Genomic DNA, 57,671 nt, shown 5'->3' with positions numbered 1-57,671 from the left:
TTCCGTGCGTAAGAAAGACAATTTGTATATTGCGTTACGCCGAGCCAAAGAGTTCCCCAATGCCTCCTTTGATAAGTTTCTAGAAAACTTTATACATGGTAATAAAAGGCGCTATAAGGTCAATTTAAGCAATACTATTGAGGCCGTACAGAATAAGTCATTAGAGCAGTACTTTTCTCCCCGCAGCCCTGCGTTGCCTATCTTTCTTGATGTTATCGAAAACAGGATCATTCCCCGCTTTGCCATGCTCAATGAAGTGAATCGCGAAATAATCGATTACTGGAGTGATGAACAGGGTGAAGTTAAAATTGGATTTCTGATCAATAGCAGTAGATTGGAAGCGCTGTTGAAAAAACCCAAAAATCAGCGTGAAATATTTGTCTACAGCTTCACTCATCTTCAAAACGATAAAGTCTATTATTACTCGGCTTCGCCTAGTGAGTTAGCAGCAAAGGATGTGCTTAAAAATGCATTTTTAGGTTTTGGTTCACGCAAAGCCAGTTGGCGGGTCTTCAAGCTTTCATTATGCGATATGTCACCTGATCAGGCCCATGCTCCTTTGTCTATCCCCGATAGCGTGGGTACAAAGATTAAAAAACAGAACAATCCGCCGTCAGCCCGTTTGATGTCTCGCTTAAAGAACCTTCGTTACATTGTCCATATTTCAGATGTGACGTCAGAGGATGGTCAGCAGGTTTACAACAAATATAAATTTAATCGTAACAGCTTGGGCCATTTGCGCGTGTTTGGCCACGCACGAAATAAGCCCTTGGCTGAAATTAAAGCATTTAGATACCGTTTTCACGAACAACGCTTAGAATCAAGGTATCTATTACGCTCAAACATTCGTTTACGCAGCAAAATTGATGATCAGCAAATTTTAGGAGTGAGTGAAGACATATCCGTACACGGGTTACGAATTGAGCTTAACGACGAATTCAACGGCGAAATTGATCATCATGTGGAAATTGGTTTTCCAAAACTACAGGAAATGACAGCCAAACATAATGTGATGGCGTTGCAATACCAGGTTGTACACTACAATTCTGAGAAAAACATTATTCATTTGAAGGCCGTTCCCGGGGAGCCAGGCCAAGGCGCTCGAGCGTTTTTCGAAGAGCTGATAAAAGGTAATCGAGCGTCGTTGCAAAGCTATCCTGAAGAAGAAGAAGTGCCAGGAATCGGGCATGCGTTACGCTGTATTAATGCGCGCAATGCACCTTCACTCGCATTTGTACTAAGTAAAGAAGGTGTACGTTACGAACCGGAAGCAGCGATTATTGGGCATCAGGATGATCGAATTACGCAGCTAGCATGTCACTTTGCCGAACAGGGTAAAGTCAACCTTGAGTTTATGTTCCGGGAACGCAAACTTGACTCGCCCTTCGTACAACATGGAATAAAGCAGGTTAAAGTAGAAAATAAGCCTATTCGACGAGAGCTTTTTATCGCCTTTGATTCATCGCACAAAGAAAGCCGTATGGCGATTATTCCTCGTTTTGACAACCGCTTTGTCTCCGAAGAAATGAAAGAAAAATTTGTTCATGAAGCGCTGAACCGAGGGCAATTTATTGCGATAAACGTTATGCTGGTCACTACCGGCAAACCTGACATGGAAATGCTGCAATCTGAATTTAATTACGTCAGCGTTTACGCTCTCCACCGTGCAAAAGAGCTGGAAGAAAAGATGTGGAGTATTGTCGCCTGTTCTCATTTAGTTGACATTACTGATGAAGTTTTAATGCGCTACAACGTTGAGTCTAAGGAGATACAACGAAATCGAGAATTGACGCAGCCATTTAAAATGCAAGCAGGTGGAATCAAAACGCTGCTCAACTCAGAGCGTTCTCAAGAGTAGCTCACAATCATGTAGGAACTCTGGCTGCGAGTATTGCCAAATATGGTAGGGCGTAACCTTTAGATAAAATGTATACCGGTTAATAGGCTGGGCGAACTAACCAATAAGGTTTGCTCAGCGAGGCTTTCATTCACTTTGGCCATTTATCGCTTTTGATGCACGTATAAATGGTACGTCATCACCAGTACTAACTTCCTCGTAGAATGGCTATGCCAAGAAATACAATGCCGTATGTAGGCCGCCGAATCGAATTGCCACATCAGCCTGTTGCTGCACGATTGGCTTAGCATGAAATGCCACCCCTAACGCCGCAGCTTGCATCATGAGCAGATCGTTGGCACCATCTCCCATCGCCACCGTTTGCGTGTCTTTAATATTCCATTGCGTTGCATAGTCAAAGACAGCCTGAGCCTTAGACTCCGCATCGACGATCGCCCCGCTCACTTTACCGGTTAACCGTGCGCGTTCACTGCCTAGTATGTTGGCTTTGACAGCATCAAGCCCCAGGCGGTCTCGCAGGTGCTCGGCAAAATAAGTGAAACCACCGGATGCGATTACAATGTTCCATTGGTTCGCTTTTAAAACATGGACAAGGCTGCTCAACCCTGGCATTAGCGGTATTGCATTGCGGATCGATTCAAGTTTGCATTCTTCCACGCCTTCAAGACATGCTACCCGAGCAACGAGTGACTGTTTAAAATCAAGTTCTCCACGCATCGCTAGCTCGGTAACCGCTGAAACTTTTTCCCCTACCCCTGCCAGCTTTGCAATCTCATCAATGCACTCGATCTGAATTACCGTGCTGTCCATATCCATCACTAATAATCCAGGCTCTCCCAGCTTAGGCTGCTGGCGCTGTAACGCTATTTCAATATGGTGGGCTTTCGCCACATCCGCTAGTAACTCAGAGAGTTTTTCTGACTTGTGCAATACCACCTTGGCCACCACTACGCAGTCACCAAATCGTTCCGAAAGTGGGTGAAATTGAAACGATTTAATGTCAAGAACAGCAGATAGAGTGTCCTGAACACTGAACAATACATTGAGAGTTAACGCTTGCCCAATTATCGTGAGCGTTTCACTCTCACCTTCCTGATGAGAAAGACTTTGAATATCAGTAGACGAATTTCCAAACGTCCAGCCTTTATTAAAGGTGTGTTTTAGCGTTAAGAGCGATGCATAGCTATGCTGATTAAGGGACAACGTCTAACCTTTTGACTTGGATTCACTGAACTATCATCCTACCTAAAGCTGAAGCGTCAGAAAACTCACAACTGGTAATTACTGTTAATTTAATTGTAATATGCCAGTTAATTTCGTTCTTAGTGAGCAACTGTTGATATGACGATGGAACTCTCGGGGCAGTCGTCTCCTGGCCATACGCTGACAACAAGCGTAGATGCAGCAGACCGCCGTAATTTACCCGCGGTCAGACATAGTGGCTATAAAACCCTAAAACGAATTATCCATACCTTTAGTCTTTGCCTGGTCATAACCTTACTTATTTACTTTTTCTACCTTTACCAGCAACATACGCGCCAATGGGCTGAGTTTGAGGCGGGCCAGACTGGCACCCTATTAGTTCATCAATATGCCATGCTCTTGGCGCCAGCCGTCGCAGAGGGAAACATAATTGAACTAGGCAGAATGCTAAGTACACTTGATCATCACCCTGCGCTCATTAACGCTGATGTTTATGACACTAGGGGAATTTTGTTAAATGCACAGGAGAATAATATCCATCTCTTAAAGCATGTGGCCGAAGCTAAAAACTGGATGGTGCACGTAGAGGACATTCGCAACGATTCTGGACAAACTATTGGTTATCTTAGACTTATTTTTAACGCTGAGCGCTTACTGGAATTATCCATAGCCTATGAAAAACGCAGGTTGGAGATGATGTATTTAGTGATGATAGTGACCCTGCTGGCAGGTATTTATCTTGCCAGAAGTTTCTACAAGTTAAGACCGGTTTTACGACGTCGACTCTTCCCCGATAATCAATCTACATCGTTTCCCTCTAAGTTAAATAAACGTAGATAATTATTGGTGGTCTGGGCACAAACCTTTGCTTTACTTGTCGTTTTTAGTTCTGCTAATGCCTGGGCCACATCGCCGATATAGGCGGGAGCGTTGCGCTGGCCTTGCCTCCCTTGCATTGGCATATCAGGAGAATCGGTTTCTAACACCATATGGTCTAACGATAGTTCGGCAACAGCCTGGCGCGTTTTACGTGCACGTGGGTAAGTGATCGTACCGCCGATACCCAGTGAAAAACCCATTTCTATATATTGTTGCGCAACCTGCATACTGCCCGAGAAGGCGTGAATAATGCCTCCATGGGCAAACTTGAGCTGCTTTAATCCTTCTATCAGCAAATGATGAGTTTTGCGGTGATGCAGGATCACCGGCAGCTCATAATATTGTGCAAGCTCGAGCTGAGCGAGGAATAACGCCTGTTGGGTTTCCATGGGCGTGTTGACTGTAGCGTCGAGCCCTATCTCGCCTAACGCTATACAGGCACTGCGATGGGCTTTTATCCACCGTTTTAGAGTGGATATCCCATCCTTTTCTATTTCTGTCAGAAAATAAGGGTGGTGACCAAATGCTAAATCACATTGGGGAAAAGACTGGCGGATGGCAAGTTGGCGTTTCCAGCCTTTAGGTGTGGTACCTGGAACAAGGAAGCGCTTGACCCCCGCATCCTCACTCTGTTTTACCACTGAATGCAAATCGGACTCAAATGCAGGCAAATCAAGATGACAGTGACTATCTATCATCGTATGTCCTTTATGGCATCAGACGTTGTATTTGCCAATCACCTGATGCTGATAAATTATATTCAAAGCGATCATGAAGGCGATTTTCACCGCCTTGCCAAAACTCAATTTGGTGCGGAACTATGCGAAAGCCCCCCCAAAAATCTGGTACAGGTATTTCACCCTTAGTGAACTTTTCTTTCAATTGGCTGAATTGAGCCATCAATAGTTCTCGTTTCGCAATAGGCTTACTTTGATGTGAAGCTATTGCGGCGAGTTGGCTGTCTTTAGGACGTGACAGAAAGTAGCGGGCGTTTTCGGCCACACTCATTTTGTGGGCGACACCACTCACACGCACCTGCCTTTCCATAAAAAACCACGGGAAATGTAGCGAAACTTTCGGGTTATCGGCTAGCTCCTGGGCCTTTCTGCTGCCGTAGTTGGTATAAAAAACAAACCCTTCTGCACTCACATCTTTTAGTAATACTATGCGTTGTGAAGGCTGACCATTTTTAGCTACCGTTGCCACGGTCATAGCAGTGGGGTCAGGCACTTCTGCCTCAATTACGTCCTTTAACCAACGCTCAAACAAAACAATGGGGTCATCAGTTAACTGCGACTCATCTAATGTACATAAGCGATATTGCCGCCGAATATCTGAAATTGCCATGAATGTCTCCAGAAAGCGAATTTGGTCAATCAGTCGTCGTTTCCATAGCCTAACGAACGTAGCGCTCGCTCGTCGTCGGCCCACCCCTGTTTAACCTTAACCCACAGCTCAAGAAATACTTTTGATTCAAACAGGTTTTCCATATCTTTACGCGCCTGTTCGCCGATCGTTTTGATATGCTGGCCACCTTTCCCAATGACCATGCGTTTTTGCGACTCTCGCTCCACCAAAATTAAACCATTTATTCGAAATACGCCATTATCAGCCAGTTTAAATTGTTCGATCTCAACGGTCGTAGAATAAGGCAACTCATCACCCGTGAAACGCATTAATTTTTCACGAATAATTTCGGCAGCCATAAAACGACTTGAACGGTCGGTAATATAATCTTCGGGAAAATAAAACTCGCTGGGGGGCAAGGTTTTTTGCACTAGTTCTCGCAACACATCAACCTGTTTACCCAGCTTCGCGCTTACCGGCACAATATTGTCAAATGGATGTTTTTGCGCAAGAATTTGCAGCTGCTCCATCAGTTCAGACTTTTCTTTAACCTTGTCGGTTTTATTGATAACCAGAAAACACGGCAAACCCGACTGCTGAACCTTCTTGAGTACCATGGTGTCTTCATCGGTCCACCGAGTACCTTCCACCACCATCAGTACAAGTCCTACTTCAGCTAAAGAAGAAGTGGCCGCACGGTTCATATAGCGATTTATTGCTCGCTTTTCATCATTATGAAGCCCGGGTGTATCGACATATATCGTTTGATAATTGTCTTCAGTATCGATCCCTAAAATCCTATGACGTGTGGTTTGAGGCTTGCGTGAGGTAATACTCACTTTCTGCCCTAGCAAGTAATTAAGTAAAGTGGACTTACCAACGTTTGGGCGCCCAACAATCGCCACTAGCCCACAATAGGTGGTAATTTGATCAGGACTCATTTAACAATTTCTCTAACGTGATTTTAGCCGCCTCTTGCTCCGCTTTTCGCCTGCTTTCGCCCTGGGCGACAACAGGGTCATCCAGTCCTGCTGCCTGGCAGCCTACCTCAAACGTCTGCGCATGGTCTTTACCAGAGATGTTTATCACTTCATACGTAGGCAAAGGTAGCTTGCGCGATTGCAGATACTCTTGCAAACGCGTTTTACTGTCTTTGGGATGAGCATTGGGATCCAGTTTCTCGATGCGTTGCTGCCATAATTTAAGAATAACTTCCTGTACCGTTTCCATCCCGGCTTCTAAGTAAATCGCACCCAATACGGCTTCCACGGCATCGGCCAAGATAGAACCTCTTCTTGAACCCCCGCTTTTCATTTCGCCAGGCCCCAATTTAATTAGATCACCCATCTTGGCTTCTCGTGCTAATTCGGCCAGCGTTTCTCCCTTGACCAGTGTTGACCGCATCCGCGTAAGCTTACCTTCAGGTACCTGAGGAAACTTTTTAAACAGCGCTTCACCGATGACCATACCCAATACGGCATCGCCTAAAAATTCAAGCCTTTCATTGTGCAATTTGGCTGCACTTCTGTGCGTAAGTGCCAGTTCCAGCATAGAGACGTCGTTAAATTTATATCCCAGCACTTTGCTTAAGTGGGCGTATTTATCAATGCCTTGCATCAATCAATACCACCAACTCGACTAAAACGCACACCTGTTGGTATCCACGATGGTAACCAACTGTCGGGCGCTCGCTCAAATTCAAAGCTGATCCAGATGGCAACGGCTTCACCTACTAAATTTTCATCAGGTACAAACCCCCAGAAACGGCTGTCTCGGCTATTGTCCCGGTTGTCCCCTAAGACAAAATACTGCCCTTCTGGTACCCGCCATTCAGTACTGCGTGTGCCGGGCTGAGTGTAAAAGTGAGACGGATGAACATCGCGCATAGGATGGCGAAGAATATCATGTGCTACTTCACCTAAATGCTCGGTATAGCGAAGTAAAGGGGCCATATCCTGCACAAATTCGCCACGGGATTTAAATTCCACCTCCACTGGCTGTAACTTTCCACATTGTTGCGTGGACGCGTTTTCACACGCGGGTTTTATATAAATCTGCTTATTTCGATACACAATCGTATCACCCGGTAACCCTACGACCCGCTTGATATAGTCAATGTTAGGCTCTTCCGGATACTTAAAAACGACGATATCACCTCGTTCCGGCGTACCCGTCTCGAGAATTTTTTTACGAAAAACCGGATCCTTTACTCCATACGCGTATTTTTCAACAAGAATGAAATCTCCCACCAACAAGGTAGGCATCATGGAACCCGAAGGAATTTGGAATGGCTCGTAAAGAAATGAGCGCAAGACCAGCACAAAAGCGATAATTGGGAAAATTTGTTGGGCCGTATCAACAATATAGGGTAGTTCAGCCTTTTCCTTAGAGCCAGCAGATGAACCTGCGATAGCGCCCCCGGTTGCTGATGCTTTAGCTTTACGCTTACTGGCAAAAAATAGAGAATCCAGTAGCCAGATCAAACCTGATGCGACAGTCAGAAAAACCAGAAATAAGGAAAAGTAATTCGCCATTATTTATTCACCTTCAATACTGCAAGGAATGCATCCTGTGGTAATTCAACATTGCCCACCTGTTTCATACGCTTTTTCCCTTCCTTTTGCTTTTGCAGCAGTTTTTTCTTTCTGCTTACATCACCGCCATAACACTTGGCGATTACGTTCTTACGCAACTGTTTAACCGTACTTCTGGCGATAACATGGTTACCAATTGCGGCTTGAATGGCAATATCGAACATTTGGCGTGGGATTAGTTCACGTAACTTTTCTACCATATCACGACCACGTGACTGTGAGTTTTCGCGGTGGGTGATAAGAGCCAAGGCATCGACACGCTCTCCGTTTATTAAAATATCCACTCGCACCATGTCTGAGGACTGGAATTTTTTAAAGTTGTAATCCAGTGATGCAAAACCGCGACTGGTAGATTTGAGACGGTCAAAGAAATCCAGCACTACTTCGGCCATAGGCAGTTCATATGTCACCGCCACTTGCTTGCCGTGGTAGGTCATATTGGTCTGTACGCCCCGCTTCTCAATACATAACGTAATAACGTTACCTAAGTAATCTTGCGGCACTAAAATATGCGCTTCGACAATAGGTTCGTGAATTTCTTCAATATCATTGACCGCAGGTAACTTGGATGGATTATCTACCTGTACCGTTTCCCCTTTAGTGGTCACCACCTGATAAATAACCGTTGGCGCTGTGGTGATGAGATCCAGATCATACTCACGTTCAAGCCGTTCCTGGATAATTTCCATGTGTAGCATACCCAAAAAGCCGATACGGAAACCAAATCCTAACGCTGCAGAACTTTCTGGCTCATAAAATAAAGAAGCATCATTCAAACTTAACTTTTGCAGCGCATCTCGAAAGTCTTCGTAGTCATCCGAACTTATGGGAAATACACCGGCGTAAACTTGTGGCTTTACCTTTTTAAAACCGGGCAGCATTTTTTCTGCCGGACGGCGTGCAAGGGTAATGGTATCTCCTACTGGCGCGCCCAAAATGTCTTTGATGCCAGCAATCACAAAGCCCACTTCCCCGGCTCTCAAAATACCGGTATCGAACGCTTTAGGGGTGAAAACGCCAACTTTATCAACCTGATGTACCTGGCCATTAGACATAATTTGAATACGATCTTTAACATTCAATTCACCCTCGACAATGCGCACCAAAGAAACCACCCCCTGGTAATTATCGAACCAGGAATCGACAATAAGAGCGCGAAGTGGTTTATCACGCTCTCCTTGCGGAGGTGGAATTCTTCTTACGATGACTTCCAGCACATCTTCAATGCCTAGACCCGTTTTGGCGGAACAGCGTACGGCATCAATCGCATCAATACCTACTATATCTTCAATCTCTTCAGCTACGCGTTCCGGTTCGGCTTGAGGTAAATCAATTTTATTAAGAATTGGCACCACTTCCATGTCCATGTCAATGGCGGTATAACAGTTGGCCAACGTCTGAGCTTCAACGCCCTGACCTGCGTCTACCACCAACAAGGCTCCTTCACATGCAGCGAGCGAACGGGATACTTCGTAAGTAAAGTCTACGTGTCCTGGGGTATCGATAAAATTTAACTGATAAGTTTCACCATCTTTCGCAGTGTAATTTAGGGTGACGCTTTGTGCCTTGATGGTGATACCCCGTTCACGCTCCAAATCCATTGAATCGAGTACCTGCTCAGCCATCTCTCGCTCTGACAAACCGCCACAATGTTGGATTAAACGATCAGAAAGCGTTGATTTACCGTGATCGATGTGGGCAATAATACTGAAATTACGAATGTGCGATTGTTGCATAAAGCTAGAAATTACCTACAAAATTGATGAAAAATGTCCTGTCACTTTTTACTCAATCGAGATAAATCGTGATCAAAGGATACTGGCGTCAGCCCGAATATGTCGGTAGTGACCCCCATGAAAAAAAGTCTGCGGATTTTACCTATTTATTGGCCGAAAAGCGAATTATACCAATTCCCCTGTTGCTAGGTTTGACGATCCCACGCAAATCGTTGGTAACGGGTACTGGATAGGTGCTGAATTGGGGCGTTTTTAGAAAAGGTAATAGTACTAATAGCGCTGGCTATCCATTCACGTTTTGGCCGTTTGTGGACAAAATAACGGGTTGATATTTGGTGGAATCGATGGACTTTAATCTCCGCGAAGTGAACCCAAATCCGATAAACGTGACGAGAATACTGGCCAATATTACCCAAATTTCACTGTTCAAACCCAATAATGGAAAGAGTGAACTGAAAAATAAAGCACTTATCAGCAATACCGCTAATGGCATCAGGTAAAGCCACGCTGATGCGGTGAGGATCCCCACTTCAGGTACACCCACCTTAACCACATCACCGACTTTAACCACCATCGGCGTTTTTATCGTAAGTTGCTGGGTCTTTGGCGCCAGCGCTCTGGAAACCACCCCGGTGCCGCACTCCTCATTTACTTGGCAACCATTGCAAGTAGTTTTGATCGCTGCCTCCACCGTTACCATGTCACCATGTACTGATATCACGGTTGCGTTTTCTACAATCATATCCGTACGTTTAACCTTTACTGTCGGGCTGATGCATACTTAAGGAAGTAGCAATGGCGTTGGCGGTATGCAATGGTATTTCGCCCACCACTGTAACCTGAGCCTGTCCATCTGTGAGCGTTAAAAATGTATTGACCTCATGCCGTAACACCATATCTGCGCCAATCGCATCCTCTGCCATTTGTACATAGACTGAGACATCCACTAAACCATCACTAAACATTTTATATTCAACGATTTGTCCGGTTAACGCTAAACGTCTAATGTCTCGTTTAACTTCTTTCATTCCGCGTGGCAGATAATCAACCTCCCAATTGTGTTTTCTCGGCTGCGATGGGGTGATGACCATTGGCTGTGGAAGCGTCGCTTGATTCACGCGAGCAAAATAAGGATGTGGCGTCTTTTGAATGTTAAGCGAAGTCACCTGGATCTGTTCGAGCAAATTACCATTTAAATCCAACATATTAAATTTTAATAACATGCCGCTGGCTTCATCTAGCCATAACTGATAACTAAACCGACTATTATCTAAACTTACTATGCGAATTTGCTGGGCTGGTCTACCTGACACCCTAGCTCTGCCTACTTTAATAAATTTGTACGACTTATTAAGCGCGCGCGGGTTATAAAGAAGTTGACTCGGAATTGGCCCGTTGATGGACTCAGAATACAGACTATATGGCTGTACATCCGGTTCAAACACGCTAACCACGTTACCTACCCGAATTAATTCGCGCCCCGGCCCATTTTGCAGGTTGAGTTGTTCAACGGTAGTGCCATCCTCTAACACCCCATGTCGCCACAAATAAGGAACCGTTTCACTACCCGCCCGACTTAAAATAAACGACACCTGATAATTAAGACTCCGCGTCGATTCGGTTAACCGCGCCAGCCATTGTTTAGCGCTTAAGGAATGAGGTGCAGTGTTTTCCGTTATATCCTGTGGCTGTTGGAGATTGTCGTTTTCATCGCCTGATGCGACCACTTCCTTGCCTGCATCTTCCTCAACCGTATTCTGCTGAGCTGAAGTTTCAGAGGAAAGCGTGAATAGACTAAAAAGGGTGAAAAAGGTGGCACGTTTAAATAAAACAGCCAGCTGATTGAAAGCTGGCTTGTTTACACTACTTGAAATATTCATCAAATTAGATACAAATGTTAGTTGTCAGATCCCTGCTGTTCTTCGGCAGCAGCGCTTTGCTCTTCAGCCTGTTTAAGCTTAATCTGCTGTTCATGATCAGCTATCAAAGCGTTAATTTTCCGCTTTTTCTCTAGCATTACCGCCATATCATTACGCGGCAAGGTGCGGGTTTGCTCTAAACTGACGGGGGCTAATCCGCCCTGTGGACCTACGGTTGCGAAAGTAGAAAAAGGTTCAGTTTGAGAAGGCTGGTTGCTGTATTGTACCCCAACTATTACCGCTGCAGCCACTGAGGCGGCTACCGCAAACTGACCTGCTTGCTTTACAAAGGGAACCACTTTACCAACTAAAGGAATGGTTTCCCAACGTGAACGCGGCGCCATCACGGTGGGTTCTCCAGCTAAAGCTGCCGCCACCCGAGCAGTAATATCGAGCTGAGGGGCTACCGTTGCTTCTTTGCGCAAGCCGCTCCTAATCACATGATAGCGTTGCCATTTTGCCTGAAGCATGGGATCTTGCTTTATTGCATCAATGATCTCAGTCTGGCTGAGTTCACCATCCATAAAAGCAGACAAATTTTCTTGCTGTTCGGTCATACATTCTTCCTGATCAAAGTTGATCAATTACCACGTTAACACTGATATTAGGTAACCAGACTGTCGAAAAGTTCAATTTTCTAACAATGGTTGTAGTACTTTATCAATCGCTTCCCTGGCTCTAAAAATTCTGGAGCGTACTGTCCCAACAGGACATTCCATTACACTGGCTATTTCTTCATAACTTAAGCCTTCGATTTCACGTAAGGTTATCGCCATACGTAAATCGTCAGGCAGTTTTTCCACCACACTAAACAAGGTGGTTTCAATCTCATCAGAAAGCAGACTTCGTTCAGGTGTTGATTGCTCTTTTAGAGCATCACTCCCCTCATAATAATCGGCTTCCTCTGCATCCACATCGCTCGCCGGTGGCTTACGCCCCTGGGCCACTAAATAATTTTTGGCGCTATTTACGGCAATACGATAGAGCCAAGTGTAAAAGGCGCTTTCACCGCGAAAATTAGGCAACGCCTTATAAGCCTTTATAAACGCATCCTGCGTGACATCCGCCACATCACCGGTGTTTTTCACATACCTTGACACCAAGTGCATAACTTTATGCTGGTATCTTGTCACTAAAAGATTAAACGCGTTCTTGTCACCGCGCTGAACCTTTTCAACTAATTGTTGATCGGTTATTTGCTCGCTCATTCGAGCTATTTCTCCTTTACATCTACTTCGTACAGCTCATGCAAGCACTCAAGTAGACTTTGTGAATACAGAAAAGTTCGCAACTTTTTTAAATTTTGATCGAGAACAGGGATTTTCCCATTGTTTTTTACTTTTCATCGATTAGACTTGCCGAACATTGGGGACGCCATGACCGCTAAAATACATGAATTCAACAACTTCTTCACTACCTTCTTCAAATCAGGCGTTAGAGCATCAGTGCGACGTACTGATTATTGGTAGCGGTGCAGCAGGTCTGAGCCTGGCATTAAAATTAGCCGATCACTGCCAAATTATTATACTTAGTAAAAGTGATCGCAATGAAGGTTCCACGCGCTACGCGCAAGGCGGCATTGCTGCTGTATTTGATGAAGGCGATTCTATCGAGTCGCATGTTGCCGATACATTGGACGCGGGCGCAGGTTTATGCGATGAAGAAGTAGTTACTTACACGGCCAAAGAAGCTAAAAAGGCTTTAGAATGGTTAATTAATTTCGGGGTTCCATTTGATACGGAAGAAAATCCAGGCGGTGAAAAGAAATATCACCTCACCCGTGAAGGTGGTCATAGCCATCGGCGTATTCTCCACGCTGCAGATGCAACCGGCGAAGCCATTCAAACGACATTAAATGATGCGGTCGCCGCTCATCCAAACATTCACTTTTTTGAACGCTATAATGCGATTGATTTAATCGCTTCCGAGAGGACGCCAAAACACTGTAAAGGCGTGTATGTATGGAATCGTAAACGTGAACAGGTTGAAGTGATTCGCAGTCGTTTCATCACTTTAGCCACGGGTGGGGGCAGCAAGGTATACCAGTATACCTCAAATCCAGATGTATCCAGTGGTGATGGCATCGCCATGGCGTGGCGTGCAGGCTGTCGTGTAGCGAACATGGAGTTTAACCAGTTTCACCCTACGTGTTTATACCATCCTCAGGCCAGAAACTTTCTCATATCCGAAGCGTTGCGTGGTGAGGGCGCCCAACTGTGCCACGCTGACGGCACTCGTTTCATGCACAATTTTGATAAGCGAGGAGACTTAGCCCCCCGAGACATAGTAGCGCGAGCTATAGATTTTGAGATGAAGCGGTTAGGTGCCGATTGTATGTACCTGGATATCAGCCATAAAAGTGCTGACTTTATTGTGAAGCATTTCCCCAACATTTATCGTAAATGTCGTTCGCTAGGCATTGATATCACACGGGAACCCATTCCAGTGGTACCCGCGGCGCATTACAGTTGTGGGGGGGTAATGACGGACCTTAACGCACGTACTGACTTGGATAACGTTTATGCCATTGGTGAGGTAGCTTACACAGGTTTACATGGCGCCAACCGTATGGCCTCTAATTCATTACTTGAGTGTGTGGTTTTTGCCAAAGCCGCAGCTGAACATATTCTTTCCCGACTCCATGACGCGCCTTCAATTGAGGCGATTGCCCCATGGGACGAAAGCCAGGTCAGCAACTCTGACGAAGAGGTAATAATCCAACACAACTGGCACGAACTACGCTTATTTATGTGGGATTATGTGGGAATTGTGCGCACCAATAAACGCCTTGAACGGGCCTTACGCCGTATCCAATTGCTGGAACAGGAAATTCATGAATACTATGCTCATTTTAAAGTCAGCAATAACCTGCTTGAACTTCGTAATCTGGTAATGGTGGCAGAGCTAATCGTGCGCTGTGCCATGCAGAGAAAAGAAAGTCGTGGCTTACATTTCAATCTGGATTACCCAGATACACTGGCCCACTCTTCCCCCACTATCTTAACCCCAACCAAAAGTTTGATTGAGGAAGAGCCTGGCACATTAAGTACCTAAGCTCTGTTAGGTGCCGCACAGGCTTATTTTGTCAAAGAATGCCTGGACAGCCAGTAACGGGAATTTTTTACTGGTGTATTTTCCGCTAATTCAGGATTGTTCAGCTCAATAAACGTGGCATTTTTATACTGTTCCAGGGGAAAAAGATGCGCGGTTGAAGGGTGCTTTTTCATATATTCCAACAACGTTCCCTCATCAATCATTTTTTCCAGTCCTGCTTCTATTCTCTTGGCTAACGCTTCATTGTCTTTCGATGTGTAAAAATAGATGGTAAACGGATAATGCAAAATCATTTTTTCTGAGACCGTAAAGTCGGGAAAAGTATGCTTCCAGCGCTCTACCTCGGCAGGTCCTTCCTGTAGCCCGCGGGGAAAATAGTCGCATCGACCTATGGCCAATAATTCAAACAAGTTTTCATGTACGGGGGTATCTAATACATCCAGCCCTGCCTTTCTCAAAATCTGGGTATCCGGCCAATGCGTCCCTTGACACGCAACCAGAGTTTTCAGTTGATCGAGCGATTCAATTTCATCAAATCTTTTTTTATCTTTTTCAAGAATGATAAAACGGCGAAAACCCATCAGCCCCATATCAAGCGGTATTTTAATCACTCTGAACTCAGATTCTAATTCTGCACTTGCCCCCGTCCACATCAAGTCTAACGCCCCCTTTTTTAACTCAATGGCGGTACGCGCCTGATTCATATGTACAGTTTGTATCAGTTTGGGGACGCTCCCTTCTTTGGAAGTATGTTGGAGCGCGGCTCTGGCTAAGCCAACATAATAATCATGCGCAATATCAATATCTGAGTACGCACCTGGAATATAAATTGTGGTAGAAAAAGCATTACAAACCCTAATCAGGCTTAATACACCCACCAACACTATGAAAAATTTTCTAACGGAGGAAACAGTAAACATCAGCAACAAAGGTTTTGACTACAGTAGATTTATTATTTATTAACACGCATCTTCATCAACAAATAATTAAATTTTCGATCAGATATTATTGATATAGCCGTAAATGGCGATTACTGCAAAACTGTTTGGGAAAGAAAATATGGCTCAGCCTAAGCTGAGCCTCATAAAATTACAATATAAGTGATTGCCCTGACTTAAGCGTAAACCGGTCTGTAAGCATTATCTTCACGCCCGATAACAAGTCGCTATATTCTCCACGCAAACTTTCGGGTACGGTGAATGATACATCCACGTTGGTATTGAGATTTACCAGCGTAAGCCGAGTCTGCCCCTCCTTTACGTTCTGAACTACCCACACATCCAGATTGTCCACAGGGAAATAACGTATCTCCTCTGGAAATTGTAAAGCGGGTTGCTCATTGCGTATTTCAAGTAATTGTTTGTAATGATTCAGCAGGGAATCAGGGTCAGCAGCCTGTACATCCACAGAGGCCTTTTTACCCGCCCGTTGTGATTGCCAGTAATCAGACCACCAGGGTTGGTGGTTTTCAACCCACGGAAACCATTGTCCCTGGTCCAGCCAGAATTCACCGGTATCATTAAAACCCGCCGCCTTATTGTCTTGCCATTGCATAATGGCTCGGCGGTATTGATCGTCCCCTGTAGTGTACTGCGACAATCCAATTTCTTCTCCATAATACAAATACAGGGTTCCTGGTGTGGTCATCAGCAACGTGGCAGCAACTTTGGCTTTGTCCCAGTTATCACCCAATGTATGCATAATGCGGTTTTGGTCGTGGTTGGTAAGAAAAGGAGAAAAGAATGACAACGGAGCTGTGGCTTTGCGGCTTTTCAGGTTATCCCACAACGCATTGCGAGTATTGTCTGTCTCGCCTTCTTTTACCGAGCCGAAATCGGCACTACGCTGGCCACCCGCGTTCAGAATGCCGCTTACTACATAACCAAAATCAAAGTCAAAGGCAGAGTCCAGCCCTTGGCCACCATCATAATACTTGCCGATGGTTGGCATATCAGCCCACGCTTCAGCCACCAGCATGGCGTCAGGGTTGACAGATTTTACGTGTTGCGTAAATTGCGTCCAGTAATTAATGGTTGCCTGCGTATCAGCCTGATCGGCGTCATCCCCGTTTGCATATTCATCTTCGATGGCATACCTGACTGCATCGAGACGAAATCCATCCACGCCCTTTTCCAACCAGAACGTTGCCAGCTTATTCATTTCCTCTACAACTTTGGGATTGCGTAAGTTCACGTCCGGTTGGGAAGCGCCGAAAGCACCATAGTAATATTCGCCGCGCTCAGTACTCCAGTGCCATACCGCCTCTGGATTATCTTCATTATCTGACCACGCCTTTCCCCAGTGTTTGGGCATGTCTTGTTTCCAGACAAAATAGTCTTCATAACCCGGTTCTTTTGCAACCGACTTTTTAAACCACTCATGACCATCAGAAATGTGATTGATCACCAGATCCAAAATTACCTTGATTTCATGCTCGTGGGCAGCTTTAACAAAAGCTTCAAAGTCTTCCATTGTCCCATAATCTGACTCTACGCTATAAAAATCCTGAAAGTCATAACCATGATAAGAAGGCGCTTCAAACACGGGCGTGAGCCAAATTCCACTCACGCCTAACTCTTTAAGGTAGGGAAGCTTAGCCGCCATACCTTTAAAATCGCCACTGCCATCACCATCGGCATCATAAAAGGAACGTGGCCATATTTCATAAAATACGGCGTTGTCCCACCAGTTGCGTTCATCATTTTTAAGTTGGATAGTCTGATAAGCAGTTTCAGAGTCTCCCACAACACGCGATTGTGAAGCGGGTAGATGCTGCTGTGAGCAAGAAGCTACCAGTAAAGACATAGCAAGTAAGGCGGCTTTTGTTGGAATTACTTTCATCATGGGCTCGTCAGTGACCTTGTTAAACCAATGTAAGTTTAATTGACGTCTATTCCCACCTATCGGTTGTGAAAAAGCAAGTTTATTCGTGTTGAAAACGTATGCAATGGCTGAAAATTTAGTTATACCGAGGAGCGTGACACCACCTTAAATGTTACTCAGAACTTCCTAAAACAGACATCTGCATCCAAAGTGGCTACCCAGGGAGCGAGCGTGCCGCTAATTGCCTTAGTGCGCAACTCGTATTGAGATTAACCAGAAAACACAAGCTTTAAAACTTTGCCTTTATATGAGGTTCACTTGTTTCGCTATTCAACAACACAAACTGCGTTTCAGTCTCCCCACTATTTTTCATTAACACACATTCGGCGGGCAATAATACAGGTTTGAGAAAATCAGCGTTAAGGTGAATGTTCTTTGTTTCATGCTTGTCAGTTTCAAGCAAACTATAGCACTTCGCTAAACTCCACATGCCATGAGCGATCGCCTGTTTAAACCCAAACAACTTTGCAGTGATGGTAAAAAGGTGAATAGGGTTGTAATCATTGGAAATCCTGGCGTACTTGCGGCCGATATTATCTGGAATATGCACATGAGCAGCATGTTGGTAGGTCTCCCAAAAAACCTGGCGGCCTTTTTGCTGTTTTTGCGTACCCTTGGCCACATGAGGGGCATGTATGCGCATCAGGTAGCTGGCGTCGGCGCGATAAACACAAGTTCCCTGTTGGTGACCTTCAATAATGACATCAATCACCCACCCTTTTGGATGAGCTTTTAACTCGCCAAGTTTCGCATGCAAACTCAATAGCAGATGTCGGTCAAGGTGCATACTTTGCCAAACGTCATTACTGATATGCACCAAACCCAGCAGTGGAAAGGGGTTACGCTTGTCGGCCAGACACTGCATTTGCAGTCCTAAAGACATCATTTGTGAATAAAGAGGATGCAGGCTGTTTTTCTCATCCCAGTCCACTAATGCACAATATGACTGATAGTGTATGGGATCAATAATTAGGTTTTTTGTGGCCGTCACCGCTACTATGGGAGGGGGTTTAAACTGGCTAAGACGCTGTTTATCGCCACCTCGTAACATTGCACAAAATAGATCGAATATCATTAGTTATCCCGATTTGTATTAGTACGCTGCAAAACGATTCTGCATAATCTACGGTAACTTAGTTCGTCACATTCGCCTCGTATTACCCAGCGAGACTCTGTTGGCGTAGTAAAGCAAAGAAATACCGCCCAAGGCGTGACTTTACACTGGTTGTTCAAATACTCCTGGTTGCTCTCTATCGGGTGGTTAGCTAACATGGTTTGTTGCCAGCTGCCGTCGTCACCTAGTAAAAAGCTTTCAGTGAAACATGGCGCTTTGCGTTGATTGTGCCAGTAGAAAATGACGCTCGCTACGCAGGCGAGCAAACTAAAATATCCTAGCGATACCCACGAGTAGGTATTGGCGGATAAGGCCGGTAAGATACACCACACCGTGAGGGCCGGAATGATCCATTGATACTTGCGCAACGTTGTGGGGGTTAGATCAACCCTATACTTTAACGCGGTTGACAATGATCGCCACCATTTCTGCCAGTTCTGGATCGTCACATTTTTGATGGCCCATAAACCAAGCGAACAGATCGGGATCGTCACTGGTCAATAACCGTTCAAAAACAAGTTTCTGATCATAGGTTAAATCATCAAATGCCTCATCCATAAAAGGCAACAGCAATACATCCAATTCCAGCATTCCTCGGCGACATGCCCATCGCATTCTTGCGACCCGTTTCGCTTCTAACATATTTACCATTTCACCATTACTCAATTGGTGGGCACTATAGCATGGTGCGCCTGAGGTGTTGACTGTCCTTTCAGACTTTTTATCGCTTTTGACTTGCGTAATGCGTTATCCTCCCCATTGTTAGACAATATTTACTTTTTTCAGGATTATTCATGGTCCAACATAATCAAACTCAACTTGCCTCGCTCGATGAGCTAGCGAGCGAATTCGCTATCGAACTTACGCAACTTGGGATGATTAGTGTCAGTGGCGAACAGCGCAATGACTATCTTCACAGTCAATTAACTGTTGACTTCAAACAACTCCCTTCTGGTGCCACTCGCTTTAGTGCGCATTGTGATGCGAAGGGAAAAACCTGGTCTGTTATGCGGGTAAGTCGTTTCGGCGATAACGTGCTTTTAAGCCTGGCTGCTTCGGCACTGCCTGCAAGCCTCAGTGAATTAAAAAAATACGGCGTATTTTCTAAAGTAAACATAATCGATGCGAGTGAGACGTTTACGCAGTTTGCTGGCCGCGGTGAAGCTGTCAGTACATTTATCGCCACTCACTTTGGTGATGTTCCCGCAGAAGACGGCCAGGTGATTGAGAATAAGCTGGGCTTGGTCGCTCGTTGCGCATTCTTTGCCGATGTATTTCATTTATGTTTAACGGACGCTGGACGTGAACAATGGCAGCTATTTCTAAGCGAAAGCGAGCTCACTTTTTATCCTGCCCAGGTATATGATGCACTCGCCATTCAACGTGGTATCCCGTGGGTTACCGAAGATAATATCAACCAGTTTGTTCCACAAATGATTAATCTTCAGGCTTTAAATGCCATTGATTTTAAGAAAGGCTGTTATATGGGCCAGGAAGTCATCGCCCGAACGCGTTATTTAGGTAAGAACAAGCGTGCAGCGATGATTTTTAAACTTGAAGGTCATCATACGGTTAATCATTCTGACACCATTGAGTTACAATTAGGGGAGAACTGGCGTAAAGGTGGGGTGGTGATTCGCTGCTCAGCGTTAGTAGAAGAAACATGGCTACTCGCCGTGGTCGCTAACGATATTGAGCTCACGGCCACATTCAGATTAGCCGACAACCCGGACGTCACCTTTTCACCACAAGCGTTACCTTATCCCATCGTCGATGACAGCGATAAAATGGTTAAACGCTAAAATTTATTACTATTCAATACACTAGATAACAGGAAATATTATGACAATTGCCTCTGGAAACGTAGTCACCCTTCACTATCAGGTCTCATCTGATGATGGCACGGTACTGGACTCGTCCAAGGATAAGAACCCGCTAACGGTATTGTTAGGTCAACGCTTCTTAATTGAAGGGCTTGAAGAAGCACTAATGGGAAGAAACGAAGGTGACAAATTCAAGGTCCACGTTGAACCTGAGAAGGGTTACGGGAATCGTTCCGACCAACTGGTCCAGAAAGTACCGCTAAATATGTTTGATGGCGTCGATGTTGAAGTAGGTATGTCGTTTCGCGCCACTACAGATCAGGGCGAGCAGTCAGTGATGATCGTTGAAAAAGGGGATGATTATGCCGTTGTAGACGGTAACCATCCACTTGCTGATGTACCATTAAACTTTGATGTCGAAGTTTTAAAGGTGCGCGAAGCAACGGATGAAGAAAAAGCACATGGCCACGCTCACGGCGAAGGCGGATGTGGTCATTCGCACTAATCATGCTACCGCTCATTCGATATTGAGTGAGCGGTCAATCGTATTAGATCGCCTCTTCGTTCTGCTCGCCGGTACGAATACGAATTGCACTATCCAGGTTATATACGAATATCTTTCCATCGCCAATTTTACCAGTTTTAGCAGATTGCTCTATGGCTTCTACCGCCTGCTCTACTAAATCATCCGGTAACACCATCTCAATTTTTATCTTAGGTAAAAAATCAACTTGATATTCTGCCCCACGGTAAAGTTCAGTATGGCCTTTTTGCCGTCCAAAACCTTTCACCTCGGTGACGGTCATGCCGGCAATACCCACTTCACCCAAGGCTTCCCTTACATCGTCCATTTTAAAAGGTTTAATAATTGCTTCTACTTTTTTCATTTAGTTTTACTCGTCGTAAATGGTAGGAATAGGAGTGCGTTTATGTTGGGTACGTGTGTAGATATGAAGTAGTTTTTCAGCCACTTCTGGAGCCACTTCCTTACCCTCTAGAAAATCATCAATCTGATCATACGTTAACCCCAGAGCATCTTCGTCAGTTTTTTGCGGCGCAAGCGATTCCAGATCTGCTGTAGGAGCTTTGTCGACAAGATGTTTCGGTGCGCCTAAATGTGTAGCAATTGCACGAACCTGTCGTTTATTCAGGCCAAATAATGGAGCCAGATCGCACGCGCCGTCCCCATGTTTAGTATAAAACCCTGTGATATTTTCAGCTGAATGATCCGTACCCAACACGAGTCCATCCACCATACCCGCAATTTCATATTGAATTACCATGCGAGTTCGGGCTTTCACATTCCCCTTTACAAAATCTTTTTTACTGTCGGACTGAGGCATTAAGTTTCGTTCATACAAAGCTTTGATGGTTTCGTCATGAATGGCATCAGCGCCCGATTGAACATCCACTTTAACGGTTTGCGATGGTTTGATAAAATCAATTGACGCCATCGCATCATCTTCATCAGCTTGCACGCCATAGGGAAGACGAACGGCAATAAACTGATAACCTTCACCCTGTTCTGCGTTTAACTCATCCACTGCTAACTGAGCAAGACGTCCTAATGTACATGAGTCAATGCCCCCGCTTATACCCAGCACCAGCGAATGTAGCCCAGCTTTTTTTAACTGCGCTTTGATGAAATTTACCCGGCGCTGAATTTCGAAGCTCACGTCAATGGTAGGTTGTACCCGCATTTCCTTTATTACTGCATCTTTTTGCATCATTTATTAAACTTCACACCTGTGATTAACATTGTTCGATTTCAAAGACTTTGAAAATTTAGTTAATTTGCATTACATGCGTTTGGCACGCGACCGAGTCACTGACCATACCATAACCTTTTCCATAAGGTTATGGCCGCACACTCTATGGAGGAAATAATTATACCCATTTTTTCAGCATATCGTTTACGATTATTGGTAGTTGGCAGTTGGCAGTTGGAGAACCCCCTCAGTTATGCGATACCCAAAAGGCCTGACATTAGTTGAAATGATGATTGCGCTTGCGATCATGGCCATTTTGATTACGGTAGTGGCACCCAATGTTCAAACAATTTTGATGCAAAATCGCATTGTTGCTGACATCAATAATTTAAGTGCAGCGATTAAACATGCCCGCTTCACCGCTGTGGATGAACAAACTGCTGTAACGTTCTGTCCTACCTCCAATTACACCCACTGCGCTTCCAGTTGGGCGCTGGCGAAAATGGTATTTATCGACAGCAATGGTAACGGCCTGCGCGATGACAGTGAAGCGATTATATTAAGTGCCGATCCTCTTAGCTCATCTAATTCCGTCAGCGGAGCGACAGGGGCCGTACAATTTTCGGCCAATGGCGGCACCGACCTTAACGCTGCTGTCACTATCTGTCCTGACAATGGTGACGTTAATTTAGCCTCAGCGTTAATTGTAACCTTATATGGTCGGGTCACTACTGCGCAAGACAGTGATAATGATGGCATAAAAGAAAACAGTAGTGGTGCTGCTCTTACCTGCCCTTAGTCCCAACATGATTCTGGGGTGCGAATAGACACATGATCTATAGTGAGAGTCGAACATTCCTGTTGCTGACTCCCCTTCCTTTCGGCGATTAACGTATAGGTGAATAGATCTACGTTTTCTACCCTCACTGTATACTCTTCCATTTCTGGCGGCGTTAGTTCATCTATTTTTGCGTACGTTCCATTAACCAGTCTGAAACGTTCCTGCATTGTTTGCAATGCGATTAACTTTAGCTGCACTTGCCTGAGCGCGCTTCGCTCCATATATACCTGATAGCTTGGCACTGCGAGCGCTGCTACTATGCCCGTTATGGCTAGTGCCATTATCGTCTCAATAAGAGAATACCCTTTCTGTTCCTTCCACCTCATCCGCAATTTTCCTTGCTTTAGTACAGCTTAATTTCGTTTGCTACAAATGTAGTATGGGTTAACTCTATGCGAAATCAGCCTTACGCACAGCTAGTTAAAGGGACAGAAAATGGAATGAAAAAATATGGATACACGCTTGTTCAATTAATGGTTGGGATCAGCATCATAAGCATACTTCTTACAGCGGGGATCCCTTCTTTCGCTGAATTTCAACGTCGCCAGGAGTTACGTCAGATTTTGTTGCAAACAAAACAACTGATTAGCGAAGCCAGACATATTGCTATAGTGCACAGAAAAAACATCACAGTGGTAGTCGATACAGGAGATAGATGGTGCATTGGCGCGACCACAGACCTCACCTGTGATTGCCAGCAAATAACTGGATGTCAGATTAACGATATCGCCTTCACGTTAACTGCTAAAAATAACGATGTAGTGTTATCCGAATCGCGGAACCGCGTTGGCACAAAAATTGTGTTTACGGCATCCTATGGTACCGCTTACGGCTTTGCCACGACATTGAGGCTAAATAGCGTGATGGGGGTGGGCAAGGTAATTATCAATAATCTGGGCCGTGTAAGGATGTGCACCGATACAGCGTCGGCATTGGGCATGCAACAATGTTGATGCGGCCGTACGGGTTCAGTTTAATAGAGCTGCTTATTACCATGGCCTTGAGCCTGACATTATTCACTGGCGTGATCGCATTGACAAGCCAGCTACTTAGTAGCCAGCGCCTGATGTCAGCAGAGTTAGCACTTAAAACCGAACTTAGCTTAATTGCAGAAATTCTGACTAACGAAATTCGAAGAGCTGGATTTAATGAGCATGCGGTCGAACTATTTTTAGCAAAAGCGCCCTCCCCATTTACACCTTCTGTCACATTATTCGCCAGCGGCGATAAGAAGGAAGCAAACTGTATTTTATTCAGTTACGACAAAAATCGAAACGGGATAGTAGATATCGATGCCCCTGACGAGCGCTTCGGTTTTAAACTTCATAAGAACGCTATCGAAATAAGACGAGACGGTAGGACCTGTGAACAAGGGGGATGGCATGATCTAACCGATCCGCGCACGGTCAGCGTTACTGCCTTTTCATTAACAGAATACTTCTCTCCCAACGGCCATCACTATATACACATTTTGATTGGGGCCCATCACGTTAGGTTTGCACAATTGGCCAACGAAAAAAACATATTTATAAAGATTGAAAATGGATAAATACATAGGCCAATCAGGGATGACGTTGCTTGCCCCTACAACACTATTGCTTTCATTACTAATAACGGCGCTGCTGGTATGCAATAAGTCGTTGTTAGGCATATATGCCATTCAATCGGAAACACTAACCGCCCACGGGGCCCAGCGCACCGCGCAAAATCATCTTACGCAACTCAGCGCGACCTTACTCAATACCAGCGATGAGGGGTTTCTACTTTCGAGTCACCAGCGCATCCTCAGCCAGGAGAGCATCACACTCAATGACGTCGGGTTGCCAATATTTACACTTTCAGGAAAAGCTAGCGTGCATACAATTTCACGCAGCGTTGTTGAGTCAGTGATTAAATTCCCCCTCCTGTTAAATGTTCCTCCGGCCGCCTTTTCAGTCGCCTCCGCCCTTCCTCCTTCGTCAAAGTTTGAGCTAGCGTTGCCCCAGTCACCCGCTGATTCAGGACGGGCTTTCAGTCTGTGGAGCAAAAATGGGGTGCCAGCTACTGGCGATCGTCACATCAGCTGTTTGCATGATCATTTTAATGATGGCAAGTGTAAGCAACGTCGAATTTCATCAAATGCTCAGCAAGGTGACGATTTTTATGTCTTCGACCGCAACTTTCCGTCTGATTTGATAATATTTCTGTTTGGCGTCGACACTATCGCACTGCATCTGGTAGAGGCATACAGCGCAAAAATAATTACACATTGTCACCAATTGAACGAAGAAAGTGTTGGTCTGTATGTAATAGAGTCTGACTGTCTTATTTCGACAAAATCTATCATAGGCACACCCACCACCCCAGTCTTGTTAATTAGTAAAAATGCGAATATTGATTTTAAACCTCACGCTCAATTTAACGGTTTGTTTGTCGCATTATGTGTTGATTCAGCGGTTTCGTATGACATAACCATGCACCCCAGCGCCTTTATAAATGGCGCGCTCATGACTGACTGTAAGCTAAGTGGTTCCTCACATATCAGGGTAAGCTTCAATCGCCCGCTTTTAAGCGCACTTCAACAAACTCCCAGGCTACAACAATTGCACCGGATTCCAGGGTCATGGAGAGACTTTTGATATGGGGCAAGCTGGATTCAGTTACATTGAACTGTCAATTACGAGTGCTGTAGTTTCGATATCCGCACTTGGTTTACTGTCGTTGATAACGAACATGAACTCCTCTACCAAGGAGCTCAATTTAATCAATCACGTACGCGAACAAGCACAAGGAAAGGTAATCGAATTGATGGCGAAGACTGAAATATCCCCTTCATTTGACCACAAAATCACGAAAATTGAAGAAAGCAAATTTGCTTTTTCAACCAACGTTACGGTCAAGCAAAGCACCTTAACAGATATCACAATTACCAGTAGTCAACCGGGACAATACTTTGACATTAAACATACCATCTCGATAACACAACTGCGTTCACCGCCTTTAACAATTAACTCTGTCCATCAGTTGAATGCAGCGTATAAACCGAATTAAAAAGTGGATTCTTTTTGCTAACATGACCAGCAATATTCGGCAGCGCCGATGGTGCCATTATTATCTTTATCCCACGCTTTGCGCCCGTCACTAAAATAAAAAAGCGCTCCGTCTGTTTCTACCGCAGATCCCGTTACCGGGGTTGCCTTAAGTTGAAAGGCAATACCAGTTGCCTGTTCAATCGTAAGATTATAGCGTTTATTGGATGCGGGTTCGCTCGCTGGAGAATGGGAAGCAAAGACTGCTGGCGCCCCGGTATTTGCGCCCCCACTGGCGCCACCTTCGTAGCTAAAAGTACCACTATGGTGGCGTTCCATGGCTGCGGCGAAAGACATGAGATCCGCTTGCGCAGCACTGCGATAACTCCCCGCCATCACCGATTGGTATGAGGGGTAAGCGATGGCAGCAATAATGCCAACTATGGCAACCACGATCATCAATTCGATGAGCGTGAAACCTGTTTGTGTAGTTCTTTGTTGCCCTATCATGGTTTATTCTCTCTCAGTTTCCGTTTTCCAGCTTCCACGTTGGATGCGCTCAAATTTACCGTAGATATTACGGGCCAGGCAGGCAAAATCAGATAAACATTCCTCTTCGTTTCCATTTTCATCTTCGCTGATAACCGCGGAAACACATTCCGTACCAAGACATACGACCGGTTTAACTATTTCTTCTATCAGGATTTTAGTTTCCGGCGCTATCCCTGTTTGCTTAAGTTGAGCGAAGCGGTCGTTAGAATCAAGATTATTGTTATTGTTCAGATCGTCTACCGCATTGCCATTAAACATATTCACCAGATACGCACGACTATTGCCGGTTGGTGGCGCGCAGGCGCTATCACTGCTGCTAGCTGGAACATATGTCGTGAAAAAGACTTTGTAATCAATGATAAGAGGAGACGAAAGAACTTTTTCTCCTCTTGTAGTGAGACGAATAAACCAACCCGATTTGGAGGCAAACTGGCTTGCCGCCAAATCCTTTTCGGCTTGATCTGAACTGCTCAGTAGATGATCTGTGGCATCGTACAACGAAGCTTCGGTCACCACCGTTTCAAATACATGCAGACCGTTTTCATCGCGTTTGAAAACCCCTTTATCTTTGAACATGTAAAAGCGATCATCGACCACCGTATTCAATGGTGCGGCACGCCAACCACTTCCAATCGCCACTCCATAGTAATGTTCGTCAGCCAAAGCAACCTCTGTGACATCGGCACCGTAATAAAAATGACGGTTACTGTTGGCGTCGTTACCGGCGAAGTCCGCGATTTTCGCCCCTTTTATGAAATCTGTACCAGATTTACCGTTATAGATATCAAACCTGAACAGCTGACCGCCCATGTCTGCCATATACATGTGATCGGCAAACCCGTCATTATCACGATCAATTACAGAAACACGGCCTGGAACACTATATTGCATATCGGTTAAGTTCAGGTCGGCACCTGAATTGCTCGCATGCCATAATAACGCGCCCGTGTCGGCATCAAAGATATATACCGCATTGCCCATCACATCAGATGCTCTGATAGATTTGGTATCCTGATCGCTATCGTAGCCGCCCCCCACTATCATTACATTTTTCACTGAGTCTCCCATGCGAACCTTGGTAATAGTGGGTCGTGACCAGGTTTGCCCCATTTTTTCCAAGCCGGTCGCCCCTCCTTTGATACTGAATACCAGCTTAGGTGAAAGCTTACTGGATACGTCAAACACATAGTAGTTTCGGCCACCGCGGCGCATGCCTAGATACAGATACGTTTTGTCTCCCACGGTTCGCAACACCATGTCACCATCAAGACCATATATATGGTTAAAACTTGAATTGTCCTGATAGAATTCGTTCAGGTTTGCCATGAGTTCTTTAGGAATTACTGAGAAGTTTTCTTCGCCAGTATAGGCATCAAAGGAATGAAGGAAGCCATGGTTAGTTGCGACAAATATAGCTGAATCATTTGTTCCGTAATTGACTATAACAGGTTGAGAATGGATAGGGTCGCCCATTTGTAACCGTACATCGGTGGTATCCCCATCGCCGTCGACATCACGCACATCAACCCCACGCGTCCATTTCAGAATGGACTCTCGTAAGGTGGTAGCGTCAGCTTGCGCTGCAATAGCGAGATCATCAGTCGTTATTGCACTATTTGACTCGTGTACCGCATTAGCAGAACTGGCAATTGAACCTGGGCCATCGAAAAAATACATTTTACGGACGCTGTTCAATAAACTTGCAGCTCCACCTTCTCTAACATCGTTACCATCTTCCAATACTGACCAGTAACTATGGGAGCCTTCTGCAAAGAAACCTGTCACGCTATCCACTGCGTCTAACCCGTTTTTATCTAAAATTTTATCGCCATTGATTTTATACTTCTTTAAATTACCAGGCCAGATGGTGCCTTCAGCTGGCTTAAATAAAGCAAAGTACAACTCATCGCGATGGGTTAAACGGTTCAACTGGTTTACCGCCACACCTGGCGATACAAACGTTGCATTAATATCTTTTACAGAGCGCAGGATGGTTTGGAACGCGGCAAGTAACTCAGTGCTGTTATCCGCTTTATAAAAGCCGCCCCCACTTTGCACCGCAAGCTGATTTAGAAAGTTATTCGCGGTGGTATTGGCGGCAAAACCAATAGTATGGGTAATCAGGCGGCGATCAATTACTGAGCTATCCGCTTTACTCAAGTTTTTAACCAAATCCAAACCGCATTTTTCGCCGCCACTCCCGGTGCATGTACTGCCTAAAAGTGATTCAATTTTTGCCACACTGTGATTATTGTTAGCCTCCCCATCCGATAACAATACGATGTGATTGTTAGTCTGACATTGCATGTCGGTAATGGGGGAGATGTAGGTCGCACCGGCGGGAATATATTCGGTGACACAAGAACCATCGCTTAAATTACTCTCGACACAACTGGGATCACGCACCGGATCGGAGCCCACATAAGAGGCCCGGTGGCTTACCCGTGTGCTTCGTCGAACTGAACTGGAAACATCCGATTGACCTCGGGTCAGGCCGTAATCTACATTCCGTCCGCCATAATAGTTGGTTGCTTCATACAATGTATCCACAATCGGAGTTAATCCATTCGCACTGAGTTCATCAACTTTACTGATAAGGTGATCACGCACCGTAGCGGAGGTGCCTGGAGTAGCAGTCCCTTTAAATTTTACCACCAGACGGGGGGCGCCTGATGGTTTACCTTTATAAGAGTAAACACCACGCACGCCGGTAAAATCGCTAAACACAAATGCCATGGCATTGCCGGGCATCCAGCTGCCTCGATCCACTATTTGCTGAACAATGGTTTTAAGCTCTGGTGATTGGTAATCATAGTTACGATAGAACGATGGCATTGACCAGGTGATACCGGTAGTTTTCGGAAGGTCTCTAACCATGTTTTTCTTATGCGGATGAAAGTCATTCGCATCATCTACCGCAACCCCTCTTATCTGCATGGAAGCACTGCTATCCTTATCGGTGTCGTAAGCGGTAAATTCAAGATAAGCCTGAAGCACTTCAGCGCCTTGAGGAATGTTGACGTTTTTAAAGCGAATGCCTATATATTCGTTATACCTTGCGTTTAAGGTAAGTTCAGTACCAGTAGAGTCATCACCGCTGGGTTTTTCTTCAACATTGTCTTTCGTATTTTCTACTTGATAAACCGCTTCACCCGCTATACACCCAGTAGCGGTAGACTCATCATAAGTAACCACTAATTGTGGTGAGCCGCCCGTACCCTGATCGTATGATTTTACTTTCCTGCTACTTCCACTATCACTGCTATTACCCGTAATGAGAACGCTTAAGGCCTGCCCGCCACACCAGGCGGTTTGGTCTACCACTTCCTGTACTATGCTACTTAAATCAGGCGTCGTAATAATTTCATCAGATAAGGGAAACGCATTATCACTGTCCCACAAAATTTCACTGGCTGTTTTTGGGCGTGCCGAAAGGTTATTTGTGGAACTATTGAATGTCACACTGTCAGCGCTTAATTCACCACGAATGGATAGTGAGGTGGCGGGAAAATTGGTACCACTGGAGGTAAGTCTGATATAGGCGCTCGTGATCGTGGCCCCCTGTGGAATATCCAGATCACTGAAACGCATGCCGGCCAAAACTTCGTTGGTACCGTCACTAAGTTTAATATTGTTAGAAGTTAAGGAAACGCTACCACCAATTTCATGCGCATCATCACTTCCACTGGCGGTGGAAGTGATGATTTCGGGGCTTACAGAATCATCAATGTTGCGAATAGGAAAAAGTACCGGCCCCCCGTAATCAGAAAATCGCATTAAGCCAGCATTGATATTGGTCGCTGATCCTAACGCAAGTTTAAGCGCATTTTGCACGCGAAGCATTCTGGATTCCTCTCCCCCGTCCATATTTCCCATACTTCCTGACGTATCCATTATGAATAACACGTTTGGATTGTAGGTAACCGCGGTGGAGGAGGTACCAAGATAAATATCTAAATCATCAGCCAATGCTGAGAAGCCTATACAGCCCCAAAGCGAGACGGAAAGTATGATACGGGTTAAGTGCTTCATCACTCTCTCCAATTACTGCGAAGCCGGAGCAAGCACAGCGGCTGCCAACGAATTAGCCACCACGGTGGCTTTTTCTGCCACTCTGCCGCAGCCCCGGATAATAAATACGTGACAGTTTATATTACTGCCGCCAATAACATTGCTTGAGCCTCGACAGGCCTGTTCCCGTACAAATGCTGTACGCGACCAACTTTGGGTGACGGGTTGATTTTGATAGTTGCCAGCGGCAACGTGGCGCGTGCCCGTGGTCAATCCCCCCGTAGTCATTTGTCGATTGATCCAATCTACGTCATTAAAACAACTTAAAGCGTCCACCTCAGGGTCGAACGCGTTTCCTTGACGTGCCTCAGAGAGGGGGTCTGTCAATGCCTCATCTTTTAATAAAATTTCATCTTCAGACTCAAAAAACACCCCCGCAATCGCGGCTTCAGCCGCGTCGAACGCCAAACCAGTTTGCTGCATCGACATTGCCATTTTTGACTGCGATAAACTGCTGGAAACCGCACTTACGCCTAATATAGTGAGCGATAATAAAACTAACAGTGCAAATACCAGCACTACGCCTTGTTGTTTCATTGTGCGTTCCTCACAAAATTTTTCATGTTTCTTAACGTTAGTGTTTTGGAGAATACTTGAAAATAATGAGCTTTATCGACGGTCACCGCAGTTTCGTTTAATACGGCATATTGAGGAGCGACTGTTTGTTGCATCTGTCCACTGTCGCTTCTTAACAATAAACCCAGTCGAATAGCGATAACATGTTGATTACTAGCGCGTAAGCTGGCCAGCTGATTGGCGGTCACATAGCGGATAGCTTGGCCTTCTGAAGTTGCACTTGGCGCACTAACCCCATACTGAACCTGAAAGCTTTCAACATTATCTAATAGCACCACAGTAAGCGCCGAGGTGGTGGCGACCTTTAGCCCACGAAGTACACGACCGTCATAGCCGGTGCATTTAAGCTGGTTTTGGGAAACAAAATAATAATTAACTACATGAAACTCATCACTGGGGGCATAACCGTGACGGTTTCCTGTACAGTCGGCAGTACCCTGAAAATTTACCACTAGTTCATCATTTGCACCGGCGATCCCTTGCGACGCTCCCAAAGAGACATTGGTAATATAATCACCCGCCAGCGCCACAGGCCGGTTGTGAATCCATCCGGCTTCGACGACTAAATCTGTACTATTATCAACTTGAGCAGAAACCTGGTCATATCGCCCTGCCTGAATAAGCTCTCTGGAGAGTCGTTGCATAATAAAGCGGCCCGATTCCTGAACCTGGGCAATAGCGTCATTCAGAGAATTGGTGACTCTACTACTCACCAGAGATTGAATAATCGCACCAGAAATGACTAATCCCAGTACCAATGAAATCATCAGCTCAACCAGTGAGAAGCCACGCTGACTCATAAGGTAATATCCTTAAATACACAGGCGAAACTATCACCTTCTGCGGGATTGCATCGATTGTTAAGAGTATATTGTCTGTTGGCGCTGCTGCTGACAGGCCACTGCAACATTATTTCCACGCGAGAACCCGCACTGCATACATCAGGATCGCCAGCTTTATTATCATTGCAGGAAACGGATAATACGGTTAGAGGATTTGTTTGTACGGCAGAGCAGGATAAGGACCAGCCGTCATATTCAGCCATTTCTGCTTCATTACACTCCCCATCTTCACAATTGGGTACATCCGCAGGACGAGATAAACAAAAGCATTTATAAGGGTGACTCCCCCCGCTACAGCTTAACTTGGCAAAATTATAGGTGTCAGCAGAAAAGTAATCGTTGTGTACCACCAGACCATCGCCTACCGTAGCAGCACGTGCCGCCGCTCTTAAGCGCTCAGCTACTTGTTGGGCAACCAGCTCCGACTGGGTTCGACTGATGGCGTCTTTATTAGCAAAAGAGCCAACAAACTGTAACGATGCCACGCCTAGCAAACCGATGGCCAAGATCACCAGAGTGATAAGGATTTCGATTAAACCTACGCCGGATTGTCTGACACTGTGTGTCATTCACACCTACCTAAAACACTATTAACTCATTCTAATCCTATATCAGGATAACGTTTTATTAAGTATCAACAGGTAAAGGTGTGTATTGAATTCGATTCGCGATGAGGAATGGCGGGTGATAGATATATCCACCCGCATGTATGGCTATTTAATCTACATGGGCCGTTCGTATTAGCCGACTTGACGAATACGTAACTCTTTAGGCACCGCGAATTCAACATTTTCTTCGCGTCCAGCTCGCTCTGTAGCCTTCACCGCTCCCCAGCTTAACAAATGGTCTACCACGCCCTTTACGAGTACCTCTGGTGCAGAAGCCCCTGCAGTCACACCAACATGCTTAACGTTTTCAAGCCATTCTCGCTGAATACAATGTTTGTCCGCTATGAGATACGCCTGCGCGCCCACCTTTTCCGCTAATTCTCGAAGGCGATTTGAGTTAGAGCTGTTTTGTGCCCCCACTACAAGCAGTACTTCACAATCCTGAGCTAACTCTCTCACCGCATCCTGTCGGTTTTGAGTAGCATAGCAAATATCATCTTTGCGAGGCCCCTGAATGGCTGGGAAACGTTCTCGCAGCGCATCAATTACGTCGGCGGTATCATCTACTGATAATGTCGTTTGACTGCAGTAATACAGATGCTCCGGATTTTTCACGTTGAGGGTGCTGACATCTTCGATCGATTCCACCAGGTAAATACCGCCCGCTGCATTATTATACTGCCCCATGGTGCCTTCCACTTCTGGATGCCCCGCATGACCAATTAATATACACTCGGTACCAGACTTGCTTGCCCGGGTGACTTCCATATGCACTTTCGTAACCAAGGGGCAAGTGGCATCAAAAACTTTCAAACCACGTTCAGCGGCTTCATTTCGTACCGCCTGTGAAACGCCATGAGCCGAAAAAATGACAATGCTGTCATCAGGCACTTCATTTAACTCATCAACAAATACCGCACCACGCGTTTTTAAACCATCCACTACAAAGCGGTTGTGTACGACTTCATGACGCACATAGATGGGCGGCTTAAACATTTCTAACGCCCGTTCTACAATGGTAATAGCGCGGTCTACTCCGGCACAAAAGCCACGTGGGTTAGCTAAATGAATCTGCATACTGATTGACCTTAGTGATGAGTTACCAGCGGAATTATATCAATAATTTCCACATCGAATATGACCGTTTGACCGGCTAAGGGATGATTAAAATCAACTGTCACTGAATCCCCTGCTACGCTGCGGATAATTCCTGGTACTTCCGAACCATCCGGTTGCGCAAAAGCCATGATCATACCCTCTTCCAACGTCATATCGCTACTAAAACGAGCGCGATCCATATGGTGAATATTATCTGGATTAGGTTGGCCAAACGCATCATTAGCTGCCAGAGTAAACGATTTACGTTCACCTTTATTTAGGCCCTTCAAGCAGGCCTCAAAATTAGGGGTTAAGCTACCATCGCCTAATACGAGTTTGGCGGGCTTATTATTCACCCGGGTACTGTCGGCGGCAGAACCATCTTCAAGTTTTAGATCGAAGTGCATGATCACTTCGCAATTCTCTTCAACTTTTAGTACACCATCAGTCATGTTTTACTCCATTCGTAGTGGCATTATCAGACTTAGTGGCATGCGTATCTTTGTTAACGAACATATCAATAATTAGAAGCCCTGCGCCGATAAAGATTGCACTGTCAGCGATATTAAACGCAGGCCAGTGCCATTGTCCTACATAAAAATCAAGGAAATCTACAACATAGCCATAGGCAAGGCGGTCATACACGTTACCTAACGCTCCACCCAGAATGAAAGCAAACGCTACCGGAAGCAGTCTCTGCTGTTTTGGGGATTGTTTAAGCCACCACAGAATCGCAATACTTACTGCCCCAGCGATAGCGGTGAAAAACCAGCGTTGCCAGCCTCCGGCATCACTTAAGAAAGAAAATGCTGCCCCATAATTACGTACATAGGTTAGATTAAAAAATGGCAGTACCTGTATTGATTGATACAGGTCCATCGCCTTCATAATTGTTATTTTAGTCCACTGATCAAGGATCAGTACAAGAATACTGATCCATAAAAAACGTAAGCCCGTCTGGGTAATACTATTAAGCATAGTGGCGTATTTCCCCTGCACCATCTACGTTGGTAATACAGCGCCCGCACAAGTCCGGATGCGCACTATGCGTGGTTACATCTTCGCGCACGTGCCAGCATCGAGAACATTTTGTTCCCCCAGCTTTACGCACTTCAACAGCGAGTCCTTCCAATTCAGTTTGCACCGCTGCTTGCGTTTTTTCACTGTCACCCAATACATGGGCTTTCGAAGTGATTAACACGAAGCGTAACTCATCTTCTAGCTGAAGCAATTTCTCTTTTAACGCATCATTTGCAAATAGGTAAATTTCGGCTTCCAACGAGCCGCCTAAACGCCCCTCTTTACGTGCTTGTTCCATCGCCTGATTCACCGCATCTTTCACTTTTAAGATTTGATGCCAGTAATCATCATTTAATTTTGCTTCAGCACTGAACGAATCAAGTCCCTGGTACCAGGTTTGCGTAAATACAAATTCATCCCGATTACCCGGCATTTCCTGCCAGATTTCCTGTGCGGTAAAACTGGTAATCGGCGCAAGCCACCTCACCAAAGCCTCGGCAATATGATATAGAGCAGTTTGACAGGAGCGTCTGGCTACGCTGTCTTGTTTGGCCGTATATTGGCGATCTTTGATTACGTCGAGGTAGAAACTACCCAGCTCTATTGAGCAGAAATGCATTAGTTTTTGGGTCACGACCAGCAAGTCATAACGTTCATACGCTTCAATAATTTCCTGCTGTAAAGCATTTGCTCGTTGAACGATCCAGCGGTCAAGTGCAACCATTTCATCACTGGAGACAGCATGTTTTGACGGCTCAAAACCGTTCAGATTCGCCAATAGGAAACGCGCGGTGTTTCTTAATCGACGATATGAATCGGCAGCGCGCTTGAGTATCTCATCTGATACAGCGATTTCGCCACGGTAATCCGTAGACGCCACCCACAACCGGAGAATGTCTGCACCTAATTTATCAGTTACCTGTTGCGGGGCAATCACGTTACCTAACGACTTGGACATTTTTTTACCATGCGCGTCCACTGTAAAACCGTGGGTAAGCACCTCTTTATACGGAGCATGGCCATGCATGGCAGTAGATGTCATTAAAGACGACATAAACCAGCCACGATGTTGATCCGAGCCTTCAAGGTATAGATCTGCGCTTGCTGGCAAATCTTCACGGCGGTCGACGACAAAATAGTGCGTCACCCCGGAATCAAACCATACATCCAGGGTATCCAACACTTTTTCGTATGCGTCTACGTCCGCTCCCAGCAGGTTTTTGTCATCGATGTCCCACCAGGCCTGAATTCCCTTTTGTTCAACCTCAATGGCTACTTTTTCGATAATATCGCTGGTCTGTGGATGCAGTTCACCGGTTTGCTTATGAACATAAAGAGGGATGGGTACCCCCCACGTACGCTGACGTGAAATACACCAGTCAGGACGCCCTTCAACCATTTTTTCTATGCGGTTTTGCCCCCACTCAGGGATCCACTCAGTGCGTTTAATTTGTTCTAATGACTGATCACGCAACCCTTGCTTATCCATACTGATAAACCATTGCGGTGTTGCGCGAAATATAATCGGCGTTTTATGGCGCCAGCAATGAGGATAACTGTGCTCGTAATTAATGTTAAGCAGTAATAGTCCGCGCTCTTCAAGTGTATCAATAATGGCTTTATTTGCTTTAAATACAAACTGACCACCAAACAATGGCGTGTTCTCTAAAAAGACACCGTTATTACCAACTGGATTGTAAACTTCAATGTCATAACGTTTACAGACATTGAAATCATCAACCCCGTGTGCAGGCGCAGTATGAACGCAGCCTGTACCCGAGTCAGTGGTCACGTGATCACCTAAAATTAAAGGTACTTCAATACCGGCGAACGGATGGTGTACTTTACAGTTCTCCAGCGCTGAACCCACACAACTTGCGATTTCTTTGAAATCGGTCACACCATAGCGCTGCACAGAGCTTTCCATCAGTTCATGGGCTAAGACGACCCATTCACCGGAATCCACCAGCTCCACCAGCGAATACGTTAATTCAGGATGTAAACTGATGGCGCGGTTTGCAGGCAATGTCCATGGAGTGGTGGTCCAGATAACCACACTGGCCCGATGTTTTTCTAATTGCTTGGTGGTAACCCCAAACGCTGTCGCAATCGCTTCAATATCAGCGACAGGAAATTTGACGTCTATTGCGGGAGAGGTTTTATCTTTATATTCCACTTCCGCTTCGGCCAGGGCTGAGCCACAATCTGTGCACCAATGCACGGGTTTAAACCCCTTCTCCAGATGCCCTGAACTAACAATTTTACCTAATGCGCGGATAATATCGGCTTCAGATTGAAAATCCATGGTCTTATAAGGGTTATCCCACTCTCCAAACACGCCCAGCCGCTTAAAGTCAGCCATTTGACCATCGATTTGTTTTTGCGCGTAATCGCGACATTTTTGACGAAATTCCGCCGGGGTGACCTTATTGCCAGGTTTCCCCACTTTTTTCTCGACCACCAATTCAATCGGTAAGCCATGACAATCCCAGCCTGGTACGTATGGCGCATCAAAATCCGACAATGTTTTTGATTTAACAATGATGTCTTTAAGAATTTTATTTACTGCATGACCTATATGAATGTCGCCGTTCGCGTAAGGAGGGCCATCGTGTAAAACAAATGGTTTTTTACCTGCTTTGGCTTCACGAATGGCCTGATACAGTTTTTTCTGCTGCCATCGCTCAAGCATTTTAGGTTCGCGTTGCGCAAGATTCCCACGCATTGGAAATGACGTTTCAGGTAAATTAAGTGTTGCTTTGTAATCACTCATATAAGTTTTCTTTCCCACTGTTCTTTTCGTGGCTTGAACTAAATTATTTTGTTAAGGCAGTCCGCGCGGCGTTAGCGTCTAGCTGGATCTGCTCCTTTAACGCTTCAAATGAAGCAAATTTCTTTTCGTTTCTAAGTTTCGCTACGGGGTAAACCACTATAGGGTGCCCGTACAACGACCCTTCAAAATCAAACAAATGCACTTCAAGTAAGGTGCGTTGGCCAGAAACAGTGGGACGACTTCCCACATTGGCCACGCCTTCGTACATTTGTTTATTTACTCCCACCCGTACCGCGAACACGCCGTGCACGGGTGTATTACACCGATTCATAAAAACATTCGCGGTTGGAAACCCGATTGTACGCCCTTTTTTATCACCATGAACAACCTTGCCGCGAATGGCAAACGGTCTTCCCAGCATCTCTTCAGCCAGCGCAAAATCACCTGTATCTAAGGCTTCCCGAATTGCCGTAGAGCTAATGCGGCAATTATGCATCCGAAAACTCCGGGTACTGGCAACATCAAAACCGTCGCGCTTACCCGCTTCTCGAAGCATGCTGAAATCGCCCTGACGCCCTTTTCCAAACCGAAAATCATCGCCCACCACCAGAAACTTCACACCTAACCGCTCAACCAGCAAATCATGCACAAAAGATTCTGCTGATTGACTGGCAAATTCCCGATTAAATCTTACGCAGAGTAATCTATCTACACCGATGGCATTCAGCATTTCATATTTATCGCGCAACACGCTAATTCGAGCTGGAGCCTGCTCGGGATTAAATAATTCTTCTGGTTGAGGTTCAAATACCATCACTGTCGCGGGCAACGCCATTTCACGAGCTTTTCGGATGACATTAGACAAGACTGCCTGGTGCCCCCGATGTACACCATCAAATTTACCAATGGTGAGCACACACCCTTGATGTTGAGGGCGAATATTATGTAATCCCCGAATTAGTTCCACTGCGCGTTACTGATTGCCATTGATGATAATAAAATAAAGCTCGCGATTATAAACGAGACGCGCCACATTACCAATCACCGATTTCAAATTGCTTAATAACTTGCTGAACGGAAGTGTTTGATCCGAGTTCCTAACAAGGCCATGACCATAAAAAACGTTATAAGTGCCAATCCAATGGTTAGCGACACATGCCAAATTTGTTGAACTAAAGTTAATCCATTAAAATCAACGTCGGCACCATACCAAACAATCGCGATGGCCATGCAAACACTTGCGACAACAATACGCAAAAGAAAGTTACGCGTCAGCTGACTCACCCTGAATACACCTTGCTGATGCAAGGTAAAATAGAGTAACCCGGCGTTCATGGTAGCCGATAAGCTCGTGGCAATTGCCAAGCCTATATAGCCGTATGGTATGGCAAAAATCAGATTAAAGACCATATTGGCAACCATACACCAGATACCAAATTTGACCGGCGTTTTCAGATCCTGTCGCGAGTAATACCCGGGCGCCAGAACTTTCACTAACATAAAACTCAATAGTCCAAACGAATAGGCTGTCAGTGAATAAGAGGCCATGCGGGCGGTTTCAGCGGTAAACGCGCCCCGTTGAAAGATCACGGTGAGAATTTCTTCCGCCATAACTCCCAACCCGACCGCTGCCGGCAGGCCCAGTAGGCACACCATTCGCACCGCCCAGTCCATATTGGCGCTAAATCCCTGTGAATCCTTGCCGACATGATTTTTCGATAAAGTGGGTAAAATGACTGTGGCAATGGCTATGCCAAACAATCCGAGCGGAAATTCCAATAGTCGGTCAGAATAATACAACCAGCTAATTGAGCCTGTCATAAGAAAGCTGGCAATAAAGGTATCGAAGAGCAAGTTTATCTGGCCCACTGACACACCAAAAAGTGCCGGGATCATTAACTTTCTTACCTTCCTGACATTGGGGTCATGCCAGCCCCATTTCGGTTTTACTAGTAAACCCGCGCGAAATAAAAACGGAAGTTGAAATACCAATTGCAAGATACCGCCGGCAAACACTCCCCAGGCCAACGCAAACGCAGGCTGTTCAAGATCCGGCGCAAGTAAAACGGCAAAGAGGATAATGGCAACATTCAGTAATACTGGGGTAAACGCGGCCACCGCAAACTTGTTCAGTGTATTTAAAATAGCACCAGCGAGCCCGGTTAAAGACACGAACGCTAAATACGGAAAGGTGATTTTAAGCATCAGGGAAGCTAGTTCAAACTTTGCGCCATCCGGCCTGTCTTGTAACCAGTCGATAAACCATCCCGTACCGAACAGGGCGGCCAGGAGCGGCGATGCAATCACACCAATTAAGGAAACGATAAAAACAATGGCGCCTAGCGTACCTGAGACCTTCGCCACAAATTCTCGCAGCTTTTGTTTATCGTCTTCATGATGGACTTCAGTTAAAACTGGGATAAATGCTTGAGCAAAAGCCCCCTCTGCAAATAAGCGCCGCAAAAAATTGGGGATTTTATTAGCAAAGAAAAATACGTCTGCCGCCGCGCCGTCTCCCATCAAGCGAGCCACTATTACGTCCCGCGCCAATCCCATCACTCGGGAAATCAGCGTCATGACGCTCACAATCAGGCCGGATTTTAATAACTTTCTCGACACGTAAATATCACTTATACTGCGTTGCGGCTTTGGGCATTCATCATAGCTTAAGGCGGTTACAGGAAAAAGCCGTATGCAGGCAGGTTTGAGATTTTCTTTTGAAAATTATTACCTTTAAATACACTGAGTGGATGTGCTGTGATAAAAACAGCGAAATAGTTTGACATTTGCTCAGTTGCTAAGCATAATCCGCACCCTCGTTTTTGACATGAATTTATTTTGGGAGTTACACCTTGGCTAACATTAAGTCTGCTAAGAAACGTGCAATTCAAGCCGAAAAGCGTCGTCAGCATAATGCCAGCCGTCGCTCAATGACTCGTACCAGCATCAAGAAAGTAGTAGCGGCTATCAATAGTGGCGACAAAGAAAGCGCGCAAACCGCTTTCGCCGCGGCCACTCCTATTCTTGACAGAATGGCTACCAAAGGTTTGATTCACAAGAACAAAGCTGCTCGTCATAAGAGCCGTTTAGCTGCGCAAATCAAAGCGATGAGCTAAGCTGGTTTTAGACCATGCAGTTGAAAAAAGCGCCTTTGGGCGCTTTTTTTATATGTGAATGAGAACCCAGCTTTAGTGAACTGGTACTAAGCAGCGGTGCCGGGTTGAATAAATGTAACCTGATGGCGCTGTCCTATGTCAGGCATCTTAGTTAAATCGTCTGGAAGTGTCTTCACGCTGTCGTTAATTTCCTGGAAAAAGTGGTGCGAATGTCCCGGAGATTCAAAGGCAATGAGCAAGCCTTCCTGGTCGGACAGCCCTTTAAATGCATGTACCGCATTAGCTGGTGCTAATACATAGTCACCTTCCTTCAGTACATGCTGGTCACCATTTAAGGTAAATTCAACCTCTCCTTTGAGCACATAAAAGGCTTCATCCCACGGGTGTTGATGCGGCGGCGCTCCAAGCCCCTTCGGTACCGTATTAAGCATACTGGAGTAACGGCCCTGAGTGTCATCCGTCGTACATAGAAACTTGATTTGCATACCCAACACATTCAGCCAGATACCGTCTTGAGCATGTCTAATTAGTGGAGAAGTTGCCATTATTTTGCCTTTTTGCTCGGACTCTAGATAAAAAGTAGGTTATAACATACAATAAGTCAACATGGCATAACGTATGACAACGATATTTTATGAGTGCATTACTGGAAAAAAAAGCCGCTTTTACGGTTAATCTGCTGATTGAAGCGGCCTGTGAACTGCTTGAGCACACCGACATACACGAACTTAGCTTCAAAAAGGTAGCTGAACAAGCAGACATATCTCAACGGACGATGTTTCGCTATTTTAAGACGCGGGATGACTTCTTGGACGCCCTTACGGCAAGGCTTTATTCCGACTTAGCCTTACCTGATGTACCTGACAACGTTGAAGACCTGACAGACTACATTGCCACTCTATATAAAAAGTTAGAGGCCCAGCCCCGCAAAGTAATGGTTTTGTTAAGTGCCGACCTGCTACCAAGGATAATTAAGACTTCAGCGAAGCAGCGTTTAGCGGCTCTGGAGATACTTCTCTCTAAATCATATCCTGATGCAAAAGCCTCGGACATCAAAAAAACCGCAGCCAATCTGCGATATGTAATGAGCGCGAGTAGTTGGCGTTATTACCGCATGTATTTTGAGTTTAGCCCGCAAATGGCCACAGAATGTGCGCAATTGTTAGTTAAGCAAGCGATTAATCACCTCACTCTACAATGTAAAACGGTGCCCATAAGCCGCGGTCAATAATCGTTAAGACTAAGGCATGAGTGAGGTACCGCGTAAGGTGGCGACGGGGGGAAGAAATTTTTCATTAAAATTTTTCCACTCTATTTGCCAAATCCCGCAACTTGTCATACATTATGACAGTTGGTGTCAACATGTGACATATTTGCTGTTTGTGTGTCGCTTTTCATCCTCAGGTTACCTGGAGAAAAGACAATGAACACAGTAGTGAAAAAACCTCGCTATTCCCTCTCACTTTGTATGGCCATACTAGTAGGCAGTGCCAGTCTTATGATTTCCATCCCATCTTCCGCTGGGAGTTCTTCGCCCAGCCTTCATGCACGCAGCACAGACTTAGCGAAAATTCGCGCTTCCACAAACCAGTTCAAAAAGATCGAGAACGCTTTAGGGGCAGGCTATATCAGCTCGATAGATTTAGGGGCGGGCTGTTCTACGGCTGAATCGGAAGGTCACCCTTCCCAACTAGGGGCCATGGGAATACATCTGGTAGATCTGCAAGACTTTGGTTCACCAGAGTTTGATTTCCACAATCCCAGTGTGCTGGTATATGTTCCAAAATCGCCGAACGCCCAATGTAGTTACACCACGGATGAATTAATGAACAACAAGAGTTGTCGCGATAACTTATCATTGGCTGCGGTTGAAGAAGTGGTCTTTGCTCATCTGATAGATGTCGAAGAAAGAGAAGGATACTGGGATAATGTGCCGACATTTCATGAACAGCAGTTTTACTACCTGCACGATAATCCATCCACATTCTGGGTGGATGAAGCGCATGGCTTCCCTCCACATTATGCTTTACATATCTGGTTATTTAAACATAACCCGGCGGGCTTATTCGCTCCTTGGAATCCACGGGTGAAGTGTCCTGATTCACTTAGTCATCACTAACAAGCTGTTTATTGCCGGATACAGCCTGTGTATCTGGCAACAATAACTGATAAACGAAGTGCTATTTATAGGCAGTTAATATAAATGCACGATATCGAGTGCTTGGTCAGCATAAATGTCATTTAACATCGATTCATTATTTTTGCGAAAGCTTTGCGTCACTCAATCAAATAAGTATAGATCGAAAATAAGTTCACCAGAATCTTAAACCTTTCCAATTCGAGCTCGTCGGCTACTGCATCTCATTGTGTCTTAAGTAAAAGATTGATGACAGAATCTGCACGTTGAACTGCCTATTATCTGAACAGTCACCTCAGTATAGTGGAAAAATGTCCATTCACTTTCAGTGTAAAAATACCATGTATAAAGTTAGCGCTCGTTTCACATTCGTTATTCTCTGCCTTGTCGCGTTGAACGCTCACGCCAGTCCGCTGGTGATTGGTGAAAAGCGCTCCTTTACATCCACTTTGTTAAATGAGCAAAGAACGCTTCAAATATTTCTACCAGAATCATATGACTAAGGGCTGTCACGCTATCCCGTAATGTATATTATTGATGGTCAACGCTATTTCTTACATGCAGTTGCTCACCAACAGTCATTGCGCTTTCAGGATAAAACGCCAGAGATGATTGTGATTGGTATAACTACTGATAATAAAAAAAGGCGACAATGGCTTTATCCGCAAAGAGAGACGTTTATGGCGTTTCTGGCACAAGAACTGGTGCCGTGGGTTGACAAAAACTACCGCACATCTGAAGAACGGTTATATTTTGGTTGGGAAATGGCTGGCGGCTTGGTTCCCGACCTCGTTTCCTCCCATCCCGCGTTATTTCAAGCCATCTTCATGGCAAGCCCATCGCATATTAATCATCAACGAATAGAGCGTATAGAACAGTATTTACAAAAGCCTACGCATCAGCATTTCATTTACGCCACATTAGCGGAAGTGGAAACATGGTCTACCGCAGGTATGTCTGATCTTCAGCAAGCTGTAACATCAGCGAAAAACGCGTCGGTTAATTTGCAATACCATCTGCTTGCTCATCAAGATCATTACACCACCCCACTGCTAACGATTGACAATGGTTTACTGAGCTACTATTCAGATTATGGGCCATTACGGTTCTACAGTTTACAAGAATTCGAAGACTTCGGTGGCTTACCAGCTTTACAAAAGCATTACGCAAAAAGAGGTAAGCGTTATGGCGTTAGTAAAAATATCCATGACGATACGAAACATTACCTTTTGAACCAAGCGTTAAAAGAAAACAACTTACCCCTGTTCCAAATTCTGGAAGAAAGCTTTGACGGTTTCGTCGAACATTATTACAAAAGAGAATTCTGGTTTGAGAGAATTGCCAATGCCTACCTTGCATTGGGTGAGTCAGAAAAAGCTATTGAAGTATTACAAGCCGGTATCCGAAAGTTACCAGACGCCCATAGCCTATACGCAGCCCTTGGAAAGTTGCATAGTCAGTCTGCAAATACAGAGCGCGCTGTTGAAAATTATAAAAAGGCTATCGAACTGACGACAGCCGATATTAAACTACAACAAACGTACCAAAATGAATTAAGTCGACTTGCAAGAGAAAAATAGAACCGGCGTGCTCGTATAGATCCACGATTGCACGTAGATAGGATGGGAAATGCGAATTTCAGCATCAAAATCTATTCTGGATTAGTCACCACTTAATCTGGCATTTTTAACAACAGAGCGCGATCAAACCTGACAGTCTCTTGTGTACGAGGAGCGGTCCTCAAAGAACGTCATCTCCGCGAATGCGGAGATCTGTTTCGTCCAATTGTAATGTTGAGTAGCTCTTTTTGAAGTTACGATAACAGTTTTTGAGGTGCCCATTTCTATGGGAATGACGACTCTTCGAAGATGCACCTTTAACGACGGCAATTTGTCATTAGTTGCCCATCTCTTCTGCAACCGAAAGTGTCGAGTCAAATGCTAAACACTAAACTGCGCATCAAGCCGGCTCACCCCTACTCCACTATTTTTCGCAACTTTAATTTGTGTAGTGATACGCTCTTTCATCGCTTCAATATGACTGATCACCCCGATCATCTTGCCGGTTGCATTCAGGTTATCCAGCGCATCCAAAGCGATATCCAGCGTCTCAGCATCCAACGTGCCAAACCCTTCATCCAAAAAGAGTGAGTCGATACTGGTTTTGTGACTGACCAAATCAGATAATGCGAGTGCCAACGCCAGACTAACCAGAAAGCTTTCACCGCCAGAAAGGGTTTTGGTATCCCGTTGCACATCTCCTTGCCAGGTATCCAGGACACTTAATGCCAGCCCTTCGCCATCGCGGCGTTTCAGCAAATAGCGACCATGCAGGCGGTCTAACTGCTTGTTTGCGAGGTAAATCAGATTATCCAAAGTCAGGCCCTGAGCGAACTTTCTGAATTTATCACCGTTAGCTGAGCCTATCAGTGAGTGCAAATAAGTTACATCATCGTACTTCTGTTGTTGCGTTTGAATTTGCTCAGTGAGCTGATCAAGACGTTCACGTTGATTGCGATCATTTATTAATTGCTGATCGATCTGCCCTTTCTGGTTCAGCAGGGTCTCTTTTTCCTGATTCAGCTTACGCAGTTTCTCTTCTACATAGCTTGCTGGCTCTCTCTCCCATTGTGGGGCATGCTCGTGATCGCGCAAATTCGCGACCTGGTCGTTTGCTTCATCGAGTAACGTTTGCGCCTTTTGCCGGGCTTCGACCAGTTCGCTTCTTAGCGTAGCAAGCCGATTACGCTCGTCCTCAGGAAGCAGAGCCTGCTCAAATTCAGCCTCAGACCCGAAAGAGCTTTGGCTTAGCAAGGCTTGCCACTTTTGCTGCTGTTCTTCTACAGTCATCTGCTGTTCTGTGAAACTTGTTTGCAGAATATTAAGTGATGTAACAACGTCAGCATAAGACTGCTCAATTGCTTTGCTTAGATGATACTGTTCCTCTCTTTTTTGCTCAGCTTGCGCCACTTTCTCGTTTAACTGTAAACGTGCATCGGCAACGACTGAATTACCAAACAGGGCAAAACGTTCTCGATTTAGGGTCGCTATTTCCTCTGCTAATGAGTCAGACTCAAGGCGCATTTGTTTTAGCTCTGCATTGAGCGCATCGAGCTGTCTGGAAATAGCACTATGTTCAGTTTGTTTGACCGACATTTTCTTGCTAAGAGTTTGCATGTTGTCGTTATGCTTTTGAAACTCGACCACATCCTCGCGCTTGCGCTCAATCCACGCACCCAACTCTGATAATGTCGGCTCAAACCCATTTTCTTTAATTTCAAAAAGCAGCGCTTTTTCAGTCTCACCGATCTTCTGGATTTTATTTGCCTGTTGCGAGATTATTTTTTCAAGATTTAAGAGTGTGGTTTGCGCCTGTTGCCTGAGCAATTTCAGTTCGCTGCCTGCTTTTTCCAAATCCCGTTCAGCCTGAGTGAGATTTTCTTTTGCCTGCTGAGCGTCCTTCGTCAATTGACGCAATAATTTAAGCTGCGCTTCAACGTCTTGCGATTGTGTGTGCAGATTTACTTCAATCGCCGCCAAGCCTTCGGTATCACTTATTTGCACATTGGCTTGCAACTGTTTGAGTGACTCCTGCCAGGAAACACGCATTTTATTCAGTTCTTGTTCCTGTGCCGACAGGCGCGTGTTGACCTCCTGCAGATGGCGGTTATTTGCGTCCAGTTCGGCGCGTACATGCTTGCCTTCTTCTTCGATCTGTTTGAATTTTGTTTCAGCATCAGCACGACGTTGCACAGCGTGAGGAATATTGACTACGTCGCCATGGCATTTAGGGTGCTCTAACGCGCCGCACAATGGGCACTCCTCTCCCTGCTGAAGTTGCTGACGATAATACTGCAACTGCTCTTCCTGACTAATTAACATGTTCAGGTCATTGATTTGCTGCTGATACTGACGAAATTGTTCCATGCATTTCGTTCTGGTTTGCGTGAGCGTTTCAACATTTCTGGTTAACGTTGCTAATTGGGTCCTATTGTAATTAAACTCATCCTCCACCTTAAGATAGGCTTGCTGAACTGACTGCGCTCGGTGAAACGCAGGCCAACGGGAGTGGAGGCTATTTAGACTGGCGGTCAGCGTCTCTTCATCGGCCAGGCCTGCCTGCTGCCACCGCTGCGCTTGCTCGTCAACCCGCTGTTGACACTCAAGCATCTTTTTTTCATGTGAGTGTAACTGTTCGTTAAGGGTGCCAATTTTTTCATCGTCGCGCTGTTGCTGTTCAGTGAGCTTTGTCACTTCATCAGTCATTTCATCCAGCGATTGCCGTTCTTGCATGAGTTGCTGCACTTGCACGGCCCAACCATTGAGATGCTGTTCCAGCAATGCATCAGATTGATGTGATTCGATATACGCGGCAGCAGTCTTGTGTTGTGCACTTAGCTGATTAAGTTCGCTCTTAATTTCATGCATTTGCTGTTTAAGCGTGGCTGACTGCATATCGAGTCGCTGCAGATCTCGTTGTTTGTCGGTGTGCTTACTATTTAACGCATCAATTTTCGTATCCAGCGGCTGCACTTTCTCATTAATTAGCTGTTCTTGCGCTTTTGCTTGTTGTCTGACAGTCTGCATCGCCCTGTCGGCCTGGTGCAACGCTTCAGAGGCTTGTTCCAGCTGTGTATGTTGTTGGGATTTTATCCGTTGCTTTTCGTCAATCTGCTTATTTAGTTTTTCAAGTTCATTACGCGAGGTATTAAGCAACGTCCAAGGCATACGCAAGCGTTCCGCAGGCTCGCTTCTTGCCAGCCTGTTAAGCTTGCTTTTAGCCTTATCCAACGCCTGTTCAGCCTGCTCTGTGCGAGCTTTTGCCTGAGTTTTTTTGTGTTCAGCAAGCGTCAGGGTTTCCCACCACTGTTGATGTGCACGTGCCTGGCTGATTTGCGCGTCCAGTACGTTCTGCTTTGATAAAAGGTCATGTTGTTGGTTTTGAAGTTGCTGCTTTTGCTCCGCTGTGAGTAGCTGAAAGCTTTCCGCTTGAACATTGAGTTCGCGTAATGCCCGCTTTTCTTCAGCATGACGGTCGTGTACACGGCGAGAAATTTGCCCATAAATTTCGGTCCCCGTCAGCTCTTCAAGTAGTTCAGCGCGGTCGGCTTCGTTGGCGTTTAAAAACGCAGCAAAATCGCCCTGTGACAGCATCATCGATTTGGTGAAGCGACCAAAATCCAAGCCTGTCAGCGCTTCCAGCGCTTCATTTTTTTGCCTGACCTGGGTGGCCAGCACAGTGCCTGTTGCGACCTCTGCCAGTTCAGTGTCTGCCGGCTGAAGATTGCCATCCGCGTTACCTCTGGCGCGGCGCATGCTCCAGAAAGCCCGATACGCCTTCCCTTTCACCTCAAATTCGACCTCAGCTAAACACTCTGCAGTACCCCTGCTCATGATCTCATTTGACGATATTGAAATTGCACCCAATCGCGGAGTTTGATGATACAGCGCCAGACAAATTGCATCTAAAAGTGTTGTTTTACCCGCGCCGGTGGGACCGGTAATGGCAAATAATCCATTTTCATTAAACGGCGCGCGCGTAAAATCAATTTTCCACTCCCCTTTCAAAGAATTCAGGTTTTTAAACCGCAGTGACAAAATTTTCATTCATCCGCCCCCTGATGCTGTACTTCAGACAAAATTTGTTCAAACGACTGATAAATGCGAGCGCGCTTTGCTATCTCATCGCTACTTTCAAAATTTTCCATCTCGAGGCGTTTTTCAAATACTTCATGAGGAGTCAGTTCTGCCAAGGTCTCGGTCTGTTGTTGGGCGAGTAATTGACGTCGCTGATTTCGACTGCGCCGCAGTTGCAGAATTTCAACATTTAACCCTTCTACCATTGCCTGAACACGCTGCTGCAAATCGGACAGGTAATCCTGTGTATCCACCTCCACGCATAACCACACTGGCTTACCTTCAGCTGTGTTTTTAAAATCAGTTAGTGCGGCTTGGATCTCCGTCAGGCTACCTTTTAATACGGCCATGGGTTGAAAGCTTGGCACGTTAACAGGCGTCAACGCTTTGCGACTGGCACCAGCAAATTCTACCAGCATGACCTGTTTTTGCGTATTAAGCTCATCAAAACTAAGGGGTATAGGAGAGCCGCTATAACGGATATGCTCTGAGCGTGCGACGACTTGCGGCTTATGAATATGACCCAGCGCAATATAATCTGCCGGAGGAAACCCGTCCGCGGCAAATCCGTCTAGCGTGCCAATATAGATGTCTCTCACGCTTTCTGACTGACTCACACCTAATGCAGTAAGATGGCCGGTGGCTATAATAGGGACGTCAAGTTCAAGCACTTGCTTGCGCTTAATTGCTAGCTCGAAAAGCTGTTGATAATGACGCTTTATCGCTTCACCTAAAGCCTGACGCTTTTCCAATCCCGTTTCGCCTGACTGACTTTGCAGCACGTCCCGGGGACGAATAAAAGGTACCGCACAGAGTATTGCTCCTACCTCACCGTTTCTGTTGGGAAGTGAAAAAACCTGCTTATCTAGTTCCCCACCGGTACTGGCGACCACAAACGTATTCAGACAAGCAAGGAGTTGCCTGGATTCGTTTAAGGTTGAAACTGAATCATGATTTCCGCCTAAGACCACTAACACACAATTTAGTTTTTGTAGATCCACCACAAACTGATTGTACATTTCCCTGGCATAACTGGGTGGAGCGCCAGTATCAAAGACATCCCCTGCAATAAGGACCACATCTATCTTTTCCGCTGCCACCAGTTCAAGTAACCAAGAAATAAATGCCTGGTGTTCGTCCTTACGGCTTTTTGTAAAAAAGTTTTGCCCTAGATGCCAGTCAGATGTATGCAGTATTTTCATTGTGTTTATTATTGCAGTCCGAAAAGAGTTGTTTAACAGTGCGGTCGGGTCACTTAGCAGAAACTGCAAAGCTGAAGAATATTATCACACGCCACTTTCAAAATGTGGCTCTTCTAGCCAATCTTTTTCGAAGCAATAGCACAACGTAACTTTGACGAATTAATGTCGTCCAGTTCAAGCGAACTTGTTTATTGATGTTTTATATAAATGACTTTCAAGCAAATGTGTACTGGGGTAACCTTTACCTATACACGTGAACAGGGGCGGGTTTTGATTAGAATTATCGTACTTATTCCATTAATTTTAAGTTTATTATGGATTGGCTATTTAAAGGCTAATAACTATACCTTGGACCAAGGTAAGCAAGGCTTTATCTATATTTTCGTAATTTCTTCGGTAATTGGTTTGTTTTATACACTTATGCTGTTTCTCACACATTAAAAATCTTGCGCTTTAGGTCACGCTAATTTTGCCCACCCTGTAGTTTTTTTTAAAATGGAAGAACACGACTTGCCGTTCCCCATTGAATCTTACGACCGCGCTCCCCGACTTGCTCAGCCTACAAACAGACCCATAGACTGATAGGTAACAATAAAAAAAGGTCAGTTATGAAACTGACCTTTTAAAATAAACTCAAGTTAACGAGGTAAACGACTAAATTTTGTTGATACTTACTTCAGCATCAGCTCGGAGCGCGTCGACAAAGCTTTGATAAGTTTGTTGGCTTTCCATGGTCGCTAAGCGCTGGCGGAATGTTGCCAACGTTGCTGAGTCTGGTTTGTCCGCATGATTAACCTTTGTTAACTCCACCAGTCCCACGTTGCCGGAAGTTAACAAAGTGACATCTCTGCGTTTACCTTCCATTGAAAGACTGAATAACGTATCTACCATATTTCGGGCTAGCTGACCGCCTTGACGAGATACCCCTTCCGCTGTCTGCCACTCGACATTTTGCTCATTCAGCATCGCGCTTACATCTTCTTCAGCATTCAATTTTTCCGCCACGTCTAATGCCCACGCTTCCGCTGCTTTTTGAGCCTTTTGGTCGCGCAGTGTCGCTTCAATACCCTCTCGTACTTCAGCTAATTCCTGAGTTCGCTGAGGCTCATGAGCTACCACCCGGAAAAACGCTACAGTGCTATCATCTAATTCAATAATATCACTGTTAACGCGGTCTTGAATTAACTCATCAGAGAACGCCACTTCTATTGCATTGGGGGTGTTAAATTGGGCTGGAGCGGTATTACGCGTGAACAACTCTGTTGTTTGAACGTTTGTTGCTGCAACGTTCGCCACTTCTTCCAAGGAGTCAGGCATTTCAAACGCGACTTCTGCCATGCGGTTTTGCAGTTCGAAGAATCTCTCTGTCGCCTTATCTGTAGCAAGCTGCTCTTTAATGGTTTCACGTACCTCTTCCAATGGCGTCACCGCTTCAGGTTTAAGCTCGGTTAATTTAATAATGTGATAACCAAAATCGCTTTCAACAACATCTGAGACATCGCCTGCTTCTTTGAGATCAAAGGCGGCTTTATCGAACGCGGGGTCCATCATATCAGCTGAAATAAAGTCTAAATCCCCGCCATTTTCTGCCGAAAATGTATCATCTGAGTGCTGCTTAGCAAGTGCAGCAAAGTCTTCACCGCTTTTAATTTGGGCAAGTAGATTCTGCGCTTCCTGTTTGGCTTTATCCTGATCTTCACCAAATTCAATCAGAATATGAGAAACCCGACGCTGTTCTTCCGCAACAAATCGCCCTTTATTCTCTTCGTACCAATTACTGATTTCATCCTCAGACACGCTTACATCTTGCTTAAGCTCGTCAACAGAAAGCAGTACATACGCTAATTTTACCTGTTCCTCAGTATCAAAGGCAGTAATATTAGCCTGATAATAATTGTTTATATCATCTTCGCTGACTTCAACGTCCTTGGCGAAGGGGGCTGCTTCAATTTGAAGATAGCGAGCATCACGTGTTTGCTGCTGTAAAAGAAACGTCTGCTCCGCTTCGCTAGGTAACGTAAACGACGTCGCGGTTAGCGCGCGCGTTAATTGTTCGCGAGTTAATTCGACACGGAGATAATTTCGAAAGTCGGCGGGTTTGAATCCATTTTGACGAAGTATTCCCTGAAAACGTTCATTATTAAACGTACCGCCCACCTGAAACTCAGGCATTTTTAAAATGGAGTCGCGGATTTGCTTATCACTGACCCGCAAACCCAGCTCTTTGGCTTTTTGCTCTATTAACTTTTCGCCGATTAAGCGTTCTAGCACGCTCTGTCTGAACTGTTCTGTGTACCCTTCACTGGCAAACAGTGAGGAGATCCCTTCACCATACTGAGCTTCCATTCGTGCGCGTTGGTTCTGATAAGCTCGTTCAAGTGTTTGTTGGCTGATCTCTTCACCATTCACAGTTGCAGCAGCAGTACCACCTGAGGAGGTCAGATAGCTACCAACCCCGGCAAATACGAAACTCAGCACAACCAGACCGATTATTACCATCGCCCAGGGCCCTTGGGAGCCTTCTCTGATTTTTTCTAGCATGACTTTACTTTAAACTCCATTACTCTCGAAATATCTATTTTCGCTGTCATTGCGAAGACAGACAAAAATTAGGCAAAATTATAACTCATTTACGCAGTTAAACGCGAAGTCTTTATACCATTGTGCATAGTGAGCCACATGACAAAGAAGCCCTAATAGAGGTATAGGTAAAACGTTGGTCAGCAAGCATCTGGCACGTTTTATTTTTAACAATGCCTAAATAAAAAAGGCGACAGCCTTAGCCATCGCCTTTTTCTTGAAATTGAAGCTTAGTTACAAGCGTCTTTCAATGCCTTACCAGCTTTGAAAGAAGGAACTTTCGCTGCTGCAATTTGGATAGTCTCACCAGTTTGTGGGTTACGACCGCTGCGAGCTGAACGCTCACGAACAGAAAAAGTACCGAAACCTACTAGTGCAACCTGATCGCCATCTTTAAGCGCTGAAGTAACAGCGTCTGTAAAAGCGTCTAATGCACGGCCCGCAGCAGCTTTAGAAATATCTGCGCCAGCAGCCATTTGGTCGATAAGTTGAGACTTGTTCACAATTATGATCCCCTTCGATTGTTATTATACTAATTGTCCTACCACTAAAGTATAGTGCCAGAGACGTTATAACAAGCTTGACAACTAACATCAAGCAATCAGTTACAATTTATTAACTTTTTATGATTCGCTGCTATCCCTTTTGTGACAAGGCTTCAAGCGAGTACCCGGTAAAGGTAACACAAGTTTAAAGAGTTGAAAGCCCTATTTTGCAAAAAATTACCATTTCAGCGATTTTATGGCTATTTTTTGTACAAAAAGTAAGATAAATCGCTACATGCCGCGCCTAGAGCGGCATGCGCGAAGGGGGATTGGTTATTTTGAGTTCACGACTTTAAACGATTCCACCGGTTCCTGAAGAGCAATATCAAGCACGTCATCAATCCATTTAACTGGGTGGATGGTTAAATCCTTCTTAACATTTTCCGGGATTTCTTCCAAATCTCGTTCATTTTCTTTTGGGATCACCACTGTTTTAATGCCACCACGGTGTGCAGCAAGCAATTTCTCCTTAAGCCCACCGATCGCCAGTACCTCACCTCGCAAGGTTATTTCGCCAGTCATCGCTACCTCACAACGAACAGGATTTCCTGTTAACGAGGACACCAGCGCTGTGCACATAGCGATACCTGCGCTGGGCCCATCTTTGGGGGTGGCTCCTTCGGGCACGTGAACGTGAATATCACGTTTTTCGTAGAAGTCGCCATTTATCCGAAGCTTCTCAGCCCGGCTACGTACTACCGTCATGGCTGTTTGAATAGATTCCTGCATGACGTCACCTAACGAGCCGGTAAAGGTGGTTTTACCTTTGCCAGGTACGGCTGTGGTTTCAATTGTTAATAAGTCCCCGCCCACTTGCGTCCAGGCAAGTCCGGTCACCTGGCCAATCTGGTTATCCTTGTCAGCTTTTCCATAGTCAAAACGCTGTACACCAAGAAAATCTTTTAAATTATCCTGGGTGACGACTACTTTTTCTTTATTTTTATTGATAAGTATATCTTTTACAGCACGACGACAAATTTTGGAGATTTCCCTCTCTAGACTTCGCACCCCCGCTTCTCGGGTGTAGTAACGAATTATACCGATGATGGCCGAATCGGTAATCTCGAGCTCTTTTTTCTTCAGACCATTTCGTTCCATTTGCTTACTGATTAAATGGCGAGTGGCGATATTTAATTTTTCATCTTCTGTGTAACCAGAAAGACGAATGACCTCCATTCTGTCCATCAACGGACCGGGCATATTCATACTGTTGGAGGTTGCTACAAACATTACATCTGATAAATCGTAGTCCACTTCAAGGTAGTGATCACTAAAACTACTGTTCTGTTCTGGGTCAAGTACCTCTAATAAAGCCGAGGCAGGATCCCCACGCATATCCGCTGACATCTTATCAATCTCATCGAGTAGGAACAGTGGATTTTTCACCCCCACCTTTGCCATCTTCTGAATCAATTTACCAGGCAAAGAACCAATATAAGTCCTGCGGTGCCCGCGAATTTCAGCCTCATCGCGCACGCCGCCTAAGGCCATACGCACATACTGGCGCCCTGTCGCTTTTGCAATGGACTGACCCAGCGATGTCTTACCGACCCCTGGAGGACCGACTAAGCAAAGTATTGGCCCTTTAAGTTTTTTCACCCGCTGTTGTACTGCCAGATATTCGATGATGCGTTCTTTTACTTTCTCCAAGCCGTAATGATCGGCATCCAGTACTTTTTCTGCTCTTGCGAGGTCACGCTTAACGGGACTGCGCTTATTCCATGGTACGTTGGTCAACCATTCGATATAACTTCTCACCACCGTGGCTTCTGCCGACATGGGCGACATCATCTTTAGTTTTTGCAATTCAGCCTTCGCCTTGCTTTCGGCTTCTTCAGGCATTTTTGCATCAGCTATTTTCTTACTGAGCGCTTCAAATTCATCGGGGGTATCATCTAATTCGCCAAGCTCCTTTTGAATCGCTTTCATCTGCTCATTCAAATAGTACTCGCGTTGGCTTTTTTCCATCTGCTTTTTCACGCGCGTACGAATTTTCTTTTCGACCTGAAGTAAATCAATTTCCCCTTCCATCAACGCCATCAAATATTCAAGACGTTCGTTGATGCTTTTCATCTCAAGAACTTTTTGTTTTTCTTGCAGTTTCAAAGGCATGTGCGCGGCCATGGTATCTGCGAGTCGCGCGGCATCATCAATGCCATTCAACGAGGTAAGCACTTCAGGCGGGATTTTTTTATTTAACTTAACGTAACCTTCAAATTGGGAAACCGCCGAACGAATGAGCACTTCTTGTTCATTTTCGGGTATTCCCTGATCAATTATCTTTTCCACACTGGCAGAAAAATACGGTTCATATTGAGAGTACTCGCCAACCTCCCCTCTTACATTTCCTTCGACCAATACTTTAACCGTGCCATCTGGCAGTTTGAGAAGTTGCAAAATAGTGGCGATAGTACCGATGGAAAATATATCTTTAGCTTCAGGTTCATCAACACTTGCGTCTTTTTGCGCAACCAAAAAAATTTGTTTGTCGTTTTCCATTGCGGCATCAAGACAGCGAATGGATTTTTCGCGACCAACAAATAAAGGTATGACCATATGGGGGTACACGACGACATCGCGAAGTGCTAACACCGGAATTTCACTGCGATTTTCACGCTCAATTGTCATACGAATTCTCTTCTTGTTAATTGTGAGTTTTTATATGGGGATAATGACACAAAGTTCAATTAAAACGAGTTCACTTAATTTATTAAAATATTCGATATTACAAAGCATAATCCTACAGATGCGAATGACACATTAAACTTTCACTTTGATGAGTTCTTTATCAACCTGGCAATTATTGAATGTTATCCTTATTCAATGAAAGTTTATACCAATTAGCACTGATGTTTGCTCACTCAGCTAGTGAATTTTGCCCTTCTGACATTCCGAGTGTGGGAAGCTTGAGTGGGTCTGAAGCTAACGCATTCAGTACCGCTCAAAAGTGAAAACAACCCCGTCCAAAGGGGGATAGAAACGACGCAAGTTCGATTTTGCTGTAACCCTGTTTCTATTTTAATCGCGTAACTTACAAGCGATTCCTCATTTCGCCTAATTTGAAAATAATCTAGGTTGTAGTTGTGATACGTGAATGGTAATCGCTTAGATGCTATACGATAAACTCACGTCGACTACCCTTTCAACCTTCAGTGTAGCCCTGCGTGCTGGCGCGGAATTATATAACTGGGTGCGAAATCTTGAATTATTTAACTAAATGGATAAGTTCTTTTCCTGGTATGCAACTTAGCCTCCGCGGGAACAGTGACCCGAGATTAGCAAAGGAAGGCGACATTCCGTTAACACACTAACGAAATCTTACACTTTCATACTGAGGGACGTACAGAGTCAGCTGAATCTGCTTCTTTGAGGCCGATTGGGTAAACATCCCAATCAATCTTGGCGTTACTCAATTTAACGAAACTTTAATAAGTGTAAGTTATCCAATCGCGTTTCTTTTCGCCCACGCATTTTATCATCCCTTCATTTACCTCACCTTCACTGGCGTTAGCTATGCTGTTCCTTTAGAAAATTCGTAACACCTAACGGTGTGGATTCTTTTACAGAATAATGCACCTGTACACGCTGCGTAACACTCTGCCGTATAGTGCATACTATGATGGTCTGGGAATCATGCCCTATCAGGCTTAGTAAAGCTAATTACGTTATCTGGAAATAGCAAATGACATTACAAAACCGCTATTTATACGCAGGCATGGGAAACAGAGATGGTGCTTTCTAATTTTTTTCAACGCAGAAGAAGTTCCGGGTTAGCGGTTCGTGCAGGATGGATTGGGGAGAATAGATTTGAAGATAGTGACCGAAACTTTGAATCGTAATTCAAACTGGATTACCTCGGTTAATTGGCAAACGGGCTTACCACAAAAAAAAGCCAGTCATTAGCTTAACTGACTGGCTCTTTACTATCTTAATGAGAATAAACTATTCGGAAGCCGCTTTCTTATCGCTTTTTCCGTAAATCAAAATAGGCTTCGATTCGCCGCGAATCACGGTCTCATCGATGACCACCTTGTCCACATTTTCCATAGAAGGCAAATCGTACATTGTATCAAGCAACACAGCTTCAACAATCGAACGTAATCCTCGCGCCCCGGTTTTACGTTGCATTGCTTTTTTAGCAATGGCGTTCAACGCATCCTCACGGAACTCAAGTTCAGTACCTTCTATCGCGAACAATGCACCATATTGTTTTGTGATGGCATTTTTGGGTTCGCGAAGAATTTGGATAAGAGCATCTTCACTCAACTCTTCCAGACTGGTTACTACCGGTAAGCGTCCGATAAACTCAGGAATTAACCCGTATTTAACCAAATCCTCAGGTTCTACCTGCTTGAACAATTCGCTGATCTGCGGTTTATTTTCTTTCGACTTAACGTTTGCGCCAAAGCCAATGCCCATTCCCGTATGTGCGCGTTGCTCAATAACTTTATCAAGTCCTGCAAACGCGCCACCACAGATAAACAGTATTTTAGAGGTATCGACCTGCAAAAATTCCTGCTGCGGATGTTTACGACCACCCTGGGGGGGCACTGACGCTACGGTCCCTTCTATTAGCTTCAATAGAGCCTGCTGTACCCCTTCGCCACTGACATCTCTTGTGATAGAAGGGTTGTCGGATTTACGCGAAATTTTATCAATCTCGTCGATATAAACGATACCCCGTTGGGCTTTCTCTACATCGTAATCACACTTTTGCAAAAGCTTTTGAATAATGTTTTCCACATCTTCACCGACATAACCGGCTTCGGTTAATGTGGTTGCATCTGCCATGGTGAAAGGAACATCCAGCAATCTTGCCAGCGTTTCAGCTAATAAAGTTTTACCGCTGCCGGTGGGTCCGATAAGCAAAATGTTACTCTTGCCTAATTCCACACCCTCATGCATATCACCACTGCGTAAACGCTTATAATGATTGTATACAGCCAC

51 protein-coding genes (2 of these 51 only partly in view) are annotated in these 57,671 nt (G+C 45.1%); 14 read left to right on the top strand and 37 right to left on the bottom strand.

What is annotated here, in order from left to right:
* Positions 1-1,858, top strand: the 3' portion of a protein-coding gene (locus OPS25_RS02625; RefSeq protein WP_265616090.1) for a PilZ domain-containing protein. Its footprint begins 689 nt before the window's first position; 1,858 of the gene's 2,547 nt are visible here — the last part of the coding sequence; its start codon lies off the left edge, out of view; its stop codon occupies positions 1,856-1,858.
* Positions 1,859-2,065: 207 nt separating this feature from the next.
* Here OPS25_RS02625 and serB read toward each other — a convergent pair whose 3' ends face one another.
* Positions 2,066-3,061, bottom strand: a complete 996-nt coding sequence (gene serB, locus OPS25_RS02620) for a phosphoserine phosphatase SerB (RefSeq protein WP_265616089.1) — start codon at positions 3,059-3,061, stop codon at positions 2,066-2,068.
* 138 nt (positions 3,062-3,199) lie between these two features.
* Here serB and OPS25_RS02615 point away from each other — a divergent pair, with 138 nt between their 5' ends.
* Positions 3,200-3,901 carry an AhpA/YtjB family protein gene (locus tag OPS25_RS02615; RefSeq protein WP_265616088.1) on the top strand — a complete coding sequence of 234 codons (702 nt, stop codon included), beginning with the start codon at positions 3,200-3,202 and terminating at the stop codon, positions 3,899-3,901.
* Here OPS25_RS02615 and OPS25_RS02610 read toward each other — a convergent pair.
* The 10 genes from OPS25_RS02610 to rpoE form a co-directional block, all read right to left on the bottom strand.
* Complete coding sequence (locus OPS25_RS02610) at positions 3,859-4,638, bottom strand: TatD family hydrolase (RefSeq protein WP_265616087.1); 780 nt, start codon at positions 4,636-4,638, stop codon at positions 3,859-3,861. The genes OPS25_RS02615 and OPS25_RS02610 overlap by 43 nt on opposite strands.
* A 10-nt stretch (positions 4,639-4,648) precedes the next feature.
* Positions 4,649-5,287: a pyridoxamine 5'-phosphate oxidase gene (gene pdxH / locus OPS25_RS02605; RefSeq protein ID WP_265616086.1), complete on the bottom strand. Its 639-nt coding sequence runs from the start codon at positions 5,285-5,287 to the stop codon at positions 4,649-4,651.
* Positions 5,288-5,316: 29 nt separating this feature from the next.
* Positions 5,317-6,228: a GTPase Era gene (gene era / locus OPS25_RS02600; RefSeq protein ID WP_265616085.1), complete on the bottom strand. Its 912-nt coding sequence runs from the start codon at positions 6,226-6,228 to the stop codon at positions 5,317-5,319.
* A complete protein-coding gene (gene rnc, locus OPS25_RS02595; RefSeq protein ID WP_265616084.1) occupies positions 6,218-6,904 on the bottom strand; it encodes a ribonuclease III in 687 nt (228 codons plus the stop codon). Before rnc ends, era begins: the two co-directional genes overlap by 11 nt.
* Positions 6,904-7,821, bottom strand: coding sequence for a signal peptidase I (lepB, locus tag OPS25_RS02590; protein ID WP_265616083.1), 918 nt, complete (start codon positions 7,819-7,821; stop codon positions 6,904-6,906). The genes rnc and lepB overlap by 1 nt, the downstream gene beginning before the upstream one ends.
* Positions 7,821-9,617 carry a translation elongation factor 4 gene (gene lepA, locus OPS25_RS02585; protein ID WP_265616082.1) on the bottom strand — a complete coding sequence of 599 codons (1,797 nt, stop codon included), beginning with the start codon at positions 9,615-9,617 and terminating at the stop codon, positions 7,821-7,823. Before lepA ends, lepB begins: the two co-directional genes overlap by 1 nt.
* A 283-nt stretch (positions 9,618-9,900) precedes the next feature.
* Positions 9,901-10,359 (bottom strand): SoxR reducing system RseC family protein, encoded by a 459-nt coding sequence (locus OPS25_RS02580; RefSeq protein WP_265616081.1) that lies wholly within the window; start codon positions 10,357-10,359, stop codon positions 9,901-9,903.
* A 10-nt stretch (positions 10,360-10,369) separates the two neighbouring features.
* A complete protein-coding gene (locus OPS25_RS02575; protein WP_265616080.1) occupies positions 10,370-11,497 on the bottom strand; it encodes a MucB/RseB C-terminal domain-containing protein in 1,128 nt (375 codons plus the stop codon).
* Positions 11,498-11,514: 17 nt separating this feature from the next.
* Positions 11,515-12,093: a sigma-E factor negative regulatory protein gene (locus tag OPS25_RS02570; protein ID WP_265616079.1), complete on the bottom strand. Its 579-nt coding sequence runs from the start codon at positions 12,091-12,093 to the stop codon at positions 11,515-11,517.
* A 72-nt stretch (positions 12,094-12,165) separates the two neighbouring features.
* A complete protein-coding gene (gene rpoE, locus OPS25_RS02565) occupies positions 12,166-12,744 on the bottom strand; it encodes an RNA polymerase sigma factor RpoE (protein ID WP_265616078.1) in 579 nt (192 codons plus the stop codon).
* 184 nt (positions 12,745-12,928) lie between these two features.
* On the opposite strand from rpoE, the gene nadB reads away from it, so the two are divergent.
* Positions 12,929-14,590, top strand: a complete 1,662-nt coding sequence (nadB, locus tag OPS25_RS02560; RefSeq protein WP_265616077.1) for an L-aspartate oxidase — start codon at positions 12,929-12,931, stop codon at positions 14,588-14,590.
* A 23-nt stretch (positions 14,591-14,613) separates the two neighbouring features.
* On the opposite strand, the gene OPS25_RS02555 is transcribed toward nadB, so the two are convergent.
* From OPS25_RS02555 to OPS25_RS02535, 5 genes are all read right to left on the bottom strand, one after another.
* The gene (locus tag OPS25_RS02555; RefSeq protein WP_265616076.1) at positions 14,614-15,510 is read right to left on the bottom strand and encodes a type 2 periplasmic-binding domain-containing protein; all 897 of its coding nucleotides are present in this window, start codon (positions 15,508-15,510) and stop codon (positions 14,614-14,616) included.
* Positions 15,511-15,679: 169 nt separating this feature from the next.
* Positions 15,680-17,434: an alpha-amylase family glycosyl hydrolase gene (locus OPS25_RS02550; protein WP_265616075.1), complete on the bottom strand. Its 1,755-nt coding sequence runs from the start codon at positions 17,432-17,434 to the stop codon at positions 15,680-15,682.
* A gap of 268 nt (positions 17,435-17,702) precedes the next feature.
* A complete protein-coding gene (locus OPS25_RS02545) occupies positions 17,703-18,548 on the bottom strand; it encodes a MaoC/PaaZ C-terminal domain-containing protein (RefSeq protein WP_265616074.1) in 846 nt (281 codons plus the stop codon).
* A complete protein-coding gene (locus OPS25_RS02540; protein WP_265616073.1) occupies positions 18,548-19,000 on the bottom strand; it encodes a protein YgfX in 453 nt (150 codons plus the stop codon). The genes OPS25_RS02545 and OPS25_RS02540 overlap by 1 nt, the downstream gene beginning before the upstream one ends.
* Positions 18,978-19,229, bottom strand: a complete 252-nt coding sequence (locus tag OPS25_RS02535) for an FAD assembly factor SdhE (protein WP_265616139.1) — start codon at positions 19,227-19,229, stop codon at positions 18,978-18,980. The genes OPS25_RS02540 and OPS25_RS02535 overlap by 23 nt, the downstream gene beginning before the upstream one ends.
* A 152-nt stretch (positions 19,230-19,381) precedes the next feature.
* Between OPS25_RS02535 and ygfZ the strand changes: the two genes are divergently transcribed.
* A complete protein-coding gene (gene ygfZ, locus OPS25_RS02530; protein WP_265616072.1) occupies positions 19,382-20,389 on the top strand; it encodes a CAF17-like 4Fe-4S cluster assembly/insertion protein YgfZ in 1,008 nt (335 codons plus the stop codon).
* Positions 20,390-20,429: 40 nt separating this feature from the next.
* Positions 20,430-20,915, top strand: coding sequence for an FKBP-type peptidyl-prolyl cis-trans isomerase (locus OPS25_RS02525; protein ID WP_265616071.1), 486 nt, complete (start codon positions 20,430-20,432; stop codon positions 20,913-20,915).
* 43 nt (positions 20,916-20,958) lie between these two features.
* Here OPS25_RS02525 and OPS25_RS02520 read toward each other — a convergent pair whose 3' ends face one another.
* The gene (locus OPS25_RS02520) at positions 20,959-21,297 is read right to left on the bottom strand and encodes a P-II family nitrogen regulator (protein WP_169209529.1); all 339 of its coding nucleotides are present in this window, start codon (positions 21,295-21,297) and stop codon (positions 20,959-20,961) included.
* A 6-nt stretch (positions 21,298-21,303) separates the two neighbouring features.
* A complete protein-coding gene (gene nadE / locus OPS25_RS02515) occupies positions 21,304-22,137 on the bottom strand; it encodes an ammonia-dependent NAD(+) synthetase (RefSeq protein ID WP_320411946.1) in 834 nt (277 codons plus the stop codon).
* A 235-nt stretch (positions 22,138-22,372) separates the two neighbouring features.
* On the opposite strand from nadE, the gene OPS25_RS02510 reads away from it, so the two are divergent.
* Entirely contained in the window at positions 22,373-22,918 is a 546-nt protein-coding gene (locus tag OPS25_RS02510; RefSeq protein ID WP_265616069.1) for a GspH/FimT family pseudopilin, read from the top strand.
* On the opposite strand, the gene OPS25_RS02505 is transcribed toward OPS25_RS02510, so the two are convergent.
* Complete coding sequence (locus OPS25_RS02505) at positions 22,915-23,286, bottom strand: type IV pilin protein (protein WP_265616067.1); 372 nt, start codon at positions 23,284-23,286, stop codon at positions 22,915-22,917. The genes OPS25_RS02510 and OPS25_RS02505 overlap by 4 nt on opposite strands.
* 66 nt (positions 23,287-23,352) lie before the next feature.
* Between OPS25_RS02505 and OPS25_RS02500 the strand changes: the two genes are divergently transcribed.
* From OPS25_RS02500 to OPS25_RS02485, 4 genes are read left to right on the top strand one after another with little or no spacing between them, the layout of a single operon-like run.
* On the top strand, positions 23,353-23,913 hold the full coding sequence (locus OPS25_RS02500) for a GspH/FimT family pseudopilin (protein WP_265616066.1): 561 nt from the start codon (positions 23,353-23,355) through the stop codon (positions 23,911-23,913).
* On the top strand, positions 23,907-24,509 hold the full coding sequence (locus OPS25_RS02495; protein WP_265616065.1) for a prepilin-type N-terminal cleavage/methylation domain-containing protein: 603 nt from the start codon (positions 23,907-23,909) through the stop codon (positions 24,507-24,509). Before OPS25_RS02500 ends, OPS25_RS02495 begins: the two co-directional genes overlap by 7 nt.
* Complete coding sequence (locus tag OPS25_RS02490) at positions 24,502-25,578, top strand: hypothetical protein (protein ID WP_265616064.1); 1,077 nt, start codon at positions 24,502-24,504, stop codon at positions 25,576-25,578. Before OPS25_RS02495 ends, OPS25_RS02490 begins: the two co-directional genes overlap by 8 nt.
* Before the next feature lies 1 nt (position 25,579).
* Entirely contained in the window at positions 25,580-25,990 is a 411-nt protein-coding gene (locus OPS25_RS02485; RefSeq protein ID WP_265616063.1) for a type IV pilus modification PilV family protein, read from the top strand.
* 17 nt (positions 25,991-26,007) lie between these two features.
* Here the strand turns inward: OPS25_RS02485 and OPS25_RS02480 are convergent, their stop codons facing one another.
* From OPS25_RS02480 to murJ, 11 genes are all read right to left on the bottom strand, one after another.
* On the bottom strand, positions 26,008-26,478 hold the full coding sequence (locus OPS25_RS02480; protein ID WP_265616062.1) for a type IV pilin protein: 471 nt from the start codon (positions 26,476-26,478) through the stop codon (positions 26,008-26,010).
* A gap of 3 nt (positions 26,479-26,481) precedes the next feature.
* Positions 26,482-30,552 (bottom strand): PilC/PilY family type IV pilus protein, encoded by a 4,071-nt coding sequence (locus OPS25_RS02475; RefSeq protein WP_265616061.1) that lies wholly within the window; start codon positions 30,550-30,552, stop codon positions 26,482-26,484.
* A gap of 12 nt (positions 30,553-30,564) precedes the next feature.
* On the bottom strand, positions 30,565-31,128 hold the full coding sequence (locus OPS25_RS02470) for a PilX N-terminal domain-containing pilus assembly protein (protein ID WP_265616060.1): 564 nt from the start codon (positions 31,126-31,128) through the stop codon (positions 30,565-30,567).
* The gene (locus tag OPS25_RS02465) at positions 31,125-31,967 is read right to left on the bottom strand and encodes a PilW family protein (protein ID WP_265616059.1); all 843 of its coding nucleotides are present in this window, start codon (positions 31,965-31,967) and stop codon (positions 31,125-31,127) included. The genes OPS25_RS02470 and OPS25_RS02465 overlap by 4 nt, the downstream gene beginning before the upstream one ends.
* Positions 31,964-32,578: a prepilin-type N-terminal cleavage/methylation domain-containing protein gene (locus OPS25_RS02460; protein ID WP_265616058.1), complete on the bottom strand. Its 615-nt coding sequence runs from the start codon at positions 32,576-32,578 to the stop codon at positions 31,964-31,966. The genes OPS25_RS02465 and OPS25_RS02460 overlap by 4 nt, the downstream gene beginning before the upstream one ends.
* 171 nt (positions 32,579-32,749) lie before the next feature.
* Positions 32,750-33,694 (bottom strand): 4-hydroxy-3-methylbut-2-enyl diphosphate reductase, encoded by a 945-nt coding sequence (gene ispH / locus OPS25_RS02455; protein ID WP_265616057.1) that lies wholly within the window; start codon positions 33,692-33,694, stop codon positions 32,750-32,752.
* A gap of 11 nt (positions 33,695-33,705) precedes the next feature.
* Complete coding sequence (gene fkpB, locus OPS25_RS02450) at positions 33,706-34,167, bottom strand: FKBP-type peptidyl-prolyl cis-trans isomerase (RefSeq protein WP_265616056.1); 462 nt, start codon at positions 34,165-34,167, stop codon at positions 33,706-33,708.
* On the bottom strand, positions 34,160-34,693 hold the full coding sequence (gene lspA, locus OPS25_RS02445; RefSeq protein ID WP_265616055.1) for a signal peptidase II: 534 nt from the start codon (positions 34,691-34,693) through the stop codon (positions 34,160-34,162). Before lspA ends, fkpB begins: the two co-directional genes overlap by 8 nt.
* A complete protein-coding gene (gene ileS / locus OPS25_RS02440) occupies positions 34,686-37,508 on the bottom strand; it encodes an isoleucine--tRNA ligase (protein ID WP_265616054.1) in 2,823 nt (940 codons plus the stop codon). Before ileS ends, lspA begins: the two co-directional genes overlap by 8 nt.
* Before the next feature lie 43 nt (positions 37,509-37,551).
* A complete protein-coding gene (gene ribF / locus OPS25_RS02435) occupies positions 37,552-38,475 on the bottom strand; it encodes a bifunctional riboflavin kinase/FAD synthetase (protein WP_265616053.1) in 924 nt (307 codons plus the stop codon).
* A 92-nt stretch (positions 38,476-38,567) separates the two neighbouring features.
* On the bottom strand, positions 38,568-40,127 hold the full coding sequence (gene murJ / locus OPS25_RS02430) for a murein biosynthesis integral membrane protein MurJ (protein WP_265616052.1): 1,560 nt from the start codon (positions 40,125-40,127) through the stop codon (positions 38,568-38,570).
* A 233-nt stretch (positions 40,128-40,360) separates the two neighbouring features.
* Between murJ and rpsT the strand changes: the two genes are divergently transcribed.
* The gene (gene rpsT, locus OPS25_RS02425) at positions 40,361-40,624 is read left to right on the top strand and encodes a 30S ribosomal protein S20 (protein ID WP_265616051.1); all 264 of its coding nucleotides are present in this window, start codon (positions 40,361-40,363) and stop codon (positions 40,622-40,624) included.
* Positions 40,625-40,710: 86 nt separating this feature from the next.
* On the opposite strand, the gene OPS25_RS02420 is transcribed toward rpsT, so the two are convergent.
* Complete coding sequence (locus tag OPS25_RS02420) at positions 40,711-41,169, bottom strand: cupin domain-containing protein (protein WP_265616050.1); 459 nt, start codon at positions 41,167-41,169, stop codon at positions 40,711-40,713.
* An 89-nt stretch (positions 41,170-41,258) separates the two neighbouring features.
* On the opposite strand from OPS25_RS02420, the gene OPS25_RS02415 reads away from it, so the two are divergent.
* The 3 genes from OPS25_RS02415 to OPS25_RS02405 all read left to right on the top strand — a co-directional run bounded on the left by OPS25_RS02415 (position 41,259) and on the right by OPS25_RS02405 (position 44,341).
* Entirely contained in the window at positions 41,259-41,855 is a 597-nt protein-coding gene (locus OPS25_RS02415) for a TetR/AcrR family transcriptional regulator (RefSeq protein WP_265616049.1), read from the top strand.
* A gap of 192 nt (positions 41,856-42,047) precedes the next feature.
* Entirely contained in the window at positions 42,048-42,743 is a 696-nt protein-coding gene (locus OPS25_RS02410) for a hypothetical protein (protein ID WP_265616048.1), read from the top strand.
* A gap of 524 nt (positions 42,744-43,267) precedes the next feature.
* Entirely contained in the window at positions 43,268-44,341 is a 1,074-nt protein-coding gene (locus OPS25_RS02405) for an alpha/beta hydrolase-fold protein (protein WP_320411945.1), read from the top strand.
* A gap of 360 nt (positions 44,342-44,701) precedes the next feature.
* On the opposite strand, the gene OPS25_RS02400 is transcribed toward OPS25_RS02405, so the two are convergent.
* The 6 genes from OPS25_RS02400 to clpX form a co-directional block, all read right to left on the bottom strand.
* Positions 44,702-48,367: an SbcC/MukB-like Walker B domain-containing protein gene (locus OPS25_RS02400; protein WP_265616046.1), complete on the bottom strand. Its 3,666-nt coding sequence runs from the start codon at positions 48,365-48,367 to the stop codon at positions 44,702-44,704.
* The gene (gene sbcD, locus OPS25_RS02395) at positions 48,364-49,599 is read right to left on the bottom strand and encodes an exonuclease subunit SbcD (protein ID WP_265616045.1); all 1,236 of its coding nucleotides are present in this window, start codon (positions 49,597-49,599) and stop codon (positions 48,364-48,366) included. Before sbcD ends, OPS25_RS02400 begins: the two co-directional genes overlap by 4 nt.
* Positions 49,600-50,253: 654 nt before the next feature.
* On the bottom strand, positions 50,254-52,140 hold the full coding sequence (locus OPS25_RS02390) for a SurA N-terminal domain-containing protein (RefSeq protein ID WP_265616044.1): 1,887 nt from the start codon (positions 52,138-52,140) through the stop codon (positions 50,254-50,256).
* A gap of 269 nt (positions 52,141-52,409) precedes the next feature.
* Positions 52,410-52,682 carry a nucleoid-associated protein HU-beta gene (hupB, locus tag OPS25_RS02385; RefSeq protein WP_169209556.1) on the bottom strand — a complete coding sequence of 91 codons (273 nt, stop codon included), beginning with the start codon at positions 52,680-52,682 and terminating at the stop codon, positions 52,410-52,412.
* 315 nt (positions 52,683-52,997) lie between these two features.
* The gene (gene lon, locus OPS25_RS02380) at positions 52,998-55,352 is read right to left on the bottom strand and encodes an endopeptidase La (RefSeq protein WP_265616043.1); all 2,355 of its coding nucleotides are present in this window, start codon (positions 55,350-55,352) and stop codon (positions 52,998-53,000) included.
* 1,314 nt (positions 55,353-56,666) lie between these two features.
* A protein-coding gene (gene clpX, locus OPS25_RS02375; protein WP_265616042.1) for an ATP-dependent protease ATP-binding subunit ClpX crosses the window boundary here: on the bottom strand, positions 56,667-57,671 show its 3' portion. Its footprint extends 270 nt past the window's final position; only the last 1,005 of its 1,275 coding nucleotides appear in the window; the start codon falls outside the window, past its right edge; the stop codon is at positions 56,667-56,669.

Origin of the sequence: Alteromonas aquimaris (assembly GCF_026183695.1) — a bacterium.
Lineage (GTDB): Bacteria > Pseudomonadota > Gammaproteobacteria > Enterobacterales > Alteromonadaceae > Alteromonas > Alteromonas aquimaris.
The sequence above is the reverse complement of the archived record's forward strand: the minus strand, read 5'-3'. Positions and strand labels throughout refer to the sequence as shown.

Coding starts and splice junctions, on each gene's coding strand:
- OPS25_RS02615 (WP_265616088.1), top strand. CDS start 3,200: ATGACGATGGAACTCTCGGGGCAGTCGTCTCCTGGCCATACGCTGACA.
- OPS25_RS02610 (WP_265616087.1), bottom strand. CDS start 4,638: ATGATAGATAGTCACTGTCATCTTGATTTGCCTGCATTTGAGTCCGAT.
- pdxH (WP_265616086.1), bottom strand. CDS start 5,287: ATGGCAATTTCAGATATTCGGCGGCAATATCGCTTATGTACATTAGAT.
- era (WP_265616085.1), bottom strand. CDS start 6,228: ATGAGTCCTGATCAAATTACCACCTATTGTGGGCTAGTGGCGATTGTT.
- rnc (WP_265616084.1), bottom strand. CDS start 6,904: ATGCAAGGCATTGATAAATACGCCCACTTAAGCAAAGTGCTGGGATAT.
- lepB (WP_265616083.1), bottom strand. CDS start 7,821: ATGGCGAATTACTTTTCCTTATTTCTGGTTTTTCTGACTGTCGCATCA.
- lepA (WP_265616082.1), bottom strand. CDS start 9,617: ATGCAACAATCGCACATTCGTAATTTCAGTATTATTGCCCACATCGAT.
- OPS25_RS02580 (WP_265616081.1), bottom strand. CDS start 10,359: ATGATTGTAGAAAACGCAACCGTGATATCAGTACATGGTGACATGGTA.
- OPS25_RS02575 (WP_265616080.1), bottom strand. CDS start 11,497: ATGAATATTTCAAGTAGTGTAAACAAGCCAGCTTTCAATCAGCTGGCT.
- OPS25_RS02570 (WP_265616079.1), bottom strand. CDS start 12,093: ATGACCGAACAGCAAGAAAATTTGTCTGCTTTTATGGATGGTGAACTC.
- rpoE (WP_265616078.1), bottom strand. CDS start 12,744: ATGAGCGAGCAAATAACCGATCAACAATTAGTTGAAAAGGTTCAGCGC.
- nadB (WP_265616077.1), top strand. CDS start 12,929: ATGAATTCAACAACTTCTTCACTACCTTCTTCAAATCAGGCGTTAGAG.
- OPS25_RS02555 (WP_265616076.1), bottom strand. CDS start 15,510: ATGTTTACTGTTTCCTCCGTTAGAAAATTTTTCATAGTGTTGGTGGGT.
- OPS25_RS02550 (WP_265616075.1), bottom strand. CDS start 17,434: ATGATGAAAGTAATTCCAACAAAAGCCGCCTTACTTGCTATGTCTTTA.
- OPS25_RS02545 (WP_265616074.1), bottom strand. CDS start 18,548: ATGATATTCGATCTATTTTGTGCAATGTTACGAGGTGGCGATAAACAG.
- OPS25_RS02535 (WP_265616139.1), bottom strand. CDS start 19,229: ATGTTAGAAGCGAAACGGGTCGCAAGAATGCGATGGGCATGTCGCCGA.
- ygfZ (WP_265616072.1), top strand. CDS start 19,382: ATGGTCCAACATAATCAAACTCAACTTGCCTCGCTCGATGAGCTAGCG.
- OPS25_RS02525 (WP_265616071.1), top strand. CDS start 20,430: ATGACAATTGCCTCTGGAAACGTAGTCACCCTTCACTATCAGGTCTCA.
- OPS25_RS02520 (WP_169209529.1), bottom strand. CDS start 21,297: ATGAAAAAAGTAGAAGCAATTATTAAACCTTTTAAAATGGACGATGTA.
- nadE (WP_320411946.1), bottom strand. CDS start 22,137: ATGCAAAAAGATGCAGTAATAAAGGAAATGCGGGTACAACCTACCATT.
- OPS25_RS02510 (WP_265616069.1), top strand. CDS start 22,373: ATGCGATACCCAAAAGGCCTGACATTAGTTGAAATGATGATTGCGCTT.
- OPS25_RS02505 (WP_265616067.1), bottom strand. CDS start 23,286: ATGAGGTGGAAGGAACAGAAAGGGTATTCTCTTATTGAGACGATAATG.
- OPS25_RS02500 (WP_265616066.1), top strand. CDS start 23,353: ATGCGAAATCAGCCTTACGCACAGCTAGTTAAAGGGACAGAAAATGGA.
- OPS25_RS02495 (WP_265616065.1), top strand. CDS start 23,907: ATGTTGATGCGGCCGTACGGGTTCAGTTTAATAGAGCTGCTTATTACC.
- OPS25_RS02490 (WP_265616064.1), top strand. CDS start 24,502: ATGGATAAATACATAGGCCAATCAGGGATGACGTTGCTTGCCCCTACA.
- OPS25_RS02485 (WP_265616063.1), top strand. CDS start 25,580: ATGGGGCAAGCTGGATTCAGTTACATTGAACTGTCAATTACGAGTGCT.
- OPS25_RS02480 (WP_265616062.1), bottom strand. CDS start 26,478: ATGATAGGGCAACAAAGAACTACACAAACAGGTTTCACGCTCATCGAA.
- OPS25_RS02475 (WP_265616061.1), bottom strand. CDS start 30,552: ATGAAGCACTTAACCCGTATCATACTTTCCGTCTCGCTTTGGGGCTGT.
- OPS25_RS02470 (WP_265616060.1), bottom strand. CDS start 31,128: ATGAAACAACAAGGCGTAGTGCTGGTATTTGCACTGTTAGTTTTATTA.
- OPS25_RS02465 (WP_265616059.1), bottom strand. CDS start 31,967: ATGAGTCAGCGTGGCTTCTCACTGGTTGAGCTGATGATTTCATTGGTA.
- OPS25_RS02460 (WP_265616058.1), bottom strand. CDS start 32,578: ATGACACACAGTGTCAGACAATCCGGCGTAGGTTTAATCGAAATCCTT.
- ispH (WP_265616057.1), bottom strand. CDS start 33,694: ATGCAGATTCATTTAGCTAACCCACGTGGCTTTTGTGCCGGAGTAGAC.
- fkpB (WP_265616056.1), bottom strand. CDS start 34,167: ATGACTGATGGTGTACTAAAAGTTGAAGAGAATTGCGAAGTGATCATG.
- lspA (WP_265616055.1), bottom strand. CDS start 34,693: ATGCTTAATAGTATTACCCAGACGGGCTTACGTTTTTTATGGATCAGT.
- ileS (WP_265616054.1), bottom strand. CDS start 37,508: ATGAGTGATTACAAAGCAACACTTAATTTACCTGAAACGTCATTTCCA.
- OPS25_RS02420 (WP_265616050.1), bottom strand. CDS start 41,169: ATGGCAACTTCTCCACTAATTAGACATGCTCAAGACGGTATCTGGCTG.
- OPS25_RS02415 (WP_265616049.1), top strand. CDS start 41,259: ATGAGTGCATTACTGGAAAAAAAAGCCGCTTTTACGGTTAATCTGCTG.
- OPS25_RS02410 (WP_265616048.1), top strand. CDS start 42,048: ATGAACACAGTAGTGAAAAAACCTCGCTATTCCCTCTCACTTTGTATG.
- OPS25_RS02400 (WP_265616046.1), bottom strand. CDS start 48,367: ATGAAAATTTTGTCACTGCGGTTTAAAAACCTGAATTCTTTGAAAGGG.
- sbcD (WP_265616045.1), bottom strand. CDS start 49,599: ATGAAAATACTGCATACATCTGACTGGCATCTAGGGCAAAACTTTTTT.
- OPS25_RS02390 (WP_265616044.1), bottom strand. CDS start 52,140: ATGCTAGAAAAAATCAGAGAAGGCTCCCAAGGGCCCTGGGCGATGGTA.
- lon (WP_265616043.1), bottom strand. CDS start 55,352: ATGACAATTGAGCGTGAAAATCGCAGTGAAATTCCGGTGTTAGCACTT.